The sequence below is a fragment of the Candidatus Acididesulfobacter guangdongensis genome, assembly GCA_004195045.1.
Classification (GTDB): domain Bacteria; phylum SZUA-79; class SZUA-79; order Acidulodesulfobacterales; family Acidulodesulfobacteraceae; genus Acididesulfobacter; species Acididesulfobacter guangdongensis.
Window position 1 is genome coordinate 346030 of the sequence record SGBC01000001.1, and the last position, 57671, is coordinate 403700.

46 protein-coding genes and 2 tRNA genes (2 of these 48 only partly in view) are annotated in these 57671 nt (G+C 31.4%); 6 read left to right on the plus strand and 42 right to left on the minus strand.

Annotation, left to right across the window (positions count from 1 at the left end; translation table 11 throughout):
• The 7 genes from ilvD to EVJ46_01650 form a co-directional block, all read right to left on the minus strand.
• Positions 1-813: the 5' end (the start) of a dihydroxy-acid dehydratase gene (gene ilvD, locus EVJ46_01620; protein RZD16961.1), read on the minus strand. 855 nt of this gene lie to the left of the window's left edge; the window shows 813 of its 1668 coding nt (coding positions 1-813); the start codon lies at positions 811-813; the stop codon falls past the left edge of the window.
• A gap of 4 nt (positions 814-817) precedes the next feature.
• A complete protein-coding gene (locus EVJ46_01625) occupies positions 818-1054 on the minus strand; it encodes a DUF465 domain-containing protein (GenBank protein RZD16962.1) in 237 nt (78 codons plus the stop codon).
• A gap of 40 nt (positions 1055-1094) precedes the next feature.
• Positions 1095-1838, minus strand: coding sequence for a tRNA (adenosine(37)-N6)-threonylcarbamoyltransferase complex dimerization subunit type 1 TsaB (gene tsaB, locus EVJ46_01630; protein ID RZD16963.1), 744 nt, complete (start codon positions 1836-1838; stop codon positions 1095-1097).
• Between the two features lie 117 nt (positions 1839-1955).
• Positions 1956-3119: an RIP metalloprotease RseP gene (rseP, locus tag EVJ46_01635; GenBank protein ID RZD16964.1), complete on the minus strand. Its 1164-nt coding sequence runs from the start codon at positions 3117-3119 to the stop codon at positions 1956-1958.
• 110 nt (positions 3120-3229) lie between these two features.
• The gene (pheT, locus tag EVJ46_01640; GenBank protein ID RZD16965.1) at positions 3230-5683 is read right to left on the minus strand and encodes a phenylalanine--tRNA ligase subunit beta; all 2454 of its coding nucleotides are present in this window, start codon (positions 5681-5683) and stop codon (positions 3230-3232) included.
• A 316-nt stretch (positions 5684-5999) separates the two neighbouring features.
• Positions 6000-6980, minus strand: a complete 981-nt coding sequence (locus tag EVJ46_01645) for a DNA-processing protein DprA (GenBank protein ID RZD16966.1) — start codon at positions 6978-6980, stop codon at positions 6000-6002.
• Between the two features lie 14 nt (positions 6981-6994).
• Complete coding sequence (locus tag EVJ46_01650) at positions 6995-7528, minus strand: hypothetical protein (GenBank protein ID RZD16967.1); 534 nt, start codon at positions 7526-7528, stop codon at positions 6995-6997.
• Between the two features lie 80 nt (positions 7529-7608).
• Here EVJ46_01650 and EVJ46_01655 point away from each other — a divergent pair, with 80 nt between their 5' ends.
• Entirely contained in the window at positions 7609-9885 is a 2277-nt protein-coding gene (locus EVJ46_01655) for an ATP-dependent helicase (GenBank protein ID RZD16968.1), read from the plus strand.
• A 6-nt stretch (positions 9886-9891) separates the two neighbouring features.
• Here the strand turns inward: EVJ46_01655 and EVJ46_01660 are convergent, their stop codons facing one another.
• From EVJ46_01660 to EVJ46_01715, 12 genes are all read right to left on the minus strand, one after another.
• Positions 9892-10920: a phenylalanine--tRNA ligase subunit alpha gene (locus tag EVJ46_01660; GenBank protein RZD16969.1), complete on the minus strand. Its 1029-nt coding sequence runs from the start codon at positions 10918-10920 to the stop codon at positions 9892-9894.
• 342 nt (positions 10921-11262) lie between these two features.
• On the minus strand, positions 11263-11829 hold the full coding sequence (locus EVJ46_01665; protein RZD16970.1) for a hypothetical protein: 567 nt from the start codon (positions 11827-11829) through the stop codon (positions 11263-11265).
• Between the two features lie 68 nt (positions 11830-11897).
• Positions 11898-12944 (minus strand): TQO small subunit DoxD, encoded by a 1047-nt coding sequence (locus EVJ46_01670; GenBank protein RZD16971.1) that lies wholly within the window; start codon positions 12942-12944, stop codon positions 11898-11900.
• Between the two features lie 246 nt (positions 12945-13190).
• Entirely contained in the window at positions 13191-14183 is a 993-nt protein-coding gene (locus EVJ46_01675; protein ID RZD16972.1) for an ABC transporter substrate-binding protein, read from the minus strand.
• 677 nt (positions 14184-14860) lie between these two features.
• Positions 14861-14948, minus strand: a tRNA-Leu gene (locus EVJ46_01680).
• 519 nt (positions 14949-15467) lie between these two features.
• Positions 15468-16919 carry an NADPH-dependent glutamate synthase gene (gene gltA / locus EVJ46_01685; GenBank protein RZD16973.1) on the minus strand — a complete coding sequence of 484 codons (1452 nt, stop codon included), beginning with the start codon at positions 16917-16919 and terminating at the stop codon, positions 15468-15470.
• A 173-nt stretch (positions 16920-17092) separates the two neighbouring features.
• Positions 17093-17935, minus strand: coding sequence for a sulfide/dihydroorotate dehydrogenase-like FAD/NAD-binding protein (locus tag EVJ46_01690; GenBank protein ID RZD16974.1), 843 nt, complete (start codon positions 17933-17935; stop codon positions 17093-17095).
• 62 nt (positions 17936-17997) lie between these two features.
• Positions 17998-18071: transfer RNA gene (locus tag EVJ46_01695), tRNA-Cys, on the minus strand.
• Positions 18072-18207: 136 nt separating this feature from the next.
• Complete coding sequence (locus tag EVJ46_01700; GenBank protein RZD16975.1) at positions 18208-19290, minus strand: hypothetical protein; 1083 nt, start codon at positions 19288-19290, stop codon at positions 18208-18210.
• Positions 19291-19365: 75 nt separating this feature from the next.
• Positions 19366-20502 carry a hypothetical protein gene (locus tag EVJ46_01705; protein RZD16976.1) on the minus strand — a complete coding sequence of 379 codons (1137 nt, stop codon included), beginning with the start codon at positions 20500-20502 and terminating at the stop codon, positions 19366-19368.
• A 210-nt stretch (positions 20503-20712) separates the two neighbouring features.
• Positions 20713-21111 carry a 6-carboxytetrahydropterin synthase QueD gene (queD, locus tag EVJ46_01710; GenBank protein RZD16977.1) on the minus strand — a complete coding sequence of 133 codons (399 nt, stop codon included), beginning with the start codon at positions 21109-21111 and terminating at the stop codon, positions 20713-20715.
• 189 nt (positions 21112-21300) lie between these two features.
• Complete coding sequence (locus tag EVJ46_01715; protein RZD16978.1) at positions 21301-22005, minus strand: hypothetical protein; 705 nt, start codon at positions 22003-22005, stop codon at positions 21301-21303.
• 264 nt (positions 22006-22269) lie between these two features.
• On the opposite strand from EVJ46_01715, the gene EVJ46_01720 reads away from it, so the two are divergent.
• Positions 22270-23568, plus strand: a complete 1299-nt coding sequence (locus EVJ46_01720) for a hypothetical protein (protein ID RZD16979.1) — start codon at positions 22270-22272, stop codon at positions 23566-23568.
• Here EVJ46_01720 and EVJ46_01725 read toward each other — a convergent pair.
• From EVJ46_01725 to EVJ46_01770, 10 genes are all read right to left on the minus strand, one after another.
• Positions 23555-24439 carry a hypothetical protein gene (locus EVJ46_01725; protein ID RZD16980.1) on the minus strand — a complete coding sequence of 295 codons (885 nt, stop codon included), beginning with the start codon at positions 24437-24439 and terminating at the stop codon, positions 23555-23557. The two genes, EVJ46_01720 and EVJ46_01725, sit on opposite strands and share 14 nt — an antisense overlap.
• Before the next feature lie 7 nt (positions 24440-24446).
• Complete coding sequence (locus EVJ46_01730; GenBank protein RZD16981.1) at positions 24447-25091, minus strand: HAD family hydrolase; 645 nt, start codon at positions 25089-25091, stop codon at positions 24447-24449.
• Positions 25092-25257: 166 nt separating this feature from the next.
• On the minus strand, positions 25258-26337 hold the full coding sequence (gene galT / locus EVJ46_01735; protein ID RZD16982.1) for a galactose-1-phosphate uridylyltransferase: 1080 nt from the start codon (positions 26335-26337) through the stop codon (positions 25258-25260).
• A 90-nt stretch (positions 26338-26427) separates the two neighbouring features.
• The gene (locus EVJ46_01740; GenBank protein RZD16983.1) at positions 26428-28173 is read right to left on the minus strand and encodes a hypothetical protein; all 1746 of its coding nucleotides are present in this window, start codon (positions 28171-28173) and stop codon (positions 26428-26430) included.
• 1 nt (position 28174) lies between these two features.
• Positions 28175-28951 (minus strand): ABC transporter, encoded by a 777-nt coding sequence (locus tag EVJ46_01745; GenBank protein ID RZD16984.1) that lies wholly within the window; start codon positions 28949-28951, stop codon positions 28175-28177.
• Positions 28952-29190: 239 nt separating this feature from the next.
• On the minus strand, positions 29191-30048 hold the full coding sequence (locus tag EVJ46_01750; protein RZD16985.1) for an SAM-dependent methyltransferase: 858 nt from the start codon (positions 30046-30048) through the stop codon (positions 29191-29193).
• A 117-nt stretch (positions 30049-30165) separates the two neighbouring features.
• Positions 30166-31458 (minus strand): adenylosuccinate synthase, encoded by a 1293-nt coding sequence (locus tag EVJ46_01755; GenBank protein RZD16986.1) that lies wholly within the window; start codon positions 31456-31458, stop codon positions 30166-30168.
• Between the two features lie 100 nt (positions 31459-31558).
• The gene (hisZ, locus tag EVJ46_01760) at positions 31559-32896 is read right to left on the minus strand and encodes an ATP phosphoribosyltransferase regulatory subunit (protein RZD16987.1); all 1338 of its coding nucleotides are present in this window, start codon (positions 32894-32896) and stop codon (positions 31559-31561) included.
• Positions 32890-34467, minus strand: coding sequence for a phosphoglycerate dehydrogenase (locus EVJ46_01765; protein ID RZD16988.1), 1578 nt, complete (start codon positions 34465-34467; stop codon positions 32890-32892). The genes hisZ and EVJ46_01765 overlap by 7 nt, the downstream gene beginning before the upstream one ends.
• Positions 34468-34684: 217 nt before the next feature.
• The gene (locus EVJ46_01770; GenBank protein ID RZD16989.1) at positions 34685-35827 is read right to left on the minus strand and encodes an alanine--glyoxylate aminotransferase family protein; all 1143 of its coding nucleotides are present in this window, start codon (positions 35825-35827) and stop codon (positions 34685-34687) included.
• A 426-nt stretch (positions 35828-36253) separates the two neighbouring features.
• Between EVJ46_01770 and EVJ46_01775 the strand changes: the two genes are divergently transcribed.
• From EVJ46_01775 to EVJ46_01785, 3 genes are all read left to right on the plus strand, one after another.
• Complete coding sequence (locus tag EVJ46_01775) at positions 36254-38419, plus strand: LysM peptidoglycan-binding domain-containing protein (protein ID RZD16990.1); 2166 nt, start codon at positions 36254-36256, stop codon at positions 38417-38419.
• A 25-nt stretch (positions 38420-38444) separates the two neighbouring features.
• Positions 38445-39662 (plus strand): molybdopterin molybdenumtransferase MoeA, encoded by a 1218-nt coding sequence (locus tag EVJ46_01780; protein RZD16991.1) that lies wholly within the window; start codon positions 38445-38447, stop codon positions 39660-39662.
• A gap of 71 nt (positions 39663-39733) precedes the next feature.
• Complete coding sequence (locus EVJ46_01785; protein RZD16992.1) at positions 39734-41194, plus strand: sigma-54-dependent Fis family transcriptional regulator; 1461 nt, start codon at positions 39734-39736, stop codon at positions 41192-41194.
• A 56-nt stretch (positions 41195-41250) separates the two neighbouring features.
• Here the strand turns inward: EVJ46_01785 and EVJ46_01790 are convergent, their stop codons facing one another.
• Together EVJ46_01790 and EVJ46_01795 are read right to left on the minus strand one after the other, a co-directional pair.
• The gene (locus EVJ46_01790; protein RZD16993.1) at positions 41251-41802 is read right to left on the minus strand and encodes a hypothetical protein; all 552 of its coding nucleotides are present in this window, start codon (positions 41800-41802) and stop codon (positions 41251-41253) included.
• Positions 41803-42197: 395 nt separating this feature from the next.
• A complete protein-coding gene (locus tag EVJ46_01795; GenBank protein ID RZD16994.1) occupies positions 42198-43136 on the minus strand; it encodes a cation transporter in 939 nt (312 codons plus the stop codon).
• A 224-nt stretch (positions 43137-43360) separates the two neighbouring features.
• Here EVJ46_01795 and EVJ46_01800 point away from each other — a divergent pair, with 224 nt between their 5' ends.
• Positions 43361-44107, plus strand: coding sequence for a response regulator (locus EVJ46_01800; GenBank protein ID RZD16995.1), 747 nt, complete (start codon positions 43361-43363; stop codon positions 44105-44107).
• A 67-nt stretch (positions 44108-44174) separates the two neighbouring features.
• Here EVJ46_01800 and EVJ46_01805 read toward each other — a convergent pair whose 3' ends face one another.
• The 11 genes from EVJ46_01805 to EVJ46_01855 all read right to left on the minus strand — a co-directional run.
• A complete protein-coding gene (locus EVJ46_01805; GenBank protein ID RZD16996.1) occupies positions 44175-44819 on the minus strand; it encodes a phosphoribosylglycinamide formyltransferase in 645 nt (214 codons plus the stop codon).
• A gap of 63 nt (positions 44820-44882) precedes the next feature.
• Positions 44883-45974, minus strand: coding sequence for a phosphoribosylformylglycinamidine cyclo-ligase (locus tag EVJ46_01810; GenBank protein ID RZD16997.1), 1092 nt, complete (start codon positions 45972-45974; stop codon positions 44883-44885).
• Positions 45975-46132: 158 nt separating this feature from the next.
• Positions 46133-47044, minus strand: coding sequence for a signal recognition particle-docking protein FtsY (ftsY, locus tag EVJ46_01815; GenBank protein ID RZD16998.1), 912 nt, complete (start codon positions 47042-47044; stop codon positions 46133-46135).
• Between the two features lie 87 nt (positions 47045-47131).
• Positions 47132-50992, minus strand: coding sequence for a hypothetical protein (locus tag EVJ46_01820; GenBank protein RZD16999.1), 3861 nt, complete (start codon positions 50990-50992; stop codon positions 47132-47134).
• Between the two features lie 27 nt (positions 50993-51019).
• The gene (locus EVJ46_01825) at positions 51020-51787 is read right to left on the minus strand and encodes a 16S rRNA (uracil(1498)-N(3))-methyltransferase (protein RZD17000.1); all 768 of its coding nucleotides are present in this window, start codon (positions 51785-51787) and stop codon (positions 51020-51022) included.
• A 20-nt stretch (positions 51788-51807) separates the two neighbouring features.
• Positions 51808-52371: a methyltransferase domain-containing protein gene (locus tag EVJ46_01830; GenBank protein RZD17001.1), complete on the minus strand. Its 564-nt coding sequence runs from the start codon at positions 52369-52371 to the stop codon at positions 51808-51810.
• 56 nt (positions 52372-52427) lie between these two features.
• On the minus strand, positions 52428-53033 hold the full coding sequence (locus EVJ46_01835) for a DUF502 domain-containing protein (protein RZD17002.1): 606 nt from the start codon (positions 53031-53033) through the stop codon (positions 52428-52430).
• A gap of 211 nt (positions 53034-53244) precedes the next feature.
• On the minus strand, positions 53245-53706 hold the full coding sequence (locus EVJ46_01840) for a hypothetical protein (GenBank protein RZD17003.1): 462 nt from the start codon (positions 53704-53706) through the stop codon (positions 53245-53247).
• A gap of 148 nt (positions 53707-53854) precedes the next feature.
• Entirely contained in the window at positions 53855-54724 is an 870-nt protein-coding gene (rfbD, locus tag EVJ46_01845) for a dTDP-4-dehydrorhamnose reductase (GenBank protein RZD17004.1), read from the minus strand.
• A 5-nt stretch (positions 54725-54729) separates the two neighbouring features.
• Positions 54730-55740, minus strand: a complete 1011-nt coding sequence (rfbB, locus tag EVJ46_01850; GenBank protein ID RZD17005.1) for a dTDP-glucose 4,6-dehydratase — start codon at positions 55738-55740, stop codon at positions 54730-54732.
• Positions 55741-55922: 182 nt separating this feature from the next.
• Positions 55923-57671, minus strand: partial view of an LPS-assembly protein LptD gene (locus EVJ46_01855; GenBank protein ID RZD17006.1) — the 3' portion only. 540 nt of this gene lie beyond the right edge of the window; the window shows 1749 of its 2289 coding nt (coding positions 541-2289); the start codon falls outside the window, past its right edge; it ends in the stop codon at positions 55923-55925.

Below are 57671 nucleotides of genomic sequence, written 5' to 3' on the forward strand. Positions count from 1 at the left end.
AGAATTAGAAGAACCGCCGAGTGCAACATCGACCATAATAGCATTGTGCAGCGCATCCATTGTAACAATATTACGCGGCAGTATATTTTCTTTCACTAAATCTACTATTCTGATTCCGCTTTCAAATGCCATCCTTTTTTTAATTGCAGAGCCGGCCAGTGCAGTTCCGGCGCCCGGCAGCGACATTCCCATAACCTCGGTAAGACAAGCCATAGTATTTGCGGTATATAATCCCTGACATGAGCCTTGACCTGGACATGCACACATTTCAAGATCCATAAGTTCATTTTCGGATATTTCACTTACTTTATATTTTGCCACAGCTTCAAATGTGTCTCTGACAAAAGAAAGTCTTTTGCCGTGATAATGCCCGGAAAGCATCGGTCCTGCAGTGACAACTATTGCCGGTATATTAAGCCTGAGAGCTGCCATAAGCATACCCGGTGTAATTTTGTCACAGTTGGTAAGCAGTATTAAACCATCAAGGGAATGGGCCTCTGCAATGGTCTCAACCATATCCGCTATAAGCTCGCGCGATGGCAGCGAGTAATGCATTCCTTTATGACCCATAGCTATCCCGTCGCAAATACCGGGTATGCCAAAAATGAACGGGTGTCCCCCGTTGCTATATACTCCATTTTCGGCTGCTCTTTCAAGATCTCTCATCCCTACATGTCCTGGTATGAGATCTGTAAAACTTGAAGCAATACCTATAAAAGGTTTGCGCATTTCTTGATTTGTAATACCGGTTGCGTAGAGCAGTGCTCTATGCGGCGTTTTATCTACGCCTTTTTTAATATTATCGCTTTTCATTATATCACCCGTTAATAATATTTGATTTAATCATTTGATTCATAATATCATTTCCGTTAAGTTTTTTAAGTTTTAATTCTTTTATTGTTTTTTGTTCTTCAGGCGTCAAAAAAGGTTTTGTAGTAAATTTATCTAATTTTTTATCTATATCGATATGTTCTTCGTAAATTTTTTTAAAATCTGAATTTGTTTGTATTAAAACATCGGCAATCTTTTGTTCATTGTCATCAAGCCATTGCATGCTATGACCTCCAAATTTTAAAATTTATATTATTAATATTTTAAAAAGCTCCGCCGCTATATACATAAACAGGCGAAAGACCCGTTATATCTTGAAAATCCGACTGTTCTTTCTTATTATCGGCAAATTTATTAATAGCAATTATTCCCGACAAATATGCCAATCTCAGATTATCGAAGACCTTTACTTCTATTCCGCTATTATTAAATAACTGAACATTTTCATTTAATTTGCATTTATTATAACTGCCTAAAAAAACAAAATCCGATTTGATATTTAACTTATCAATTGAGCAAGCGATTTCATTTGCATTTCCTGTTTCTAAACTTTTAAATTTTTTAAGGGTGCCATTTTCTATTTTATAAATTTCAAAATAAAATTTATCTTTTATAAATTCTTTTATAACAGTAAGATAAAAATTATCGCTTTTATTTATAAATGAATACGCACACGCATATAGACTTTCGACTCCGGATATTTTCAAATTTAGACTGTAAGCCAATGTTTTGGCAATAGAAAGTGAAACTCTTATTCCAGTAAATGAACCGGGACCTAAAGTAATAGCGATACCCCCAATATCGGTTAAATTTAATCCGGCATCTGATAATATACCGTCTAATTGTTTAAATATCAGGGTTGAAGGTACTAATTGTTTACTATTAAGTTCTTTAAAATGTTTATTTTCATTTAAAACGATATTATTTTCAGCAACAATCTCGCAGTTATCGCCAATCAGGCAAGTACACGAATAACTGCCGGAAGTATCTATTGATAAAAACAGCATGATAGAAACAGCATAATTAAAAAAGGTTTAAAATTGCGGTATTAAATAAAAATACCTGCAAAATAATAAAATAAATTAAACGACAGAATATGCATAAATACAAATTTGCAAATCTAATTAAGTCTTAATATTCCTCATTATGTCATTGTAAGAAACAAACAACAGCAACATTATAAGAAAGGCAAACCCGATTTTGGCAGCATTTTCCTGAAATTTTGGACTAAGCGGTCTGCGCCTGATCATTTCAATAAATGAAAATAGAATATGTCCGCCGTCCAAAGCCGGTATAGGGAACAAATTGACTAATCCGATATTGACGCTGATAACCGCTATAAAATAAAAGAACTGGGACAACCCCATTGAAGCCGCTCTGCCGGATAGCTGGGCGATCATAATCGGTCCGCCTAAATCGGTGGCCGGTATCTTGCCGGCTATAAGCATATACACGCTGAATATCGTTATATAGATAATAAACCAGACCTCTTTTAACCCTGAATAGAATGCGGAAAATATATTACTGCCCTGGTTTACCGTAACATTTGAAGGGTAGATTCCTATAATATAGCGGGTAATTTTCTGTTTAAATATGTTAAGACCGGAAACAAGCCTCGGTTTGATATTAATTAAAAACGTTTTAGAATAATCCGTTTTACCGGTTATCGGTAATTTTTTAGCAATTTTATTGTTTGACGCTGCATTAATAGGGCGCTTTACACCTAATGCAATAGTGTGCTTACCGTATTTTTGAATATATGCTGCAAGCGAAGACCATTTCCATATTTTTTTGCCGTTTACGGATGTTATAATATCGCCTTTTTTTAGTCCCGCAGCAGCTGCCGGATATCCTTTCATAACCTTCCCAACAACCGATTTTAATATCGGTTTGCCTGCCGAAAAAATTATCGTTAAAATAACCAGCGCTAAAACAAAATTAAAAACAGGTCCAAAAAATACGATTAAAAATTTTTTAAAAGGGCTAAGTTTACTGAAAGACCTTTTTTCATCTTCAGGAGAAAGTTCTTCTTCTGGATCTTCTCCGAGGAGTTTTACATAGCCTCCGAGCGGCAATGCCGAAACTGCATACTCGGTCTCGCCTATTTTTTTGGATATTAATTTAGGTCCGAACCCCAGAGAAAAATTTTCAACCTTTACTCCGAGCATTTTAGCTACTATAAAATGTCCGAACTCATGGAACACTACGATTATACTGACAACTATAACAAATGCTAAAATATCTATTAATATTCCGCTTGAAAAAAACGACTGCAATATATTTACCATAAAGATACGCAAACCCCATTAATTAATTTAATAAAATATTATTATCCCTGCTATTTATTATAATTTTTTTTTATCTAAAGTGCAAATGTTTTAAAGTGGTTAAATAATTATTATCCTCTCAGAACAATTCCGAAATTTTTATTCAGCTCTAATATCAGTCTGTCTCTCAGTTCGTTCACTTCTTTCATCGTTAATGTTCTTGAGTCATCGGAGGCATCGTATCTGATTAAATACGCTATCTTTCCTTTTTCTATCTGTTTCCCTCTGTAAACGTCAATTAAAACAATATTTTTTATAAGATTTGAAAATTTCTTAATAAATTTCTCAATTTCACCATATTCCAAATCCATAGGCGCAATAATCGAAATATCCTGCTCTATGATAGGATATTTGGAAGGAGCTATAAAATTTTTTTTATGAGAAATAAATTCTTTTATAGCCTCAAAATCTATATCAAACACGCCTACCCTGAATTCTAAACCGAATTCTTCAAGTATGCCGGTTTTGATTTCGCCGAAAAAACCGGCTGAAGATTTACCGATAAAAATTTCAAGCGTTCTGTCTATATCAAATATTTTATGCTCTTTTGGCTGCAAAAAATTATATTTTTTTATTCCAAGATTTGAAAATAAAAATTCTACCGTACCTTTTATCTTGTAAAATTCAGTATCTTCGCTCTGAAATTTTATACCGGAACAAAATGCTCCGCACAGTCTATTTTTTTCTATGACCGGATAATTATCCGCATACTTTTTATTATCATCATTATCCTTGCTAAAATAAATTTTTCCTATTTCATAAATTTTAATATCTTTGTATTTTTTTAAATTTTGATTTAATGTCTTAAGAGAATCCGGTATAAGGCTTGTTCTCAGATAATTAAACTCTACTGAAATAGGATTTTGAAGTTCCAGAGCATTATTCAAATTTTCAGAAATTATTTCAAGTTCTTTGCTGCCCGTAAAAGACGGGGTTATAATTTCAACAAGACCTGCATGTCCCAGTATTTCTTTTATTTCTTTAGATGTCTGATAATTAATATTTGCTTCAGGACAGTTTAAAATACCTTCAGGCATTGTAGATTTAACCTTGTCGTATCCATAAATTCTGAATATTTCTTCATAAATATTTATTGCATCAAAAATATCGCTTCTAAAATACGGAGCAGTAACAAAAATACCGTCTTCCGTTTCAGATAGTCTGACATTAAAGCCCAATCTTGACAATATTTTTAACACTTTATTTTTATCTATGGATTGCCCTAAAAAATTAAATAATTCATTAAAATATATATGAAATTCTTTAGGTTTTGCAATGTCTGCAATGTAATACGAATAGCAATTTACTTTAGCATCCGGAATATTTTTTTTAATCAGATGCACAATCCTCTTCATGGCATTAATTGCGGAAACGGGACTTAATCCTTTTTCAAATCTTGTAGAGGCATCAGTCCTCAGCGCCATTAATCTTGATGTTTTTCTAATGTTTGACATATTAAAATTGGCAGATTCAACTACGACAGAATTTGTTTTTGCATCTATTGCGCTTGAGATGCATCCCATAATTCCTCCAAGCGCAATAATCTTGTCTTCATCGGCGATAACTATTGAATCGTCAAAGAGCTTTCTTTCTTTATTGTCAATAGTCACAATAACATCATCATTCTTTTTATTGAATCTCGGAAAAATTTTACTGCCGGAAAGCTTAATTCTGTCAAAGGCGTGCAGCGGCTGGGCAGTTTCGAGCATTACTAAATTTGTTAAATCTACTATATTATTTATAGGTCTTATCCCTGATTTAATTAATTTATTTTTAATTTCTAAGTCGGATTCTTTGACAAGTATGCCGTCAATTTGTACTGCAATATAACACGGAACTGCTTCAGGATTGCTCATCATTACCGTAAGCTCTTCCGGTTTTGAAGAATACGAACCGCCAATACTAAATTCAATATCTTCGTCTATATTAGGCAAATTTATATCTTTATCAAATATAGACGACATTTCATAAGCAAATCCCTGAATACCGAACAAATCCGGTCTGTTTGGTTCAAGGTCAAACTCTAAAGCTGTATCATTTAATTCAAAAATATCATATGCTGATTTTCCTAAAGGTTCATCGGGAAATTTCAATATATTTGATATATTTAAAGAAAATCCCAACTCTTTTTCGGAACAGAATGCTCCTTCCGAAACAACCCCCAGGATAGATTTTTCTCTGATTTTCAGTCCATCGTCAAAAATAGCGCCTTTAATGGCTATCAGCGGTTTATCGCCGATACTTAACTCTGCTTTAGCCTTCGTATAAACTATTGTTTTTTGTCCTGCTTCTTCCCCTGCATAGACTGTCGCAATATTAAAATTAGGACTCGACGGATGCGGTTTGATTTCCTTCACTTCTCCTACTATTATATTTTTAAACGATTTCTTTTCCGAATAAGCAATAATTTTTTCAACCTCCATCGTCCTGCTGTTTAGCAGAGACGGCACTAAATTTTCTTTTCCGGTAAAATCAACATATTCTTTTAGCCAATTGAAACTAACCTTCAAAATTTCCTCCGGTATTTAATTGTTTTATAAATTTATCAAACCTATTTCATTATCTATACAATATATATAATATATATAACTTAATACTGCAATAGAAAGTTGTTTACCCGGAAAAGGTGTCAGATTATTTTTTTTGCAAATATTTTCTTTGTTAATTGAACTATTTCATATGCAAAAAAATAAAATCTGACACCTTTTCCTTATATTTTGCGTAACCGAGCAAAGAAATGTATAAATATTTTCTATTGCAAGATTAAGGATATAATTTTATATTTGCATTATTTGTTATATTATCTAACATATATACATGTATACATGAATTTTCAATCAGTCATCCGAATAATCCCGGCTGTTCCAATAAATACCCCGCCTTTTCATATTTTTCTTCATATAAATCGTTATATACTATTCTTATTTCATCAATTATATCGTTTAAATCAATATTTTCAACATTAAAATTAATAACACCTTTTTTATTCAGCAGCGATTTAAGTCCCATATTTGAATAATTATCCATGAGGACTGGTTTGTAAGCGGGAATAAATACGGGTCTTTTTTGTTTAAACGCAAAATTGCACGTCTTTAATGTTCCGCTTGATAACGGAGAAGACATCGCAAATACAGCTAAACTCGAACCGCTCTGAAGCCTGTCGCGCGCAACTAAATTTTTAGGCGATAATTTTTCGTGCAGCGGTAATTCAGAAATAACAGCCCCTTTTTTTAATATTATATCCTGATACAGCTCCTCATTTTGAGACGGATAAACAGGTTCCAGCAATCCGGAACCGATAAACGCAATCGTATTAATATTATTATCTACGGAAGTTCTGTGCGCAACCGAGTCTATTCCTGCCGCCAAGCCGCTTATAACTGAAAATCCGGCATTGCCTATTTTTTTTGTTATATCTGCCGTGACGCCGCAGGAATAATCCGGCGGTTTCCTTTGTCCTACAACGGCAACCGCAAATCTAAGGTTTTCTTTAATATTCCCCTTGTAATACAAAATAGGAGGCTTATTTTTGACAAATAAAAGATTAGCGGGATATTCAGGGGATTGAAACGTAATTATTTTAATATTATTTTTTGCAGCTTCTTCTACTTCGTCTATTGCGTGCATAAACGAGGTTCTTACGATTCTTGAATCCATTAATATTTCTATGATATCGTTCCTGAGCCCAATTTTTAAAAATTCAGTTTTATTTGTATTAAATATATCGCACGGATTTGCAAAATGCGTAAGTAAAATAAATATATGGCTGTTGCTCAAACCAGGAATTTTCTTTAATGCCAGAGTGCAAATAATATCATCCATAACAATTTAATATTTTAATTTACTGTTCTTCCTATAAATAACATTATAACCGAATCCGCTCCTCTTGATATTAAAATATCCCTGATTGTACCTGATGTATGACCAGTTGTTATTATATCATCAAATAAAATAATTTTTTTATTTTTAATGCGCTCCTCGTTTACTACTTTCACGGAATTTGCAATATCTGCCGAATTTCTTCTGTTTGTAATGTGTGAAGGCATATACCCCTTAGTTCTTTTTAATATATCGTCTTTATAGTTAATTATATTTAAAGCTTTTAACGACAGACATATTATTTTATTTGAATAATCATCTAACATGGAAGAACTTGTGGGAATAGGAATAATTAAATCACAAAACCAGAAATAATTAAATATAATATTTACAATTATATTTTCAAAATATTTTATTGCAAAATTGTTGCCTTTTTTGTACTGAATAATTAAATTAGAAAATGCATCTGCGATGCTTTTGCGTTTTGGAAAATAATTCCCGAGATAGAAATAATTATCTTTTTCATTATATTGTATTTTTAAATGCTGCATCTCTTTTATCTTGTTTGTATAATATAATTAATTTCTCATGATAAATATAAAACTTTATTAATTATTTATTCTATCATAATATGAATCTAAATTTCTTTAAACATATAGCATTTTATCGGCATAATCTTATCGGTACAGAACTTTTAAGCTCTTATGAAATAAATTATTTTATTAATCTCCTAAATAAATTAAACGTCAGTTTATCTTACAATATATTAGATTTTGATATTTATAAAAATAATTTAATAATTAATTATAATAAAAAACCGCTAAATTTTTGTTTAGATAAATTTTTAGCAGATTATAAAAATTTTGATTTTTTATTTGTTAAAAACATCCATATTAATAATTTAAACGACGCTGTGCTTTTTAATTCTATTATAGATTTCTTTCTAAATTCTAATAATGTAATTTTTATACCTTGCTTAGAGGGTTTAAATGCTTCCATCTTAAATGTGTACGATACTCTTGCGGCTAACTCTTCATTTTCGCAATCTAATTATATTGATTTATTTAAGCTCAGGCTAAAATTATTATGCATGACCAGACTTGCAACAACTAATGAAATTTATCCGCAAAGTATAAAGAAATTTTTAGATTTAGCCCTGCAGCATAATTTTTATCCAAAAAAAGTTCCTGAACAAAATTCTGAAGATTTGATTCTTGATTATTCAAATAATTTCCAAATAATTATTAAACTCAATTTTTTGGATAAATTTAATTTTAATAAATTCGCGTATGCAAAGAATAATAATTTTATTCAGTTAACCGTTTATTCTAATTTTTATGAAATTTATTTTAATTCTTCTTCTTTAATTTATAAAATTTTATCTTACATCGCATATATTCAAAACAATTCGAACAGCAAATCAAGCATTAATATAAAATCAGTTCTTGAACTAAATAGAAAAGAATACAGCTCTTATCTTAAAACAGATTTAAGCAAGATTCAAAAAACAGCTGTAAAAGAAATCGATAATCCCGTTATTATAATTGCAGGAGCCGGCTCAGGAAAAACTAATGTTATAGTTAATAAATTCTTACATCTTTCAATTTATATATCACCTTATGAAATTTTAATTTTAACTTTCACTAATAATGCAGCCGGTGAGATTAAAGATAGAATATTAAAAGCTTTTAATTTGAATGACAATACATCAATCATTAAAAATAATTTGAAAATTTATACTTATCATAGTTTTTTTTATTCTATCATAAAAATTTATTATAGATATTTAGGCTTCCAAAATCTCCCAAAAATTTATGCCGAAAATAACTGCAAGAATAATGCTTGTAATTCTAAAATTGACGGAATATATAATTTTGACGATATTTTACAATATGTTTTAAAATTATTTAAAAACGAATCTATTTTAATTGAAATTGCAAAAATGTACAAATATATTTTAGTCGATGAATATCAGGACATTAATTTATTAAGCGATATAATAATTAAAAAAATTGATTACGGAAGAGGCAACATTACATATGCAGGCGATGATGACCAGTCTATATATAGATTTAACGGCGGTGATTCTATTAATTTGCTCAGTTTTGATTTATTCTATCCATCCGGAAAAGCAGTTTTATTACAATCTAATTATAGATGTAATGAGTCAATAATAAATTTTTCTAATAATATTATTCAAAAAATAGACTTCAGATATCCAAAATCAATGATATTAGGAAATAATATAAATAATTTTAAAAATGAAAGCAATGAAAAAAATACTTATAGCTTAAAATTAAAAGATACTTTACTGGTTTTACTTAATAAATATGCTTGCGACTCTTATGTATTTAATTATAATACAAATAATTGGATATCAAGCGATAAATATTTTAATAAGATAGAAGAATTAAGCGATTCTATTAAGTTAAATGCAGTAAACCTTATTCATTTTAAAAACTATTCAGATGAAACCGCATTTAATATTAATTTATTTATCTTATTGTTAACAAGCGGTATTAAAGCCGCCATACTTACAAGAACCGCCAAAGAAGAAATTGAATATAAGACGCTTTTTAGTTACTATGCCGGCTTGCCGCAATACAATAATTTTAAGTTAAAATATTACAGAAACGCCTTTATCGGAACAATCCACAAATCAAAAGGCATGGAATTTAGTTTTGTAATTTTAGGCAGCCTTTCAGCCGCTAATTTTCCAAAAGTCTATAAAGAAAACAACGATATTAAAGCTGTTCATCCTTTTAATGCTTTTTATAACACGCCGTTTATAAACTATAAAAATACTATAGATGATGAACGCAGATTATTTTATGTAGGGACTACAAGAGCCAAAGATTTTATTTTTATTACTTACACAGGGGATAAATCTTCATTTATAGATTTTTAGCAATAATTAAAACTGATTCAAAACATCCATATTGCCTGAATACAATAATCGTAAATCATTAACGTTATATTTCAGCATAACTAATCTGTCAAATCCCATTCCAAACGCAAAACCCTTATACTCTGCCGGATTTATTCCGGCATATTCAAATACCTTCGGATGTACCATACCGCAAGGAATAACCTCAATCCATCCTGAAAATTTACAAACGCTGCAGCCTTTGCCGTGACAAAAAACACACTCTATATCTAAATCTAAGCCAGGTTCTACAAAAGGATAAAAAGCCGGTCTGAATCTTGTTTTTTTTGCACCCAGCAGACTCTTAACAGTAGCTTCCAGAATACCCTTTAAATCGCTCAATTTTGCATTTTTATCAACAAAGAGACCTTCAACCTGATTAAACATAAATAAATGGGTTGCATCCACCGATTCGTATCTATAGCACCTTCCCGGCGCGATTACCCTCAGAGGCGGTTTCTTTGTTTCCATTGTTCTGACCTGTACGCTTGATGTGTGAGTTCTTGGAATTAACCCGTTTTTTAAATAAAAAGTATCCCAAATATCTCTTGCAGGATGGTTATCGGGAATGTTTAAAGCATCAAAGTTATAATGGGTTGTTTCAATTTCAGGTCCTTCAACAACTTCAAATCCCATTGAAGTAAAAAAATCTACAGTATCGTTAAGTACTGCTGTAATAGGGTGTATATGAAACTGTTTTATCTTAATGCCGGGAAGGGTCATATCAATTTTTAAAGAACGGTTTAGCGTGCCATTTTTAACTTTTAATTGTTCTTTTAAATTTTGATAAATTTCTTCAATTTGAATCTTGGCATTATTAACGGACATGCCGATTGTTTTACGAACTTCAGGCTCATAGGAAGATATGCTGCGTAAAATATCATTTAACAGGCTGTTTTTTCCGAGATAATTTTTATATATTTCCTCTAAACTTTTTTCGTTGATTTTTTCATTAAACTCAACTTTAGCTTTATTTAATGCGTTTTCAATTTTTTTTAATATTTCTTCACTATTCATAATTATTAATATATTATCATTTTTAAATTTTTTAGCAATAATTATTTTATACCTTAATCCTGCAATAGAAAGTTATCTACTCGGAAAAGGTGTCAGACACCTTTTACTTTTATATTTCGCTTAACCGAGCAAAGAAATGCATAAATATTTTCTATTGCTGGATTAAGGTCATAGAAAACATTTGTAGTATAATTTTTAGGATATTGCTTTTACATAACAGATTATCAAGTGAATTGTAATATTTTATAAAAAAAAAGTCTGTTGTAAAATTTTTTCAATTTTACAACAGACTTTTAAATCTAATTATATGCGATATACTTTATAAACAAATACAATCGTTTATTATGGTTTTAAATATGCATATCCTTCTGCTTCTCTTAAGATGATTTCGCCCTGAGCTGATGGAACAACCTTTACAAATGAATATATTTTTGATACTGGAATATGTAATTCATATAAGCTGTTTGCGCATTGAGCTAGCTCTACGCCGTCTTTTTTTAACGTCAATAATGCTTTTTTATATCCATTGCCTTTAAAATACAGATGCGTTCCTGCGCTAAATGCCTGTAATTCGACAACAATGTGACCTTTTAATCTTGGGTCGTTTAAAGCATTATGAATATTATCTATAATCTTATTCATTTTTACTTTGTTGTTTGCACTGATTACATAAATTGCATGATAAATCTTTCCCGGAACCATTGGAGCGCCCATTGTAAAAGCAGGGCTTATTGATAAGTTAGGGAAATATTTTCTAACCCCGTTAACATTGTGCCAACCGTACCATCCGGCAGGATGAATAGTTGGAGCTGTCCCTCTCCAATTTGCATAAGCATTAGATGTCATTGAAAAAACGGCAATTGCAAATGCCATAATTGCAATGCTTAATAAAGAGCTTTTCTTTTTCATTTTCTTCTCCTTTTTTTAGTTAATTTTATATATTTATTACACTTAAACGACTATAAACTGCTGCTAAATTATCCATTATACTGAGCAGAGCCTGAAAATACCTGTCCGCCGACATTTTCTAATTCCAATTTATAGCTTCCTGCTTTCAACGCCTTAATTTTTTTGGCAAACGGCAAAGTTATAAATGCTTTTGCTCCGAGAGGCATTTCAAGACTGAATTTATTAACTGTCATTTTATTAACGTAAATGTTGTGTATATCGGATTTTGGAAGTGATACAACTGCTTTATTGTTCCACAAATACACAGTCTTTCCGGCAGCATTAACTAATTTTACTTTCATAATATTAGCAAGAGCGCCGCCGCTTCCACCAATTCTATACGCAAGAAATTTAACGTTGTTAGATGTAATTTTTGCATTAGATACTGAAACTACGACCTTCGCTCCAAAATTATGTAATTTTCCCCAAACTCCGCCATCGAATAATTGATTTGAACCCATAGTCACTAATGTGCCGAAAACTGTAAACACTATTATCCATGTTACATATCCGTTTCCCCACAATGGACCGTTTCCAATTAATCTGTAGCCGAATGAATTAGCAAAATTCGGCCAGGCATTTCTGACTAAGTCGTCAAACGACCACGCACTGCCGACGAACAGTATTAGAAGTCCAATTACCATTTCTACCGAACCAACCTGCCATTCATCAAGGCATGTTGCGCCAAGCCATCCTGAACCGAACAGTATTCCAAAGGCTAAACAAACTGCGCCGAATGCGCCGAGTCTTGAAAACAATCCGAATATTAGCGATAGCCCGACTAAAAATTCAATTACCGTAAATATATCAAGAAACACAGCCAATGCGCCTGGATTTAATAACAATGTATGAATCAAACCATGCACACCCATAAATCCGCTTGCATGCGGAATAAAAGTATTAAACTTATGCCCCACCCATAATGGTGAATTAGGCTCTAATTTCCCTGCCGATAACACAACTCTTCGCCATGCAGCTGAAAAAAACATCCATCCGAGCGTAATTCTCAGAGGGATTGCGGCATAGGCTAAATAGCGGTAAAACGTACTGTCTTTAACATCAAAATTGTTTGCCATTTTCTTTACCCCATTTAATTACATTTATTACATTTGCTTAAATTACGCCGTTCAATAGATTGCTCCAGCATATTTAAGAATCCTAAATTTCTTTTTATAATTATTTCTTTTACAATCCTTGACTATTATTTGATAGTCAATAAACACAATTTACGCTCCTTAGTTAATCTGCAGATGTGTTTTATTTTAGCTTATAGTTAACATAGAAACACACCTGCAAACAAACAGTATTTTAATACGACTCTATCAAGGAGCTTTAAAACCGTATCTTTCAAATATTCTCAAGCTCGTTTTCGTTTTTAAGAAATTCAACCATTCTTTTGCAGCAACTTTATTTGGTGCGCCTTTTGTCATAGCTGCACCGTAAAGAGCTGTCGTATTCTGACTTGCAGGAATCTTAACTCCTGTTATAGGATTGCCTATCATTTCCTGGAACTTCACTTCGGAATACCAATTTACACCTGCATCAGATTTATGCTGCATAATTCTTATAGGTGTCTGACGATGATGAATATGCGTCAAATATACTCTTCCCGATTTTACTCCGTAATTATAAACAGCCTGCTCTAATTTTTTGCCGCCTGCTTTTATTAAAGACATCTTAATCTGTCTTGCAATTCCTTCCCATTCAGGATTCGGCATAGACAACTTTAATTTTGGATTCAAAAAGCTTTTTAAGCCGGTTATGTGGTATGGATTGCCTTTGTCGGTCATGATTTCAAGGTCGTTTGTAACATAGGTCACTTTTTTACCTACTGTCATGCCTATTTTATTAGTATAGTTTAATTTTTTTGCTCCTGCCATATAAACATCAGGTACAACATGCATTGTTAAATTGCCAAGCGTGATCGTATCACCATGTTTCCACATTCTGATTAAAATTCCAGGAGGAATAGTTATATAGAATACATGCTTAACATTTGGGTATTCTTTCAGAAACGCTTTAACTAAACGCGGAACAACAAAGAATATATTTCCGCCGATATAAAGCACCAAACTTGATTTCGGATGTAATGTAACAGTGGTAATATTTCCGTGATAATCAGGATTATTGTCGACTGTTATCGCATTGAACTTATATCCCTGATGAAGAGCCGGATCGCCTTGTTTGCACCATGGCGGAAATATCCTTCTAATCCCCATAGCAAACGAATTGTTAGACATCGTCATAGAAATTACAAAAACAAAAGCCATAACAACGCCCAAAAATCTGTAATGCTTTTTTGAACTTTCGTTCATAATTCTTGCCTCCTAAAGGTTAATTTGATTGTTTTGAATTAATTTTATATTGAAACGTAAACTGTATGCGAACTGTATATTATTTATTGCTGAATGTTGTACTTTTAATACAATATAATATAATTATCACTTAATGTTTTAAATGTCAATAAAAAAAATACTATTATAAAACTATTTTTTTTAATATTAATCTTTACATAAAAAATATAATATATGCTTATTATTATATAATAATATAACTATATATAAATTGCTAATAGTCAAATATAACAATATTTAACTTATTAATAATAAAAGAATTTTTAACCCAACCTCACTACTTTTATTATTTTAAAATTATAATTGATTAAATATTATTATATTATATTTTTTATTTTGGAGTCACCATAGACATTTTTATTGCCCCATAAATTTAATAATATCAACGCGTTGCTGATAATTATGGTGAAGTTGGGTTAATAAATGTAAGTTAAACATACGATAAAATAAATAGATATGCTATAAACTTTAGGATATTTTGTAATGCAGTTTAATTTGAAATTCCGGTACGTTTAATGCTGAGATATTATATATAAATATTCACAGGTTAAGGATATGGTACGCAGATTATGAAGGTTAAAAATGTATTAAATTTAAAAATACGGCAGACAGATTGTGAAGGTTAATAAATATTTATGTGGTGCCGAGGGCCGGAATCGAACCGGCACGGAACTAAGTTCCGAGGGATTTTAAGTCCCTTGCGTCTACCACTTCCGCCACCCCGGCAGTTTTAAGCAAAATAATTTCTTATAGACATGCAGAAATCTATTTTATTGCATCCGCGATTATTAAAAAGTCGCCTGCCAACAGCTAAAACAAAAATATAATATATATAAATTAGTATTAATCTTATGCTGCTTAGCTTTATCAAATAAATTTACGATCAAATAAATTTACGATAAAATATCTTTATAAGAAAATATTTATGCATATTAAACTGCATCAAAATAAAAATTAAAAAAAATATACTCTAATATTACAGTAAATCTTAATACATTGTCAATATTATTTTTTAACCTTAATCATGCAATAGAAAATATTTATGCATTTCTTTGCTCGGTTAAGCAAAATATAAGGAAAAGGTGTCAGATTTTATTTTTTTGCATATGAAATAGTTCAATTAACAAAGAAAATATTTGCAAAAAAATTAATCTGACATCTTTTCCGCAATTAATTGCTACTATCGAATTAATACATATACATATACTTACACGCATATGTAAAATATTTCTACTCTCAATAAATTTACCAGATATCTGTTTTCAAATATTGATCTATAGCATCGGCAGCATTCTTACCTGCTCCCATTGCAAGAATAACGGTTGCAGCGCCTGTAACTATGTCGCCGCCTGCGAATACCCCTTTCTTGGTCGTTTTTCCGGTCTTTTCATCAGCTATAATATATCCCCACTTATTTAAATCCATGCCTGGAGTGCTGGATGGCACAATCGGATTTACATTAGTTCCTATAGCAATAACCGCAGCGTCGATGTCGGCGACGAATTCCGACCCTTTAATAGGTATGGGTCTTCTGCGTCCGCTTTCATCAGGTTCGCCCAACTCCATTCTTTCGCATTCTACTTGCTTGAGGTTTTGTTTTTCGTCTCCGATAAATCTTATAGGATTTATCAGAAAGTCAAATTTAATTCCTTCCTGCTCGGCATGATGTATTTCTTCAAGTCTGGCTGTCATTTCATTGCGTGACCTTCTGTAAAATATTCTTGCATCGCTGTAACCCAATCTGAGTCCTGTTCTAACCGCATCCATAGCAGTATTGCCTGCTCCAAAAACTACCAATGTTTTACCGCATTTCATCGGCGTATCATACTCATTCATATTATATGCACGCATTAGATTTATTCTAGTAAGAAACTCATTGGCTGAATACACTCCGTTTAGTTCTTCTCCCGGAATATTTAAAAACTTAGGTGTACCTGCGCCAGTTCCGATAAAAACTGCGCTATAACCTTTTTCGTTTAACAATTCATCGACGGTTATTGTTTTGCCGATAACCACATTTGTAAATATTTCTACTCCATTATCCTTCAAAATCTGCACTTCCCTTAAAAGAATCGACTTAGGAAGCCTGAATTCGGGAACTCCATATATAAGAACGCCGCCTACCTCATGCAGCGCTTCAAATATTGACACACGATAACCTTTTTGCCGCAACTCTCCGGCTGCTGCCAGTCCGGATGGTCCCGCGCCTACTATTGCAATTTTTTTATCGTATAAATTTTTACCATTAGAAACATTATTTTTTTTGCCGTGTTCAGCCTCATAATCTGCCACAAATCTTTCTAAATTACCTATAGCAACTGAGGTTGAATCTTTTCTTTTCCCGACGGTACAAGCTTTTTCGCACTGGTCTTCCTGAGGACATACCCTGCCGCATATAGCAGGCAGCGAGCTTTTCTCTCTGATTTTTTTTGCTGCGCCAAGAAAATCACCTTTTTCTATCAATTTTATAAAGGCAGGAATATCAATGCTGACGGGGCATCCCTGAATGCAGTACGGCACTTTGCAGTCAATGCATCTTTTTGCTTCCTCAATTGCCTCTTCTATTGAATATCCTACAGAAACTTCTTTAAAATTCTGCACTCTTTTTGCCGGATTTTGCGCAGGCATATCATGACGTTTTATTTTTAATCTTTCCTTAGTATTAAGAATTATCTGCTCTTTATTTTTATTTTCCATATTTTAATTTTAGCTGTCTTATAATTTTTTACATATATCAGAACTTATGATATAAGAAACAACCATTCCTCCTCGTCATGACAATTTAGTTAACTTCTTAATATTTCTTTAAATAAAATAATAATCATCTCTTAAATTTTTGAAATTTATATTTTTATTTTTGCTAATTGATCTTATTGCTCTTTATGATGCTCTTTTCTGTGGCACTCGTAAGATGATTTTTCTTCGTCTTTATAAAATCTCTGCCTATTTACTAAATTCTCAAAATCAACCTGATGCGCATCAAAATCAGGACCGTCAACGCATGCAAATTTTGTCTCTCCGCCGACTAAAACTCGGCAGGCTCCGCACATTCCGGTTCCGTCTATCATAATTGGATTAAGACTTACAATAGTTTTTATATTATATTGTTTAGTGAAATCGCTTACTGCCTTCATCATAGGAACTGGACCTATCGCTATAACCCTGATAATATTTTTTTTATCGTCAACTATTAATCTTTTTAATATGTCGGTAACAAATCCTTTTGTTCCGTAACTGCCGTCATCAGTTGCTATTAAGAGCTGAGAACTTGCGCTTCGCATTTCGTTTTCCATCAATAAAAGGTCTTTCCTTCTAGCTCCTATTATAGAAATAACATCGTTTCCCGCATTTTTCAGGGCTTTTGCAATAGGATGAACGGCTGCAATGCCGAACCCGCCGCCTATGCAAACTACCGTGCCGAAGTTTTCAATTTCAGAAGGAATGCCTAATGGACCTACGAGGTCCGCCAATTCATCCCCTGCTTTTAATTCACTTAATAAATGCGTTGTTTTGCCCAAGGTCTGGACAAGTATAGTAATATAACCTGAATTTTTATCCGTATCCGCAATAGTTATAGGAATACGTTCTCCTTTTTTATGTACGCGCAGAATGACAAACTGGCCAGGTAAAGCTTTGGCTGCTATATCGGGAGCACTTATTTTATAAACATTGACTCCTTCTCCAATGCTTTTATTTTCAATAATTTCATACATAAATCAACCTCTTTATTTATTTAACTTATATTTTTATGTTTAAAAATTTGAGTAAGTTAATGTGGAGGCGGCACCCGGATTTGAACCGGGGATAAAGGTTTTGCAGACCTCTGCCTTACCGCTTGGCTATGCCGCCGTTATTATGGTTTTAAATTTTGATAATTTTTAACTCTTACTTTAACTGATTATTATATATTATTTATATATAATTATATATATATACTGTATATTGTATATAATAACAATTTAAAAACTTTAATTCAAGAGAAATTTTATTTTGATAAAAGTAAACTATTCGGCGGTATTATATTTTTAATTTTAGAAGAGTTATGTTTTATTTTTTGATTTATAATATTGCCTATTGGTTTTGCATGTATAGAGAATGTGCCTATTTTATTAAAAATTGTTTTAATCAATGCGACACCGTTTACGAAGTCCTTAAAATTGATTATACTGCTCCGTTCTATACCAGAATTAGATATCAGACTCAACTTGACTTTTCCTTTCATTTTGTTAATATTCTGGATTACATTTCCATACTTATCAACTGGAACAAGTTTTATCATAAATGGTTTACCGGCAGAAATATGAGAAACATTTAGAGAAATATGAAATTTATATAGACCTGCTGGATTTATTTTAATATTTCTGCTTGAGAACACAGGATTTTCACCATCATGCTGAATTTCAAAATTTAATTGGCTCATTCCAGAACGGTCGGAAATAAAATTATAACTGCCGAAGCCGTTCTTAATGGATTGCGGCGGCAATATACGCGGATGCACCTTAAAATTATCGCCTGTAAGAAATACCTTAATTATACTGTTGCTTGGAATATCAACAGGATTGCCGTACTGGTCCTCTGCGTACACTTTAACGTCAAAAGGTTTTCCAGCCGTTACTTCCGAAGGCGATTTTATTTTCAGACTGTTAAAAGGACCAGGATAAATTTTTATCGGAGCGCTTTTGCCTGTTACGCCTTCAAATGAAGACTCTATAAATATCCGTCCTTCTTTTTTATAGGAAATATTGAATTTGACTTCGCCGTTTTTAAATTCAGAGGCAGGCAGACTTATTTTTCTGCCTAAATGCCTGCCGTATTTGACCATTATATCGGATCCGATATTTTTAGCTGCAAAATTAGTTATAATATTGCCGAAGTCGTCAAGAGCGATAATTTTAACGGTAAAATTTTTACCGGCTCTAACGCTATGAGGAGTTATAATTTTATACCTGTCAAGCCTGCCGGGCGTAATGGTAATAGTTAAAAAAGCATAAGAATCGGCGGCGGTAAATATAATCAACATTAAAATAGATAAACAGATAAAAATAGAATATTTTTGGAACAATCTCATAATGAATTCCTCTAAATTTTAAAATTTAAAGCAAAATTTTCATACTGTTAAATTATAAATTAAGTAATTATTTTATTAATAACGATTAATATAATAGAGCAGTTTCCTGTTTTCAGGATCTAACAGATAAGCTTTTTTAAAATTGCTTCTGGATAATTTTAACTTATTACGCTTGAGATGAATAAGACCAAGAATGAAATAAAATTGCCATTTATTATTTTTTATTTTCATTGCCTTTTTAATATAAAATTTTGCTTTATTGTAATTCTTTTTAATATAATAATCAAGTGCGGTATTTGATAAGGCAATATAATTTCTCGGATTAAACAGTATTGATTTTTTAAATTTATTTAACGCTGCGTCGTATCTTTTATTTTTAAATAATGTTATTCCCTCCTGGTTATATTTTTCAGATTTTTTGTATTTATTAATAATATTTATTTCAGGTTTTTTCTTTAATTCGGGAGCGTAATATGGAGCCTCACTATGTGCTTTTTCTATTGTTTTAGCAATATAAACTTTCCGGTATGATTTTTTAAAAGATTTGGCAGAATTATGCTCGGTTTCAATTTTTTTGATTAATTTAATTTTCTTTTTTTTAATAATATTAATATTAGCGCTAATGTTAAAAGGATTGGTATTTTTTTGATAAATAAAAGGCGGATTTGATTTATTAAACTGTGAAAACGAAACCGGCGATGCTAAGCAATCTTTCTTTATTTCATATATTTTTAATTTGGAATAGAATGACAAAAAATGGCTTTTTTTATCATTTTTAAGTATGAAATTAGTGATTATTATCCTATATTTATACTCTAATGCTTTAATAAAATTATATATGCTTATAAACTTACCGCTGCCGGACATACTAAACAGATATATTTTTCCGTATGGATATTTTTTTAATCCTTTATAATGTATGTAAGTTAAATGCAGATTAGAATTAATTGCAGTTTTTGAAATTTTTGAACTGAAAAAATAATTATTTTCTTTAGAAAAATAATTAAAGATTAAAGAGTTAATATTTAATTTTCTTATTTCCGTTTTTTTATTTTTAATATTTAATTTTATATTTTTCAGCAGTAATTCTTTACTGTGCACTATTATTTCTGCCTGTTTTTCTTTCTTAGCAGAAGCATTATAAAATAGGTAGAAAAATACTAAAGAGAGCAATACAGCAAATATAAAAATTAAATTAATATTTTTTTTCAATTTCTGCAGCATATGATAAAATAATTAATAATGTTAGATAAACAGGCATTGCTTGCAGTTATTTAATGATAGCTGCAATATGATATCATCTGTTAATAAATAACTGCCAAAACAACCGCCACAATATAATCTTTTAATATATATAAAAAAATAAGTCAATTTATTTATTGATTTTTAATAAAATATTTTAATTCCACGCTATATAAAATATCATTCATAGTAAGAAGCCATGGATGTTGCAGTTTCATAGACATTTACTTTTTTAACTTTAACATTAATATTCTCGTCTTTATTTTGATTATCTCTATTGTTCTCTAATAATATGTTAAATTCATTAAAAATATATTTCGCAATATTCTCTGCAGAGGGATTAATATTTTCAAAATAGGGCAGCTCATTAATATATTTATGGTCTAATTTTTCCATAATTAACTTTAGATAATTTTTCAGGATTTTAAAATCGACTGCAATTCCTATGCTATTTAATAATTCTGAACATACTACAACTTCAATCTGCCAATTGTGCCCGTGAATGTTTTCGCATTTGCCGTTATATCCGCGCAAATTATGCGCAGACGAAAACATAGATGATATTTTTAATTCATACATTATAATATTTTATACCTGTTTAAATTAAATTATACAAAATAATTTTTATTATTATATTTATAGTATTTAACAGTATTTAACAATAAAAATAAAATTAGAACAATAACATTAATCCTGCAATAGAAAGTTATCTACTCGGAAAAGGTGTCAGACACCTTTTCCTTCACCATCCAACCTTATATTATCTTATCAATATTTGCTGCTTATAATATCAATCTTTGCCTTATTTCTAAGTTTGCGCACCCAAGCTTTTAAATCTGATATGATATTTCTGCCTGACAAGTGTTTTATCGGAATTTCTTTACTTTTATTGAAATTGTTTTCAAAATTTTTTTTATTTTCTAATCTTTTTAGAATAATAGCATTTTTTTTAGATATATTAAAGAAAAGCTTTAAATGTTCTATTATAAATCCCCTTTCAATTAACATATCTTCCATAAAATTTTCGAATTTCACATAATTATACCCGAATATAGCCAAAAAATGTGACAATTTTAAACTTTTATATTTTCTTTTATAATCTTGCATAAATTTTTTTATATAAGAGTTTAAATAGACTTTATTTATGTTTATTATATCAATTTTATGCTCTTCTTTTAGTATTAAAAATCTATTGATATAAATATTTAATAACTTGACTATCTTTTTGTCAGAAAATTTGTCATCAAATGTTTTTTTGCTTCCATATAAGATTCTTCTAAAATTTCCTAAAAAATATATATCGTTTAATGTTACTGGTTTGTTGTCAACTGAAGCTATAATCTCGTCACCCAACTCTGCATTTTCATAGGCATGTCCTCCATCGTTAGCAGGATAATCAGCTTTTAAATTTCCATTTTCAGATTTATAATAATTTAATTTTTTATTTAAATGATTATAAGATTGTCCATACACATGCTTTATAAAAATAAAACCACAGAAAATAATTAAAAAAATAACAGAAAAAACTAATTTATATTTATTAATCATGAATTTTTTGTATAATATATAGATTATATACAATTAAAATTGAAATTATAATTATAATTAATCAATAACAAATATATTATAATCAATCTATTGTTTCTATAATATCATCATTGGCGGACAAAATAAAAATTAATTTAATTCAGCGCTTAGCGCGTAACTTTCTATAATTTATTATAGGGACAAATAATCATGATATATTTATCTACAATATTGATTTTTATTTTAATAATAACATTAATTGCATTTTTTTTATATTATTTTTTACTAAAAAATAAAAGAATTTTCTCAGCGTTTTCAGATGCGGACATAAATAACAAGATTAAAGAAAATGAAAATTTTTTAAAAATTTATAAAAATATACTGCAGCAAGTCACGGACGGTATCGCAGTTATTGATGAAAATAAAAATATTATTTTTGTTAACAGTTCTTTTAGAAAAAATATCCGTTCCGGTTTATCCGATAATGTCGATAGATTTGAACTCTTGACAAGAAATTATGAATTAAATAATATTATAAATAAAATTATAGAAAATAATGATTCGAATATAATCGAAAAAAAAATTTCTTATTTCGATAAAGCTGATGAAAAAATAGTTTCCTGCAAGATTTTTAAAATTAATGAAACTAAATACTATGCGGTAATAATAAGAGATATCACTTATATTCAGAAAATTGAAAATATAAAATCGGCATTTATACAAAATATTTCTCATGAAATTAAAACACCTATAACTGCCATTACGGGTTTCATTGAAACGTTGAAAGACGGCGCATTAGATAATAAGGAAACAGCAGTAAAATTTTTTAATATTATAGACCACCATGCAAAACGTCTCAATTCATTGATTGACGATCTTATAGTTCTTACAAATATTGAAACCGGCGGCGCTTCTCTAAAAATTGAAGAAATAGATCTGATAAATCTAATAGAGAATTCTCTGCAGTTATTTGAAAACGAGATAAGAGCAAAAAATTTAAAAATTATTAAAAATTTAGACTGCTTTGACGGCGCCGCTTTTTTTTCAGATTTTTCAAAAATTAATCAGATTGTCATCAATATGCTTCAGAATTCAGTTAAATATACCGAACATGATGGAAAAATTTCAATTGATTTATATTTTGAAACGAATTCAGGTGCGAATAATATTATAGCGGATTTAAGCGAAACTTCCATAGTCTGGGGAACGATTGATCCTAATGCAGACAATTTTTTATATATTTCCGTTGAAGATACAGGTATAGGCGTCAGCTATCCCAATCTGCTGCGTTTAGGCGAGCGGTTTTTCAGGGTCGACAGTTCTCATTCGGCAGACCCCGGAGGAACAGGGCTGGGGCTGGCAATAATTAAACATATTCTTAAATTGCTTAACGGCACGGCGATACTGCAAAGCAGCCTCGGCAACGGATTCACCTTCACCGTATTAATACCTCAAACCGGCGGCACAAATCGTTTAAACGACAAAGACAATAATATTATGCCGGCATAAAATTAAGCGCCGGAATATTTTTGATTATTTTATGCTTGTATAATAAATCGCAATACAGCATAAACCCTTCTAATTCTTTTTCTCCTAAATCAAAAGTTAAACAATTTGTCCAGTAATCAATCAATTCGTCATATGTAATAAATTTAAAAGAATTATTTTTAAGGAGTCCCTGCGCAATTTCTTCAAGATGCGTAACAGCTTTTTCCTTGGCTTTTATTAAATATTCATAAAAAATATTAAATTCATTTTTATTATTTTCATATGAATCTTTTCTTATTATAAACAAAGCAAAAACAAACGGCAATGATGTAAAATTGTACCAAATTGCCGCAAGATCATACGAATATCCAAAAACGTTTTCATAGTTTTTTTTATATTTTATAGCTTTATCGCCTATTTGCAAGTAAATTTTGGATTTATCCAATTCAGCATCTTCTGACAATTCAATATTTTCATTAGACGGCATAATTAAAAAATTAATTTTATTTATATCTAATTTATAAAATTCAGCAAGCAATATTTTTAGAAGATTAGCGGAAGTAAGCGTTTCAGGCGTTATATATATAGTTTCTGCGTCTGAAAATTCTTCAATTTTTTTCGGAGAAAATAGAAAAATACTATTAACTTTTTTTTTTGAACTAATTGAAACATCTTTGCATAAAATAGAATTTCTATAATGTTCAATATAATAAAAAGACGACGAAGGACTTAAATCAATAACGCCGTTTTTGAGACTCTCGTTTAAAAAAGCGGGCGTACCCTGTTTAAACATCAGAAAATTTAATTTAGTTCCATTTTCTGCAATTTCTTTTTTAAGGAAATAAAATATAGGATACACATTAAGATAGTTAATTTCGCCTATTCTAATCATATGTATATTAAGAAATTATATTTGCAATATGTTCATATAAAAAATCCGGATTAAAAGACCTCAATTCGTCATATTTATGATTTCCCGACGCCACGCTCAGCATAGATACCCCCGCATTTTTTGCAGTCATTATATCAATCGGAGAATCCCCTATGAAGACGGCATCAGATTTTTTGTATCCTGTATTCTCTAATATTTTATTAAGCATTTCAGGGGAAGGTTTACCTTCCATGCCGTCATAAACACCGTATACGTAGTCAAACAATCTGTCTATGTTTAAATGCTTTAGAATATCCCTTGAAATATCGCCTGTTTTGTTTGTAGCAATATTCAGCGATTTGCCTTTATCTTTCAAGTATATAAGAAGCTCTTTCACGCCTTTAATTAATACAGTCTTTTCAAAACAAACCTCTCTATATCTATTCCTAAATATCTTTATTGCTTCATCCTGATTTTCTTTACCAAACATTTCACCGAGCAAATCTTCCAGCGGAACGCCGACATACGACTTAGATTCGCTATCGGACAGCGCTCTTCCTTCAAATTTTAAAAATACGGCATCAAATGCATCGTTTATAGCCTGAAATGAATCTATTAGCGTTCCGTCTAAATCAAATATTATACAATTATATTTATTTATATCTTCAGTCATTTTACTTGTTATACCTTTATAAATTAAGAATTATTTTGTCTGCTATTATTTGTTTGTAATATCTGCTTAATTTTCCGACATGATCAATTATTAATACTTAAAATAAACTATTTTCAGTTTTTAAGTTTAATCTATTAAAAATCTTTTACTGTATTGCCGTTTTGCATTATTTTATAAAATTTTTCATAAAGTCTGCCGTCTCTTCAGGAATTGCGGTATTAATGGACATACCTGTGCCGATTTCAAAACCTGCTTTCATAGTAAGCCGCGGAATAATCCTTAAACTCCAGTGGTAATAATCTTCATTTTCATCTGCAACTGGGGCATTATTGATAACATAGTTGTAATCGGGGTCTCCCAGCGCATTATACATCGCATTCAAAATTTTTTTAACAATAACGCCAAGCTCTTTTATATTATCTAATGAAGCGTTGCTAAAACAAGTTTCATGTTTTAAAGGCATAATCCATGTTTCGAAAGGGCTTTCAGACGCAAACGGATGAAAAACGATAAAATCGTCTGTTTGTAATATTATTCTTCTGCCATCGACAATTTCTGCCTGAATCATGTCGCAAAATATGCACCTGCCCGCTTCGTCATAATAAAATCTTGCCTGCGATATATTATTTCGCAGAGTAAGCGGTATAACGGGCGTAGCGATTATTTGAGAATGCGAATGGACTATAGATGTGCCTGCGTTGGGGCCGTAATTTTTAAATATTATTATATATTTAAAACGTGAATCTTTATGTAAATCGAGGTATCTGTCTCTGTACATAAGAAATAATTCTTGAGCCTGCTTGTCTGAAAAAAAAGGCAACACTTCATTGTGTTTCGGCGTATCTATTACTACTTCGTGCGCTCCGATTCCAGGCTTTACCCTGAATATATCAGTTGCCCGCGGATAAAAATAATCCGCCATAGTAGTAAAAGTATTCGTTTTTGATGCGGAACCAGAAGCCTGTTGTTCCGGTTCCGGCGAAAGAGCCGCAAATTTGTTGGGAATTACTCTTATCCACCAGCCTTTAGAATTTGGACCGGTTCCCGGAGTCCTGTATGATTGTATTTCATGAGGCGCAAAACTTTCATTGCCGGAGCAGAATGGGCAATCTTCCATATATTCAGGCAGATTGCTGCGCTCCTCTTTTTCTTTAGACGATTTTTCAAACTCATGCGGTCTTCTTCGCCTTTCTGTAGAAATAATAACCCACTCACGGGTTGTAGGATTTTGTCTAAGTTCCGACATAACTCAGTTTTTTTAGTTATAATTGTTATAGTTGATATAATTGATATAATTTTACAGAAATATTAGAAACGATAACCGGCTTTCTAATTATTATACAACATAATTGTTATAAAGAAAATCATATATCTGGCAGGAATTATTTACGCTTGAAAAATCGAAATTTAATGATTCCGGATATACGGCAAAAGGAATATTCTGCTCCCCGCCGGCGCCGCCGTGCGCCCCAAGCTGATTTTCAAAATTAACGACATATTCTTTGTTGTATGCTCCAAAAATTATTAAGTCTCCTGAATTTTTAAATCTGCAAAAATCTTTAATAGAGTCTATTATTAATTTTTCTTTATTAAACGCTTCAAGATATTCTATAATATTTCGCAATGTGTCGTTAGAAAGATTTTTAAGATAAATGTTTAATAATTTTTCATCTGCCGCCATATCGTGTTTAAAAAAAGGCTTAAAACCTTCCGAGCCTTTATATGATATAACTACGTCGTTTTTTTTATTTATGCCCATAATAAATCCGATATGTTGAATATCGCATAGCCGTTCGATTAGACCCGGATAAAAGAATTCAATTTCTTCCGTATTCATTTTAATTTTTTTATCAGAAAAATAAATATTTGACATAGGTCCTGAGTTCATTATATATATTACATTTTTATTTTTCCAATCTACAACATTTTTGCTATTGATATTTTTTTTCGTTTCATAATTATATTTAATTTTATTAAATAATTTATCATAGACTGTTTTACAATTATTTTTCTTCAGTAAATCGTCTATATATAAAAATAATCGTTTAAAAATTACATTATAACCCGTATCAAATTCATATACCGTATAATTTTTTTTTATATCGGTATCAGCACCCTTATTTTCGGTTAAAAATTTATTAATAACCGTTTCAAGTTTTTCATCGTTATTTAAATGAACAAACGGCACCGACGGTGTGTGTCCATGGTCAGATATTATAAAAAAATCATACTTTCTTTCCGATTTTTCTAATTCCTTAAAAATATATTTTATTTTGCGATCTATCGCTTTAAGAGTTCTCATTGCACTTATAGAGTAAGGTCCTCTGTGATGGGAAAGCTCGTCATATCCTGTGAAATCCATATATATAGAAGGTACGCCTCTTGAAATATCCATAATTGCGCCAAATGTTTCAATCTCTTTAAATATAACGTTGGATATCGCTCTCGCAAAAGGAAAGATGCCTTCCGGTCTGACAACTCTTTTTTTTATAACATCTAATATTTTTTCATATAATTCAAAAAAAAATTCAAATATTACATAAAAAATTGTTTTTAATAAAGTAAAAATATGAAATATAAATATAATAAAAATATCAAAATGTCTTACTTTTTTTTTAAAAAGATATCTAACCGAAAATGTAGACAATGTAAATGTTGAACGGGAGGCACCTCCCGAAAATAAATTAACATAACTGGAGCCGCCTTTGAGAAGTCCTTTATGGTTTTTAGAAAGCATTGCCTCAATGTGCCCTGCGCTATCCGGTTTTTTAAAGATAATTTCATTTCCGGTATCTTTCTCAATCCATCTGAATCCGGGGATATTTTCGTTATCTCCGTACAGCAATCCTGCTTGAAAAAAAGGAGTATCGCTTGGAACGCCGGTGAAATAATCGGTTAACAGATAATCTTTTTTAAGGACCATTTTTTTTAAAAAGGGCATTAAATTATACTCAAATGCTTTATCTAAAGCTTTTTTAGAAAGTCCGTCTATCTGAAAAATAACAAACCCTTTCTCGTTTATAGGTTTTGTTATTTTTATCTTTCTTATCGATTTACTAAATATCTTTAAATTAATTTTCATATTAATTTTCTTCTTTTTCAAAAAAATAATTTGCCGATAGAACCATGATTACCAAAAACAAAGCTAAAAATATTAAACTTATAGATATTGAAATTTCAGGTACGAATATACTTTTTGCCTTATTGTAAAAAAATATATATTTCAACAAATCAACGGAATATGTTATAGGGTTTATGTAGGCTAAAATTTTCAGGAATAAGGGAAACTTTTTTATTGGATATAATGCACCGCTTACGAAAAACATAGGCTGCACTATCAGGTTGATAATTGAATTAAATCCTTCAAACGACGTCATTCTTGATGCTATTAAAATCCCAAAAGCAGTAATGGATGATGAAATTAAAAAAAGAGCAACAAGAGTTAACAAAAACGCACTAATAGATAAATTGATGCCGAAAAATGGAGCAAACACTAAAATAATCAAACCTTGAGACGTGCTTATTATGCTGCCTGAAGTAATTTTTGCATAGACAAATGTTTTTCTTGAAACCGGAGAAACAAGAATTTCCTTTAAAACTCCAAATTGACGGTCCCATATAATTGAAATTGCGGAAAAAATAGACCTGAAAAGAACGGTCATCACAAGAATTCCCGGAAATATAAAATCAATATAGGAACCGTGTTTTAGTTTAACTAAGGTTGAAATGCCGTAGCCGACAAATAGCAGCCATATTACCGGTCTAGAAAGATCCGTTATAAGCCTTGATTTCTGTCTTGTAAACTTTAGCAGTTCGCGCTTATTTATGGCATAAAACGCTTTTAATTCGCTTTTTAGCATACTTAGATTTTATTTTTAAAGTCATTATACTTAGCAACACTAAAACTGGAAATAACGCCTTTCTTTTCTTCTTAGATTTTATTTTTAAAGTTAATTATAATTAGCAGTTTATTTATTTTATCTATATAATATTATAATATAAAATCCCTATGCATAATATATCAATAATCTAATTTCAATTTGCTAAAAAATGAACATTGTATGTTTAAGTATAGTTATTTATATTTGACATATTTGAATTACTTCGTTGCTGTTATTAAAAATTCAGTTCTGGATATAAAAATACTCTCTGAAGAATTTAAATAAGCCAAACAATTATTAAGTCCTCTATGAAAATCTGAAGGGCTTATAAATTTATGTTCAAATAATTTATCTTTTACAAGTTCAAGCTCTGCGCTTAATGCTAAAAAAGCATCCTTTGTCTGTTTAAAATAATCGCGGCAATCTTTTTTTAAAACAAAAAATGTTGAAGTAAAGGGTTTTATTTCAACATTTTTAAATCCTGTTTGAAATAAAAAGTAAGGTAATTTTTTTGACACATTCCTGTCGCCGCCGCATTGTTTTTGAAATTTTTCATAACTTTCAAAAACATTTTTAGTTTCCGGCGGCAATTCCGGATAAAAAACATTCATGTCGTCTTCAACGTCTATAATAACTATTTTAGAATCAGTTTTCATTATTTTTTTTAATTCTGACAAAAACAGTTCTACGCGGCTTACATGCTGCAATACATATCTGGCAAATAAAATATCTGAAATAGAATTTTTTAAGGGCAGGGCGAATACATCGGCGCATATCGGATTAAAATTATTTTCTTCGAATAATCTTTTAGCTATCGTTAAGCCCTTATTGTCCACATCTATACCGATATATTTACGGTATTTCCTTTGTAAGTTTAAAATTAGCGGTATTATTCCGAGACCTGTCCCCACATCTACCGCAGTGCCGTCATTACAATTTTCCGGATATGGGATGCTATTAAGTTCATGCAGCAAAAAATTAGCTGTATAGCAGGATTGAAGCGCTAAAAAACGTAAATTTTCAGGAATGTCTTTTTTATTGTATATTGCTCTGAACTTTTCTATTATTGATAACAATTTATTTTTTTAACAATATATTTATACAAACATAATAAAAGTAAAATGTTTAACTTTTGGCAATGAGAAACGGAAGACTAATAATAGATAAAAAATAAGAAAATGAATAGAATCTGATTAAAATATTTCTTTAAGTGTGACAGTCTGCATTCTGTCTTTTCCTATTGAAAAAATGTTTATAGGTATCTCAGTTATCTGTTCAAGTCTTACGAGGTACTTTTGCGCATTCACCGGCAAATCCTTAAATTGTTTTATAGTGCCGATTTCTTCGTTCCAACCTTCAGCTTCTTCGTAAACAGGAGTTATATCTTTAAAATCATCTGATAAATAAGGGAGATGATTTATAATTGAACCCTTAAAAAGATAGCCTGTGCAGATATTGATTTTTTTTAAACCGGACAGCACGTCAAGCTTAGTGACAACCATACCTGTAATGCCGTTGAGATATTTTGCGGTTTTTATCATATTAGCGTCGAACCATCCGCATCTTCTTGGTCTTCCCGTAACAGAACCGTATTCTTCACCTTTATCTCTTATGGCGTCTCCAAGTCCTTCTTTAAGTTCTGTCGGAAAATATCCTTCGCCGACTCTTGTAGTATAAGCTTTGGTTATACCGATAACTTCATCTATTTTTGTAGGACCTATTCCTACACCCGCTAATGAACCGCCTGCAACAGTATTTGAAGAAGTAACGTAAGGATATGTACCGTGGTCTACATCTAAAAAAGTTCCCTGCGCCCCTTCAAGCATTATGTTTTTCCCTGCATCTATGCTTTTATTAATAAATTCTGAAGAATCTATCAGATAATCCTTAAGTTTATTTCCATACTCAAAGTATTCATTTATAAGCTCATCCGGATTAAATATATTTTCGCATAATACATTTTCAAACAGATAATTTTTTTCCTTAAGACTGAGGATGATTTTTTCATATAACACATCTTTTTTAGTAAGGTCTATAGCCCTGATTCCGATTCTTGCCACTTTATCTTCATAAGCAGGACCTATTCCTCTTCCGGTAGTGCCTATCATTCCCGCACCCCTTAATCTTTCACGGGCTATATCTAACCTTTTATGGTACGGCATAATAATATGACATTTATGCGAAATATAAAATCTTCCTTTAATCTTTATATTAATTTTTTGCAGCGCTTCCAATTCTTCAAATAGAACGATAGGGTCTATTACTACGCCGTTACCAAGAATGCAAATCTTATCTTCGTTAAGTATACCGGAAGGGACAAGCCTGAAAACTAAGCTGATATCGCCCGTAACTACGGTGTGTCCGGCATTATTGCCGCCTTGATACCTTGCAATTATATCCGCATTTTTAGACAAAAGGTCTACGATTTTGCCTTTACCTTCGTCGCCCCATTGAAGACCTACAACTATAATATTTTTTTTTCTCATAATTTTATTATTTAAGATTATATAATAATTTAATTTTAAATCTTTAATTTACCTATTTATTACCTATTTGCCCAGCTTATACTGTGCTGCCGCGCTTATGCTACAACGTTTCCGAAGCATGTTCGTTATGTATGTTTATTATATACTTTTTAAATTCTTCAAGAGAATAAAAATTGATTTTACTTAAATCTTTTATGTTTTGATAGGAAATAATATTTTTTTCTTTTTCGGCATTATTTTTATCATTATATATATAGACTAAGTTATCAATGTTATTCTTCTTCATGTATTCAATGTGTTCAATGTAGCCGTACTCCATATAATTAATTTCCGATTTATATCCCGCTTCTTTCAAGAAATTGTTCAACTCGACGGAAATTACATAATCAGCTGTTTTGTTTGCTACCACAAACTCATTATGCTTTACGTTTGTTCTGTTTATACCAAGCAATTCTGAAATTATATCTAAATTTATGGCAAATCCTGCACCGGCATAACTTTGACCAAAAGATTTCGAAAGATTATTATACCTTCCTCCGCCTAACAGTTCATAGCCGATACCTGACGCATAACATTCGAAAATTGTTCCGGTATAATAATGCAACCGGCGAACCTCGCCGAGATCAACCGTAATATAATCGTTTAATCTGTATGTTTTAATGTACGATATTATTCTTTCTATATTTTCAATCGCTTTTTTTGACCTGTCATTATCCGCCATCTTCCAAGCCTTTTTTATAATATCTTCCTCGCCGAACATGAAAGGCAGCTCTTTAATAATATCCTTTTTTTTATCGCTTAAATTTACATTTTCAAGTATACCTGTCAAGGATGAAACGTCTTTTCTTACAACGCAATATTCTATTTTTTTACTTATGTCTTCATCTAAATCAGAAATTATGCCCTTAAAAAATTCAACATTGCCTATGTCAACATTAAAATCTTTAATCTTTAATTTTTTTAACGATTCTATTGCCATAACTATAAGTTCCGCATCGCTTTCCGGCGAATCAGGTCCTATCAGTTCAACGCCTGCCTGCCATATTTCTCTGTGTTTGCCGCTTACTATGTCTATATTTCTCAACACAGGTCCGCAATAAGAAAATTTAAAAGGCAAAACATTAGAATTGATAACGGCGGAACTTAATCTCCCGATTTGTAACGTAAAATCGCTTCTGAAAGATAAAAGTTCTCCAGATCCTACATCAACAACTTTAAATAAATTATTGACATCGGAACTTATCCTCAAAGTGTCAACAAGTTCAACACTCGGGGTTATAACCCTTTTATATCCCCATTTAGAAAATTCGTTAAGCAGTACCCTGGACGATTCTGTGATTACCGCCGCTTCATACGGCAAAAAATCCTTAGTGCCGGCAGGCGGCTGCGTTCCTAATTTTATATTATTTTTATTCACTCTGATTATATTAATTATAATTCAAGGTATTGCGCACGTAAAATGTTAGGTTCTGCTAATAATTCATTTATAACGGTGCTATCGGCTTTTGAATCAAGCTGCAATATAGAAATAGCCTGCTCTTTATCTCTGCCTAAGTGCATCCTTGCTATATTTATATTATTTTTCCCTAAAACTTTGCCTATGGAAGCGATAACCCCTGATTTATCAAGATTAAATATTGCCAAAATATGACCTTCGGGAATAGCTTCTATTGCATAATTATTAATTTTAACAATCCACGGATTCTTTTTGCCGAATATTGCGCCTGTTATAACAAAAGTTTCTGCGTCTGTTGATACCGAAACGGTAATTGTGCTGGTATAGTCAAGATTAGAATCTGATTTTGCCTCCACTACCGTTATTCCGCGTTTTTTTGCCGTTTCATTTGCATTTATATAATTAACGTCTTCTCCTAAAAGCGGATATAGCAGACCCTTTATAATATTTGGAGTAATGGCAGAAACGTTATGGTTGGCAACGATACCGTTGTAATCTATCTTAACTGATTTAATAGCGCCGGTAACTAAATTTCCTGTAAGTTTGCCTAATTTTTCTCCCAATGTTAAATAAGGTCCTACTATTTCCAATTCCTCTTTTGTAACCGAAGGAACATTTACGGCATTTTTTATAGTACCGTTAAGCAAGTAATCGACTATCTGATTGCAAACAGCCACTGCGACGTTTACCTGTGCTTCGACCGTGGATGCGCCAAGATGCGGAGTTACAATTAAATTGTCCAATGTAAGCAGAGGGTTGTCAACCGGAGGTTCAACCTCAAAAACATCTAATGCGCAGGACGCTACTTTTTTAGATTTTAATGCTTCATAAAGGTCAACTTCATTTATTATACCGCCTCTTGCAATATTGAGAAGCCTCACGCCGTCTTTCATTTTTGCAATAGTTTCTTTGTTTATCATACCTTTTGTTTCTTTGGAAAGCGGGGTATGCACGCTTATATAATCCGATTTTTCATAAATTTCATCTAAACCGACATAGTTAATTTCAAGTTCCTGAGCTTTTTCTTTGGAAAGAAACGGGTCATATCCTATAACATTCATACCAAAGCATTTTGCTCTTTTATTTAATGTCTGTCCTATATTTCCTAAACCTATTATACCTAATGTCTTGCCATATACCTCAACGCCCTGAAATTTGCTTTTCTCCCATTTGCCTTCTTTAATAGATAAAAAAGACTGAGGAATATATCTTGACATTGCAAGAAGCATACCGAAAGTAAGCTCAGCCGTAGTAACAGTATTACCGCCCGGCGTATTCATTACAACAATTCCTGCGGCGGTTGCTGCAGCTTTATCGACATTGTCTAATCCGCTGCCTGCTCTGCCGATAACTTTAAGATTTTTAGCGGCTTCAATTATATCTTTGGTAAGTTTTGTTGCGCTCCTGATAACTATGCCGTGATATTCATGTATTATTGATTTAAGCTCTTCGGGCTTTAATCCTACTTTGACATCAACCTGAATTTTACCGGTTTTGGATAATATATCGATACCTTCTTTAGAAAGTTTATCACTCACAAGAACTTTTAGCATATTAATGTCTCCTCCGAATTTATTTATTACGATGACAATAAAACTGCACTAAATGAGAAATGAATATGAAAATCTATTTATTTTATTATTTTTAGCGCTTTCATCAAACGCCCGCAGATAAAAAACAACATAACGCAGGAACACTGTATTCCTGCGCTTATATCGGTTTTATACTGCATTTATTTAATAAAATAAATTAAACAAATATTATTGATAATTATGCGCCGAAGAGAGCCTCTTGAGCTGCTTTCAGTCCGGCACCAGATTCAAATTTATAGCCGAGTTCTTTCAATACTGCTTCTAATGCTGAAATAACCGTTATAACATCAAAACAGCCTGCATATCCTAAATGGGCAATTCTGAATATTTTGCCTTTAACTGCATCCTGTCCGCCTGCTATAGTTATGCCGTATTTTTCTCTAATTAATTTAGTAATCTTTCCGGCATCTATACCTTCAGGCGCCCAAACAGCCGTGAGCGCATTAGAGGGTTCATCGACGGGATATAATTTTAAACCTAAAGCCTGAACCGCTTTTTTTGTGGCATTCGCTAAACTCGCATGCCTCTTAAACACATGTTCTAATCCTTCCTCTTTAATTTCTTTTAAAACTTCCCTCAGTCCAACAATAAGCTGGACATTAGGCGTATATGCATTTTGATTCTTTTCTAAAGATTTCTTTTCTTTTTTAAAATTAAAATAATATTTGGGTAAATCTGATTGTTCAACAAAAGACCATGCTTTTTCGCTTAGTGAAGCAAAAGCAAGTCCGGGAGGAAGCATAAGAGCCTTTTGGGAGCCGGTAACCACGACATCTATACCCCATTCGTCCTGAGGAATATTAACCACGCCGAGGGCTGTTATGGCATCAACTACCAGTATTGTGTTAGCTCTTTTTTTTACTATTTCGGCTATTTCTTTTACAGGATGGTATACTCCCGTGGATGTTTCAGAAGCCTGAATATACACAGCTTTAATTTCAGGGTCGTTATTCAGCGCATCTTCTATAGCCTTTGGAGAAACTGCATGCCCCCATTCTACATCAAGTGCCTGAACGTTAACAGAATATGCTTTGCAGATATCAAACCATCTTTCTCCAAATTTCCCGCCTCTTACTGCTATAGCATGGTCGCCTTTAGAAAGCAAATTTGATACGCACCCTTCCATTGCACCGGTACCGCTTGACGTAAAGATTAAAACTTCATTTTTCGTCTGAAATAGATACTTTAAATTGTCTCTTACTTCTTGCAATACAACAGAATATTCAGGTGCTCTGTGATGAATAATTGGAAGCGACATCTCCGCCAGTACGCGCTCTGGAACTGGCGTAGGTCCCGGTGCTAACAGATATTTTTTCTGCATCTTTAAAACCCCTCATTTTTAATGATTATTTTTTTGTTTATTAACTATATTTTATATTTTTATATATTTTAATTTGATTTAAAAAATTATAATATATTATAATATTAAGAATAAACATATTACACTGCTATCACAATAATACTAAATCAAATTTCTCTTGAATTGTCAAGAATTAAGCAACGCATATTTGAAAATATTGTATATTTTTATATAATTTAACTTTGACTTTCTACATTATTATTATATAATTTATAATCTATAATCTATGCGGGTATGAAATTTATATAACAATAAAAAAATAAAGAATATCATAGAATTATAAAAAATATAAATATTAAATATTAAAGTCATCTGCCGTATCACAGCCGCAGAGTAAAAGTATATTTTTTTATTTTTAATAAATTGATATTATCAGGAGATTTTCTTATGAACTTAAAATTAAACTATATATTAATATTAAGGAACGTTCTATTTAACTTCGCATTATTTATATCCGCTTTCTTGGCCATTGCTTTTTATCTTTTTTTTATTACCGGTAATTCTTACGGCGCTGCGGTAAAAATCCAACCTGCTGCGTCAAATATAATTCAGGTTAATTTTGACAACGTTTCTAAAATTAACGCTCCTAAAAATAATAAACTTAAACATAAAAAGCAATCTGTTCTGCTAACCGTTACCCCAGGCAAACTAAAAGTCGCATATAATAATATTAAAAAGAAAGTTAGTGGCAGACACAAAAAGCACAAAAAAGTTTATCAACGAGAAATTAACGATAGGAAAATTAAAAATACTGTATTAAACAACTCTGGACTTTTAAATACAGGCGGTAAAGCTTTCTCTAATGCCTCTCATATTTTTCCTATGATTATCAATAAAGAAATTATCCATTATATTCACTTTTATCAAAATACAGGCAGGGGTGTTTTTAAAGAAATGCTGGAAAGATCCGAAAGATATATCCCTATGATAAAATCTGTTTTTAAAAAACTCGGCTTGCCTAATGATTTAGCATATCTGGCAATGGTGGAAAGCGGATTTTCTCCAACGGCTTATTCATATGCAGGCGCAAGCGGCATGTGGCAGTTTATTCCTTCAACTGCCAGAATATTCGGTTTAACGATTAACTGGTGGGTGGATGAAAGAAGAAATCCTATAGAGTCAACTTATGCGGCAGGGGAATATTTAAAAAATCTATTTAATACATTCGGCTCATGGTATTTAGCAGCTGCCGCATATAATTCAGGTCAAATGACAATAGAAAGAGCGCTGTCTCTTTATCCCGGAGGTAATTTTTGGACAATATCCCAAAACAAACCTTATCTGCTGCCGGGGCAAACACGAAGATATGTTCCGAAAATAGTAGCTGCGGCAATAATCGCAAAAGACCCGCAAAATTTTGGATTTAAAAATTTAAAATATGAGAAACCTATAAAATTTGCGCAGGTTAAAGTGCCGTTTTCGGTCAGCTTATTTGCGCTTGCTAAATGCGCAGAAATATCTGAAAATAGTTTATGGAAGCTAAATCCAGATATATTACGAGGAGTTACGCCTCCTGATGATCCTCATTTTTTATTAAATATACCTGCAGATAAATTAAAAATTTTTAAACATAATTTTAAAGATATAAGACAATATATTCCTCAGACTCCTAAGGTCGTCAATGTATCTTATAAGAAACCGCTAAATAGCTGGTACTATACAGTGCAGCCCGGCGATACTCTGGATTCAATCGCTTTAAAATATGGTGTTTCGCTTAATACGTTAGAAGAAGACAATCATTTAAGTTCATATTCTTTAATTAATGTGGGCGAAAAATTGCTTATTCCTGGTAATGGCGGCAATAATAGCTACAGTTCAAATCAAAGCCATTCAAGCTTTTACTATACAGTGCAGCCCGGCGATACTCTGGATTCAATCGCTTTAAAATATGGTGTTTCGCTTAATACGTTAGAAGAAGACAATCATTTAAGTTCATATTCTTTAATTAATGTGGGCGAAAAATTGCTTATTCCTGGTAATGGCGGCAATAATAGCTACAGTTCAAATCAAAGCCATTCAAGCTTTTACTATACAGTGCAGCCCGGCGATACTCTGGATTCAATCGCTTTAAAATATGGTGTTTCGCTTAATACGTTAGAAGAAGACAATCATTTAAGTTCATATTCTTTAATTAATGTGGGCGAAAAATTGCTTATTCCTGGTAATGGCGGCAATAGTTTAGTAAGACCTGTAAACTTGCAAAAAAAATATATAACGGTAAAACCGGGCATGACATTATGGAGTATCGCGAAAACTTATAATATATCATTGCAAACAATTAAAAATATAAACAATATTAATAATTCAAACATACACGTCGGCGAAAAAATATATCTTACAAGCAATTATAGCAACAACCTTAATGCCGATACTAAATTTGACGCTAAAAACACTAATATTAATAAAAAGCTTATCGAATATAAGGTAAAATTCGGCGATTCTCTGTACGCGATAGCGGCTAAATATCATTCGTCGGTGAAATCTATAATGGCTTATAATAATCTAAAAAACCAAAATTCAATTTATCCGGGACAAGTTTTAAAAATAAACTAAAATATACACTATAATAAATAAATTTATGATTAATTTTGACGATGCCTTAAATATTATACTATCAACTAAAATTAAAGTTAATACTGCTTTAATTCCGTCTTCTGAAAGCACTGGGCGCATATGTTCGTCGGATATTAAATCAAAAATAGATTTTCCTTCTGAAAACAATTCCGCTATGGATGGATATGCGCTAAAATCTAATTTTACCGAAGAAGCACATCCAGAATCTGTAATAAAATTAAAAATAAATCAAAATACAATATACGCCGGAAGTTTAAACAAACATACAATTGAGACGGACGGAGCAGTTAAAATTATGACCGGCGGATATATGCCGGCTAATTTTGATGCCGTGATTCCGATTGAAAAAACAAAAACGGAAAATAATTTTTTACTTTTAGACTCGCCTGTAAAACAAGGTTCGAACGTAAGATTAAAAGGCGAGGATATTAAAAAAAACGACATCATCATCCCAAAAAATACAAAATTGTCATACACGCAGGCAGCGCTGCTTGCCGCCTGTAACGTTAAACAAATCAGAGCATACGATAATATTCCCATATCTATAATTTCTACCGGCAATGAAATTATATCCATAAACGAAACTTATAAATACGGTAAAGTAATTAATTCCAACGGGATAATGGCGGAATCTTTTATGTCAAATAACGGCTGCCGCATATTAAAAAATGTAATATGCAAAGATAAATTATCCGCAATAAAAAAAGAATTGGAAGCCGCTCTTATTACAAGCAAAATTATAATTACATCTGCAGGCGCTTCCTTCGGAGAAAAAGATTTTACCGAAAAGGCTTTAATGGAACTGGGTCTAAAAATTAAATTCAGACAGGTCGCAATGAAACCGGCTAAACCCTTTTCTTTTGGTCTGATAGACAAAACTCCTATTTTTATAGTCCCCGGAAACCCAGTCGCATTTTTTGTTTGTTTGATTGTTTTTATAAAACCTTTCATAGAAAAACAGCTTAATTTAAATAATTCTTATAATTTATTTAACTCCTCGGCAATTTCGAAAATAACTTCCGCTTTCCATAAAAAACACAATAGGAGAGAATTTCTGCCTGCAAGAACGTTTATCGAAAAGGGATGCTTATATTCTGAGGTATATAAAAAAATAGGTCCTGCAATGATCAGTTCTTTCGCCCATATTAATTCTATTATTTCCATACCTGAAGAAACTACTGAAATTAAGGCATTTGAAGATGTTAATATATATTTTATTTAATTAATTTAATAACTGTTTATTTTATTAATATTAATAATTATCCGGCCTACGGTTAATTTATTTATATTTATATGACTAAAAGAGAAAAAAGAATTTTAATTGTAGATGATGAAGAAAGTATAGTTTTCGTATTAAAGAAATTATTAGAGGACGAATTTATCATTGATACGGCATCAGAAGGGCAAGCGGCGCTTCAGCTTATAAACGAATATAATTATTTTGCCGTTTTTCTTGATATAAGAATACCTAAGATCAACGGTATGGAAATATTATCTTATTCAAGAGAACTTGCGAATCCCCCTAACGTTATAATAATGACTGCTCAGAATACTATGATCAATGCCATAGATGCTATGAAAAAAGGGGCATACGATTATATAACTAAACCGTTTGACGTGGAAGAAATAGTAGGAATAATCAAAAAAATAAGAAAAGACGAACTAGATGCATTGCCGCAAAACAATACTAATGTAAAAAATATTGATATTCTTGATTCTCTATTAGTAGGAAAATCTAAGGTAATGCAAGAAATATTCAAAACTATAGGAAAATTATCACATAACAGTTTGACTGTTTTGATTCTCGGAGAATCAGGCACGGGGAAAGAATTAGTCGCACGGGCAATACATCTTAATAGTTTACGCAATAAAAAACCGTTTATAGTGGTCAATACTCCTTCAGTTCCTTTTGATTTGTTAGAATCCGAACTTTTTGGCCATGAAAAAGGGTCATTTACAGGCGCAAATGAAAAAAGGGAAGGAAAATTCCTTCAGGCAAACGGCGGTACAATTTTTCTTGATGAGATAGGCGATATGCCTCTTGACCTTCAGGCAAAATTATTAAGGGTAATCCAGGAAAAAGAAGTGGAACCGGTAGGCTCAAATAAATCGATTAAAATAGACGTGAGAATTATCGCTGCAACCAACAGAAACCTGAAATCAATGATAAAAGAATCTAAATTTAGGGAAGATTTGTATTACAGGCTTAATGTCATAGAAATTACCCTTCCTCCTCTTAGAGACAGAAAATCAGATATTCCGGTTCTTGCAAATTTTTTTATAGAAAAATTTGCAAAAGAATTAGGCATCTCAGGCAAACAGTTAAATGAAGAATCTCTTTCTTTTTTACAATCTCATAATTTTCCGGGCAATATCAGAGAGCTGGAAAACGCGATAAGAAGGACGATGATTATGTCCCACCATTCAACGCTTACACCTGAAGATTTCTATGATATCATTAACCCTGAAACCAACATTAACAGTTTAAAACCTTCAGACAAAAGAAATAATGATTCTACCCCCTTCGAAGATATAATAAGACAAAGGATAAAAAATTATCTTGAAAAAATTAAAGACACAAATTTAACTGATGTTTATAAAACAATAATAGGAACGACTGAAAAAATAGTTATAGAAGAAATTCTTATTTTATCAAAAAATAACCAGATAAAAGCTTCTAACCTCTTAGGTATAAATAGAAATACGTTAAGAAAAAAAATAAAAGAATTTAACATTTCAAAAAAAATTATTTGAACTAAACAATTATACGCAATATTATACCGTCTTACTTATTTAAGAGTTATGCTTAATTAATCTGTGCCGCTTGTTTTGAGATAAATTCCGGATGAGCAATTTTTAGCTTCCATTAAAGTATCAAATAAAAGTTCTATATCAAATAAAAATTTTAATTTCCCTCTTTCAATATTTAAATATTCTTCTGCTTCATTAAGTTTTTTAATATTTTCATCTATATAATCAAGCTGCTCCTTTAGCTCCTGCTCATCAAATTCATCCGCAGCCTCTTTCAATCTTTTTTTTCCTATGAGCATAATATTCTTAATCGATGAATGATCGAAAATATTATTTTCTATTTGACTTCTTTTTTCAATCATGGTTTTATAGTCTTCGAGATCTTTACCAAGTTTTTTTGCAATATTTTTAACTTCATTAATTAACAATTTAATCTGTTTAGTGTCCATATAATTGCCGGCTTTAAACTCATTAAAAAAAACAGGGTAATCGTTCTCATTAATTATTTTTCTGAGATGTTCTTTGTAGGATAAAAAATATTCTTCTCTGCTAAAATTAACAATCTTGAACATTTCTCCCTTTTTGTTTTTTATTTGAAGATAAATATCCATTTTTATACCCCTCCTTAATTGTTTTATATGTATTATATTGTATATTCTATCTGAATTCTACAAAATTATCATTATTAACCTTAATCCTGCAATAGAAAATTATCTGCTCGGAAAAGGTGTCAGATTAATTTTTTTGCAAATATTTTCTTTGTTAATTGAACTACTCCATATGCAAAAAAATAAGATCCGACACCTTTTCCTTATATGTTGCTTAACCGAGCAAAGAAATGTATAAACATTTTCTATTGCAGAATTAGGGATTAAATTAAAATTATATACAATATTGTTTGTATATTGTTTTAATATATATACAATATTGTTTGTATATTGTTTTAATATTAAAACAACTTTGATGAATAAAATATGATTTTTATCATCAAAGCTAAATTTATAAATTATATTTTTAAAAATTTACGGCTATATTTATTTTTGTCGTAGGGATTAATGTGAACCATGACATCATTTATATAAGGATTTGACATAATAAGTTCATCCTTTGCCGTTTCTGCAATATCATGCGCCATTTTTACGGTTAACGAAGAATCGACTTCTATATTAACGTCAACGTATATATACGGACCGGATTTTCTTACCCTGAGATCTGTTATGTCTTCTATTCCTTTAATATTTTTTATAACTTTCCGGATTCTTGCGACAACCGAAGCGGGGGGGCTTTCATCCATAAGATTGCCGACAGATTCTTTAATTAATTTTATAGCCAGTCTGAAAATAAATATACTCACTATTAAACCTGCAAGAGGGTCCATAAAAGTATAGCCCAGTCTTGCCGCCACTATGCCTATTACAACTGCGGCAGATGCCATTACATCGCTTTTGTGGTCATAGGCAGTTGCGATAAGTCCTGTTGATTTAAGCAAATGACCCCATTTTAGCGTCCATAAATAAAGTATCTCTTTTATAATAATAGTTGCCAGCGCGACAAATAACGTATCAATAGCGGGTTTTTCCGAAATACCGTAATATAGCTTTAATGCAGATATAGCAACGACAAAAAAACCAAAACCGAATAAGATTAACGCTACTATAAAAGTGGCAATCATTTCAGCTTTTGCATGACCGTACGGATGTTCCTTGTCCTGCGGTTTTTTTGAAATTTTGAAAGATATATATACAACAAAACCGGCAAAAATATCCGCAAGGGAATTAAAACCGTCTGCGACAAGAGCTTCCGATTGTCCCGTTATTCCAACAATAAATTTTAATACTGTCAGGACAACGTTTACGGCAATACCTATGTAAGATATTAAACGTAATTTAATAAATACCTGTTCTCTGTTTAAAAAAGCTTTCAAAATATTATTTAACCCGAATATAAAATCTTAATATAAAATTAACAAATAGCTTATATTATAACAAAAGATTTATAATATTGGCAACAAATCAAAATCGCTGACTTTAGTATTCATTTAGCCAAAATATAAAATAGCGCAAAAACCGATAAAAATTTGACAATAATAAAATTTTGTTTTAGAATTAATACATTCTTTAAAAAGAATTAAATATAATTATTATAAATAATTTTATAAATAATTAAATTATGACAAACGATAATTCTATAAAAGGCAATATATTAGTAATAGACGATGAAATAGATCTTATAGAATTATTAAAATATAATCTCGCAAAAGACGGCTACAATATTCAATTTGCTTTAAACGGCTACGATGGCATACACTTCGCCGAATTAACAAAACCTGATTTAATTATCCTTGATTTAATGCTTCCTGATTTAACGGGATATGAGGTTTGCAAACGAATTAAAGCTAATAGCGTAATCAGCGCAATACCTATTATATTTTTATCCGCCAAGCAGGAAGAAGTGGACAAAATCCTTGGATTCGAAGCCGGCGGAGAAGACTATATGACAAAACCTTTTTCAGTAAATGAACTTATTGCAAGAATAAGAGCTATCTTTAAGAGAACATATATAAATACGTCAAATCGCCTGATAGACATAGACAGCGGAAAGATATCAAAACAAAGTGAATTTAATTTTAAAAATATAACCGTCAATGTACCAAAGCATAGCGTAACAGTTAAAAATCATGAAATAAAACTGAGTCCTACCGAATTCAAACTGCTTGTATTTTTGATGACTTACGCAGGGGAAGTTTTTTCAAGAGAAAAATTATTGGACAATATATGGGGAAATGATTCATTCGTGGAACCAAGAACAGTAGATGTACATATACGCAGACTCCGCTCAAATATTGAGATAGACAAAACCGTTAAATTTATAGACACTGTAAGAGGCGCAGGTTATAGGTTTATCAACGAAGATTAATAATTTTTTTAGTTATGCGGAGTAAGTTAAAAATAAATATATCGAGATGTTAGCTATTATAATATTGCTATTTAAATATTTTTACTTTTTTATCCGCAATTTTTATCTTTTCGCATGAAACCAATTCAATGGCTTTAATGTACATTTTATGCTCTAATTTGTGAATTTTTTCTTCTAAAAGTTCAACGGTATCATTCTCCTCAATAATAACTGGTTCCTGAAGTATTATCGGACCTGAATCTATTGCCGGTATTACAAAATGTATGGTAACGCCGGTTATTTTTACTCCGTAATCGAAAGCATCTTTAATAGCATTTTTTCCTTTAAAAGCAGGCAATAATGAAGGATGAATATTTATTATTTTATTTAAATTTTTTAATACAAAATCATCGGATAATATCTTCATAAAACCTGCAAGTATAATATAATCAATTCTATATTCATCAACTATACCCGCCAATTCTTCTTCAAATGAAGCTCTTTCGGCTGCTTTGTTGAAAGGAATGCAGCATATCTTTATATCCTCGTTCATATTTTTTACTTTATTGAGTACCGGAGCGTCTCGGTTATTGCATACTAATGCCTTAATGCTGATATTGGATGATTTAGAATCGGATAAAGTATTTTTATTTGAAAAATGATTAATTATATTAACAGCATTTGTTCCGTTGCCTGAAGCGAGTATTATTATATTTTTATGAAAATTTTTCATATTTTTACTTTTATTTTTATTTTTAATAAAATTTAATTTCTTCCATTGCAATATTTTTTTATTTTAAATAAATTTTACTTTAATATCTGTTCCTATGCGGTCAGACTTAACTATGTTCCCTATTTTAAATGATTTGTATAGTTTTTTATTTCTGTTATCTGTAAAATTCAACTTATTAAAATTATTGATAAAGTTAATAACTTCATCTTCAAAATCTTTATTAACGACTATTATCATACCTATTCCGCAATTAAAAACTTTATAGAATTCATCTTCCTCTATTTTTCCGTTTTCTTTAAGTATATTAAAAATCTCAGGCAGCTGCCAGGAATTTTTATCAATTTCGGCTATTACCCCCTCCGGTACAATCCTTGCCAGATTTTCAGGAATACCTCCTCCGGTAATATGCGCTACGCCCTTAATATTCAGTCTTCCTTCAAATTTTTCTACCAATTTGCCGACAAGACCCGAGTATATAATAGTCGGTTCCAATAAAGCATCCGCCAGCGTTGTGCCGTCGCTTAAAAATTTATCGTCAATACTTAAAGACATCAAATCAAATACTATCTTACGCGCTAAGGAATAGCCGTTTGAATGCAAACCGCTCGAAGCAATGCCTATAATAGAATCACCTTCTTTAATGTTAAGACCGTTTATAACTGAATTTTTGTCAACTATACCCACGGCAAATCCCGCAAGATCATACTCGTTATTTTTATAAAAAGAAGGCATTTCTGCCATTTCTCCGCCTATTAAAGAACAACCCGCAATTTTGCATCCTTCCGCAATACCTGTAATAATTTCTTTTATAGCCGCAGGATTTAATTTAGAGGTAGAAATATAATCTAAGAAAAAAAGCGGTTCTGCTCCAAGACAAGCTATATCATTAACACTCATAGCTACAAGGTCAAGCCCTATTGTATCATGCTTGTTTGCGTCAAAAGCTATTTTCAGTTTTGTCCCCACACCGTCGGTTCCTGATACTAAAATGGGCTCTTTATATTTTAAAATTAAGTTGGCGAGGGAAAATAGAGAGCCGAATGACCCAAAATTATCCACAACTTCATCCCTGAAAGTACTTTTTACTATATTTGATATTGAATTAACCGCAATTTTTCCGGCTTCTATGTCCACGCCTGCATTTTTATAATCCATTATTATTAATATCCTTAAGAATTAAAATTAATTTTGATAAAATTTTATCTTTGTAATAGTGCAATTTTTAAAAATAAACCGCTATTTATTTTTTTAAATATAATATAAAAATTAAACTATAAAAGCAAATCTAAATATATAAAAAATTATAAAAAAATCTAAAAAATATTATCAACAAACATTTCAGATGAAAACTCGGATATATCGTCTATTGTTTCACCGGTTCCTATAAACCTTACAGGAAGGTCTAATTTTGAAATTGCATCTATGATTATACCGCCCTTTGCAGAACCGTCAAGCTTGGTTATTATTATACCTGAAACATCAATTAATTTTTTAAACTGTTCTATCTGCGCAATAGAATTTTGTCCTAAACTTGCATCTATAACTATAATAGTCTCTTGCGGCGGAATTCCGGCAGCTTTAGAAATAGTTCTTTTAATTTTAGCAAGCTCATCCATCAAATGTTTTTTATTATGAAGCCTTCCGGCCGTATCAACTAATAAGACATCAAAATCCTTTTCTTTAAGCATTATAGATGCGTCATGCGCCACCGAAGCAGGGTCCTGATTTTCTTTCCCGACTACTACCGGAATACCTGTTTTTTTTCCCCATATTTCCATCTGTTCTGTACCTGCCGCTCTAAATGTATCGCAAGCCGCAATTAAAACATTTCTTCCTTCATTCTTATAAAAATTCGCCAACTTTCCGACAGTCGTTGTTTTGCCTGCGCCGTTTACTCCGACAATTAAGAATATTGTTTTTTTATTATTAAAATCAATAGGGGAAAAATCTTTAGATATTTTATCCTTAACGACTTTCTTCAAGGCACTCTGAATCTTATCTGGATTCAATTCTTTTTCTTTTGCAACCGTTTTTCTTAAATCTTCTATTATTTCGCTTGATGCTTCAAAAGAAATATCTGATGTTATTAAAACTTCTTCTATTTTTTCTATATAATTATCATCAAGTTTTGAGGAACTGAATATAGCATTTATCTTTTCAGAAATATTATTTTTAGTTTTTTTTAACGCCTGACTAAAATTTTTAAATTTATCAAAAATTTTCATTTTTGAAAACTCCTTTTTAATATAAGTTTAACTATACCTGCTATGCTTACTTATTATATAATGAACGGTTCAATTTTCTTTAATTATTTAATTAATAGTTACGGAAACAACCTTGGAAATACCGGGTTCTTTAGCCGTAATTCCAAAAATATAATTGCCTATTTCCATAGTTTTTTTATTGTGCGTAACAATAATAATCTGCGATGAATTAGAAACTTCTTTTATTAATTTATTAAATCTGGCATTATTTGCATCGTCTAACGGTGCGTCAACTTCATCTATAACACAGAACGGACTTTTTTTTACCAGAAAAATAGCAAAAATAAGGCTGACCGTAACTAGTACTTTTTCACCCTGTGACAGAAGGTTAAGCCCCGATAATTTCTTCCCCGGTATCTGCACATTTATTTCTATACCTGCAGCATCTTCCGCACTGCCGCTGTTTATATCGGAATATGACGTGATATTGTCCGATAAAAAATGTTCGCTGTTCATATTGCCTGCTGCGGCGGCGGCAGGCGAACTTTTATGCCTTACGCTTACGATATCGGTATGCCCTCCGCCAAATAGGTAATTAAAAAGTTCATTAAATTTTTCTTTAAATTTAGTCATATCGGAATTAAATTTTTCTCTTGAAACAGTATCTAATTTTTTTATTATATCTTCTAATGATTTTATTGATTCATTTAAATCATTATTTTGCGACGATAGAAAGCTAAGTCTGTTTAATACCTCTGCATACTCTTCGGATGCGTTCATATTAATATTACCTGCGCCGTCTATTTCATTTTTAAGTTTAATAATAGTTTTTTTAAGCTCAGAATCATTGATATCGTAAAATTTATCGCCTGTTTCTTTAAATATACCGATATATTTTTCGGTTTCCCCGTCTGTAAAACCGTAAACATTTAGTTCATTAAGTTTTTCTTCAAACATTTGAATATATGTCAACGCATTCTCTCTTTTCTTTTCATTATCATTTTTTTCGCGTCTTAATTTTTCTGAAATTAAATTTTTTTCTTCAATAGTAATTTTTATTTTTTCTAAATCAGAATCAAGCTGTTTGATATCATCGCTGATTTTAATTAATTTTATATTAAGCTCATCAATCTTGTTTTTTTTAGCAAAAATGTTTTCTTTAATTGCTTCGGCGGTTTTATTTAAATCATCTATTTCGTTTTTTATCTTATTATACCTGAAAATTCCGCTTTTAATACTTGATTCAATATTTTTTATTTCTTTATCAAGGTATAGCAGATTATTTTGGGACGACGACAATTCAATCCTTAATTTTACCTCTTGTTCTTTTATTTCCTCATATTCGTCTTCATAAACTATTAATTTTTTGTCAAGTCCTTTTTTTTGGATATTCTGCTCAGATAAAATTACTTCTAAATTTTCCAACTCATGACGGGATTGCTCAGTTTCATCTTCAAGCTTATTTTTATCTGCCTTGATATTTTCCAGTTCTTTTTTAAGAATATTTAATCTTTCTTTAGATTTAATGATACGTCCGTTTATATGTTTTATATCGTTTTCTTCAGTTATCTTCAGGATTTTATTAGACTGAACGGCGACTTTAATGTTTTCCGTCTCTTTATTTATTTCTTTTATGATATTTTCTTTAATTAAAATTTCGGCTGTTTTTTGATTAAGAACATATTCCGCCGCGGAAATATCTGCTTTTAATTTCGCTAATTTATTTTTATTTAACAAAATATTTTCGTCTTCAGTTTTTTTATCCTTTCCCGCCTTAATAAAACCGGATGATAAAAAGATAGTTCCGTCGTGCGAAACAATATTAATTTCCGGAAAACAACCTTTATTTTTTATATAATCAAAAACTAAATCGGTATTCTCTGCGTAATAAAAATCGACGGCCAACTTTTCAATTATTGCATTGTCAAATATTGAATCAAATCCGGCATCGTCTTCATTTTTTTTATTTTTGCTATCATTGTTATTTCTATTGTCTTTATTTTCCGCAGCTGACGTATTGCTTCCGCTGCTATTATTATTGTCATCGCTTATATTGTCATTACGTTTCTCAAGAAAATTTATTTTAATTTTATCTTTTAGCGGAAGCAGTTTTAAGCTGTCTATTAAATTTTTAATTTTACATCCTTCACCGTCCGCATAGCAACGAACGTCATCACTATTGTTAATGCCGGCGAATTTATTATTGTTGACGGCATTCTTTAATACATATAATTTAGCTGATCCGGAGTCGTTTAAATTTAAATATGTCGCCGCATTTTTTGCATCTTCAATATCTGCAATTAATATTGTTTCTAATTTATCCCCTGCCGCTTCCCATATTATTTTTTCATATCCGTCTGAAACTTCCAAAATATCGCCTAAACTTCCCAATATATTAAATTCGTCTGATTTATCTAAAAGTTTTTTTGAACCCTCGGAAAAACCTTCATGCTGTTCTAAAAACTCTAATAATCTTGATTTATGCGATTTTAATTCTATCAATTCTTTTTCATATTTACCGTACACGCTTCTTAATTCTTCTATCTGTTTGACGGCTGCGCCCAATTCTTCATTCTTTAATCTTAATTTGTTTTCTAATTCATTTAATGTACATGTTATGCTATCTACTAAATTATTTTTTGAGCCCAGCAAATCCTCGTCGCCGGCTATTTCTTGTTTAACCTTATCTATTAACTGTTCGGAATTTGAAATCCTCGAATAATAAGCAGTAATATTCTTTTGATTAAACGCTTTTTTATTGTTTAACATCTGAGAGCGCTCGACGGTCTTTAAAATATCATCGTTCAGGATTTCAATCTCATTTTTTATTTCTTCCGTATATTTTTTCTTTTGCTTTATTTCATTGTTTATAGATGAAGCCGCTTCTTGATTTTTTTTAAATGCCGATTCGGATTCCTCTTTTTTATATTTTAAATCTTCCAATTTTAAAATATTTCTGCTTTTAAAGGTTTCGCTTTCCTTTAATTCATTTTCTTTCTTTATTTTTTCTGTGTTTAACATTACTAATTTTTCTTCGGCATACTTTATGTCGGAATTTATTCCGGATATTTCTATAATAAGCTTATTTTTACTATCGGTCTGCAATTTAAATTTTTCATTAAGTTCATTGAAATAGGTTTTTTCATTTATTATTAAATTTTCGTTTAAAATTAATTGACTATCAAGATTTTGAATATCTGCATTAAATTTTTCGACAGCTTTTTTATTTTCATCTATAGATGAAATTGCTTTACTTCTTGCCCTGTCGTATAAAATAAATTCGCAATATCTTTTTTCTTCGCTTATTTTCTTAAACCTTTCCAGTTCTTCCGATTGGGTCTTTAAGACCTTTTCTTGTTTTTCAACCTCACCGTAAATATCTTGAATCCGGGCTAAATTTGCATTTGTATTCTCTAATTTTCTTAATGCAATTTTTTTCTGGTTCTTAAATTTTATAACTCCCGATGCTTCCTCAAAAAGCAGTCTCATCTCTTCAGGTTTATAATTTAGTATAGAACTTATCTTGAGAGGGTCTAGAATAGAATAAAATTTGAATGATATTCCGCTTTCAATAAAAAAATTGACATACTCCCTATATGGCACAATAATGCCGTTCAGCCTATATTCGCTTTCTCCGTCTTTATAATGCCTTCTTTCCGCTGCAATTTCCGGAAAATCTTTATACCTGAAATCAATTTCGCCATCGTTCAAAAATACACCTTTTGCAACTGCTACAGTAGATGCTTTTTTTGATTTTGAAGCCGAACCGTTAAATACAAGTTCGTTCATATTCTTAAGCCGCAATTCTTTTAAATTTTGCTCTCCTGCGATAAACCTGACAGCATCAACGATATTGCTCTTGCCGCAGCCGTTAGGCCCCACAATGACGCTAATCTTTTCATCAAACTGTATTTTAACTTTATCCGGAAAAGTTTTAAATCCTTGCAGTTCAATATATTTAAGTTTCATTATAAATTTATTAATAATTAAACTATGCTACGCAAAAAAACAAACAAGCGCCGAAGCGGAAAATATAGCGGCGCTGAAAGAACTCATTACATAGTCTGTTAATTTTACGAGGGTAAATGAATTTTCTTCAGCCAATTTTAATTCTTCATCGGAAAAATCCCCTTCTGGACCTATAAACATGGCAATTTCTAAAGCGTTATTGCGTTCTTTATTAATACCGCTGCTATCTGATGATAAATACTGCAGCAAATAATTTTTTAAAAATTTATTTGAAGATACAGCGCCTATAAGTTTGATATCAAACGTTGCGCATAGAGAAAGCGCCTCTTTAAAACTAACGGGAGACTCTACTTCCGTCATTTTGTTTCTTCCTGACAATATCATTGATGATGCGGAAATTTTTTTCCATCTGTCTAACTTGCTTGAAAGATTTGCGCTGTCAAGATGCCTCTCACATCTTTCTGTAATAATCGGATATATTGAATAAATATCTAATTCGGCAATCTTTGCAATCATAATGTCCATTAAATTTGAAGCAATGAGCGGTAAAAAAAGATGAATTTTGACAGATTTTTCCTTAAAATATTTTATGGATAAAATTTTGACCCTAAGGTTTTTTTTTGAGATATAACTTATAATTCCGTTATATGACGCTCCTGATCCGTCATATAGTTCAATCTCGGAAGCGCTCTCCAACCTTAACGCCCTAACATGATTTAATATTACAGGCAAATCTACTTCATTGCCTATTAAACCCTCCGATAAAATATCTGAAACATAAAATCTATTGTGCATTATATTTTGAATAAGATTATTTAAATTTTTATAAATTTGATATAACGCCCCAACAAATCGCTATCCTTTTCATTTTCGGCGATAATAAAAGAATTGCCGGTAATAATATTTTTGTAGTCTACAATATCCTTTTCATTAATTTCAAATTTAGGTTCTTTAATCGATAAAACACCGCTATTTTTAAGAACTCTGTAAAATTCTTTGACAGCTTTCTCTTTTTCTTTAATTTCATGAAACGAGTAGTAAAGAAATACTAAATCAATCTCATTATTTTTAATTGATTTTAAATCAGCTGCGTCTTCGGTTCTAAAACTTACATTGCTTAAAAAAGAATATTTTATTAACGCCTTATCTATCATTTTTTCCTGAATATCTATAGACACTACGAAACCTTTAGCGCCGACGGATTTTGAAAGATAATGCGTTATAAAACCATTAGCCGCACCGACTTCAAGGACCTTCATTCCCGGTTTTACACCCATTAATCTTATTTTTTTTTCAGGATTTTCAATAAATTTTCTGGCTGGATTGTCTAAAATAAACGAAAATAATGGATTGAACAGCGGATATGTTTTTAATTTCATAAATTTTGATTTTTTTTATTTTTTATATATTAATTTATATAGTTATCAGCTGCGTTTTATATTTCAATGAAATTAGGAAAAGAAATGCCGGCGGACAATATAATCTGTATGCCGTTTTCTATGGTAATATTGGTCTCTATAATATCTTCTTTCTTTGCAATCATATTAAAACCTATATAAAGATGATTAGTCGGTATATAAACTACATAATATAAATCACTGTTTTCTTTTGTTCCAATACTTGTTTCAGAGGTTAAAAATCCATATACAAACTTGTTATTTTGATATCTTACCAGAATAAATTTTTTAAACGATGCCTTATCGGAAGAAAATATATCAACCCATTGTTTAGTAGATTTATATAAAAGATTTACAAGCGGAATTTTTAAAATTCCTTTCTCAAAAAAATCTATGACATTTTTCCCTATTACATTCGTAACAAGAAAACCAAAAATAAATATAATTATAATAAACGGAATTAAACCTATATCCGGTATATATACATGAAAATAATGGTCAACAACTAATGAAAACGGATTAAACAATTTATTGATTTCCTCGAGAAGCCACTTGATGACAAATATTATTACCAAAAGAGGAATAATAATGGTCAGCCCTGCCAGAAATCGTCTTTTTAGATTAACGCTAAATTTTGAACTCATAAATTAATGCCCATCGTATTTCTGTATTTATTTTTGTTTTAGTTTAGTAAAGCAATACAAATGTTATTTGTTTTTGTTTGATGTTATGCTTCAATTATTTAAATTTATTACATAAATATAAATATAGATAGGCGTTTTTTATTAAAAAATATAATAAAAAACGCCTATCCCGATTAAAAGTTAATCTTTAAAATTACAAATAAGAATTTAATTATAATGACTTAATATAAGCTACTAAAGCCTTAAGTTTTCTGCCGCTTAAGCCGGGACCTTTCAATGCCATTTTGTCGCACATATTAAGTTTTCCGGCAAGGGTCATGTGCATATGGTGCATCTTATTAAACGCCGCTATTTTCTGCACCGCATTCTTAACGGTCATAATAATCATGCCTCTGCCGTGCATGCTGATATATGTATCGGCGCTGTACACGTGGCAGGTGGCGCATGAAAAACCGTTAGTACCTATTGATGAAGAATAAAACAATTTTTTTCCAAAAGCTATAAGTTTTGCCTGTTTGGCGGTCATTTTAGGCTGCCGCATTGTTTTGTGCATAACCGTCATACCTGTTTTTGCAGAAACTTTTTTAGCGCCCATCATCGCATTTGCGGAATTTAAAGGTAAGTAAATTAATAAGGCAGCCAAAAAAAGAACCGGTACTAAAAATTTTTTCATAGTAAACCTCCATAGATTATTTTAATTTTAAATTATATTAGTTTATATATTTTATTACCAATTATATTTATTATACACTGTTATAATTATATTATATACATAAACTAAAATTTTTCAACACAAACAAACTGCATATATATAAATAGCCTCAAATAATAAAATATCCTATATCGTAACAATATTTTTTCAAAGCGTCTTTCCAGTTTCTCAATTCAATTTTATAATCCAATTTAATTTTGCTGCAATCTAGTCTGCTGTCGGCAGGTCTTTTAGCCGGTCTTGTAAATTTATCGGATGAAACCGGAACAACAGTGCAATTAGTTCTTTTGAATACTTTTATGATTTCTGCCGCAAATTCGTACCATGACGTATAGCCTGCATCAGTCAGATGATATACGCCGTCATTTCCTTTATCGTTAGCAATTAAATCTCTGATTGCAAATGCAACATCTTTGGTGTATGTCGGCGAACCGAATTGGTCATCTACAACCTCTATTAATTTTTTAGTATCCGTCAATTTTAATATTGTATTAACAAAATTTTTGCCGTTTTTACCATAGAGCCACTGAGTTCTTAATATAATATAGCTTGCTTTTGAATCTTTAATCGCATTTTCGCCTTTTAATTTTGAAAGGCCGTATTCGTTTACAGGAACGGTATCATCGTTTTCATTATAAGGCTCATGCTTTAAACCGTCAAAAACATAATCGGTACTCATGTGAATCAGCCTTGCGTTGATTTCCTTTGATGCAATTGCAAGATTTAATGCGCCTAAATGATTAACCTTATCAGCTTTCTCTTTTTCTATCTCTGCCAAATCAACATTTGTATACGCGGCGCAATTAACTATGTAGTCAGGTCTAACTTTAGTCAGTATATCTACAACATTATTTAATTCCGTAATATCGAGGTTTACTGAATTAAAATTATGAATTATAGCATTGCTGCCTCTTAAGGCAGCGTTGACATCTATTCCCAGCATTCCGGTAGAACCTATAACAGCAATAATTTTTTGCATTTTCGTTACCTCATTTCATACATAGTCTTATAATAATGCCTGTAGTCTCCTGAAATTATTTTTTTCCACCAGTCTTCGTTTTTCAAATACCAGCTAATAGTCATGTCTAATCCGTCATTCAAATTTAATTGAGGATTAAATCCTAATTCTTCAGAAATTTTAGAAAAATCCATCGCATATCTTCTGTCGTGTCCGGCTCTGTCCTTAACGTATTTAATTAACGATAAAGGCTTATTTAATTTTTTAAGAATTAAAGTAATAATGTCTATATTTTGCATTTCGCCGCACCCGCCTATATTGTAAATTTCTCCCAATCTTCCATTCTCCAGAACATCAAGTACGCCTCTTACATGGTCATCGACATATATCCAGTCTCTGATATTTTTACCGTCGCCGTACAGAGGAATATCTTTTCCCGTAAGCGCATTGATAATAGTTAAAGGTATTAACTTTTCAGGAAACTGGTATTGTCCGTAATTATTTGAACATCTTGTTATTAAAACCGGCATACCGTAAGTATGGAAAAATGACATAACGAGCATATCGGCTGATGCCTTTGAAGCAGAATAAGGGCTTCTTGGGGATAACGGCGTCATTTCCGTAAATAAGCCGTCTTTTCCTAAAGAACCATAGACTTCATCGGTAGAAATCTGAAGGAATTTTTCTATGTTATGCTCAAGAGATAGTTTAAGCAAGTTTAAAGTTCCTTCAATATTAGTTTTTACGAATATAGCAGGGTTCACAATTGACCTGTCCACATGAGATTCTGCCGCAAAATTAACAACATAGTCTATTTTATTTTTTTTAAAAACTTCTGCCAGCCCATCATTATTTGCTATATCTACTTTATAAAATTTATAATGAGCGGTCGTCTTTTCGTCTATATTGCACGGATTGGCAGCATAAGTTACGCTGTCAACATTTATAATTGCAATATCTTTCCTGTGAACTGCTAAATATTTTATAAAATTTGTTCCGATAAAACCCAATCCGCCGGTTACAAGACATGTTTTCATGGTTTTGAACCCTCCGTTTCTTTTTCGAAAATCACACACATATAAATAATTTTTTATGCTGAATAAAATCCTATCTTTTTTTCATATCCGCTGCAATATTATAAAATATAAATATTATAAAGATGATTGATATAGACAAGCTATATTAAAACATAGCGCGTTTGCCGACTCTGGTTCCGTCATTAAGGATTAAATGCGTAATTAGGCGACATTACGCTCATACCGCTCGAGTTCGACCCGGGACTGACCATATTTCCGAAACCGTAAGTCCCTATTCCTCTTAGCACTAAACCAAATGAAAAAGCCCACTGATGAAAATAGGGCATATTTGTATAACTTGCCACAAAACCTAAACAGCCGAGATTATACATTATTCCCACGGAATTAGAAATATCTTTGTGAATAGTGACATCGTAATTTTCAGCCAGATTCAGACTGAATCCGTCAATAATATTTAAATTAGTGCTCAGGCTTGCATAAGACAATGTACTGGTAGGAGTAATAAGCGAAAGACTCTGCGGAAATATCGACGCATTGCTTGGATTAAACATATTTAATGCGCCAAGATAACCCTGAATGTCATTGACTTCCGTATATCCTAATCCTAAAGAATCGTTTCTGTAGTCCGTAAGCTGCGTTCCCAAGTTGTAATTATCAAAAATATAATCGTAATCATCATAACTCCAAGAACCGAGGAAATATATGCTGCCAAATGGGTGATATCTTAATCTGCCTATTATATCCGAATTTGAATTATTATAGTTAAAATAATTTACAGGGTTAATGAAATTGCCGGAGAAAGAATGATACTGATATATATCAAATCTGAATAAATTTGATATAGCATTTTTAGAATAATTTTCAATATCCCAGTTAAATCCGTATTTAACAGCACTTTCAGGCGGTATATAATCCGTCTGGTCAAACAGAGGCAATCCGGATTGATTTACCGGTCTGACCAAATTGTAGTTAATGTAAGGTTTAACAAAAGAGATTGAACCGCTTCCCTTCTTATTATTTTCATAATTTTTAAATAAAGTTGCGCTGCCTGCAACACCGGCGTAATAAATTTCCCTGCTTTGATTTGAATAATTTTCGTTTGTTTCAGCGTTTTTAATATCATCATAGCCTGTGTATCTGAATCCTGCCGAAGGGGTTATATTTATGCCGCTTAGTAATTTTAGAGGCATATATAAATCTGGAAATATATCTAATCTGTTTGCGCTGTAATAATCGGCACTCCTGAGAACGTTCAGCGATGAATTAAATTTTAAATATAAAGGGGCGAAATAAAATTTTTTAAGCTCTTCTTCGCCGTTTAATGACAATCTTGGATATTCGTCAACTGTTGCATAATTTGCGAAAAACAGGTTATCCAATCTTAAAAAATTCATCCTTGCTGAGAAACCGCCAAAATCCTTCGTTGCGGAAAAGTTGGAAGACAGTCTATTTTTAGTCATCTGATAAACATTTGTAGAAAAATCTGTGTAGAAAGCCGGATCGCTCGGGATATTTAAATTAGTCTTAAACGACATTCCGTCAATAAAATCTATATTATGAGAAAATAATAAATATCTTGTAAGGTTGGACGACAGAGCAGCGCTCTTGGCGTTATTATCTTCATGCATATAAAAACCGTATATAGAACCGTGCGAAAATTGATTGAGACTATATCGGTATTTCAATGAGTTTCCTACACCTAAAAAACTGTAATAATTTAAATTATACGTAAGGTCTTGACTTTGACCAAGGTCGAAATAATATCCGTCGCCGGCCTGATAACCTGTAAGACTGCTATATCCGGCAGTAGGTATCAGCAATCCGGAAGATTTTTTTGTTTTAATCGGCATCACCATAAACGGAAAATACAGAACCGGCACATTATGTATATAAAATAGAGAATTATATGAAAATGCGTAATTTCCAACATA

Bases quoted from the DNA above. Each gene is read 5' to 3' on its own strand.
- EVJ46_01700 (RZD16975.1), bottom strand. From the start codon at position 19,290: ATGAGATTGTTCCAAAAATATTCTATTTTTATCTGTTTATCTATTTTA.
- EVJ46_01670 (RZD16971.1), bottom strand. From the start codon at position 12,944: ATGGCAAACAATTTTGATGTTAAAGACAGTACGTTTTACCGCTATTTA.
- rfbD (RZD17004.1), bottom strand. From the start codon at position 54,724: ATGCAAAAAATTATTGCTGTTATAGGTTCTACCGGAATGCTGGGAATA.
- gltA (RZD16973.1), bottom strand. From the start codon at position 16,919: ATGGAAAATAAAAATAAAGAGCAGATAATTCTTAATACTAAGGAAAGA.
- EVJ46_01820 (RZD16999.1), bottom strand. From the start codon at position 50,992: ATGAAACTTAAATATATTGAACTGCAAGGATTTAAAACTTTTCCGGAT.
- EVJ46_01690 (RZD16974.1), bottom strand. From the start codon at position 17,935: ATGTATGAAATTATTGAAAATAAAAGCATTGGAGAAGGAGTCAATGTT.
- EVJ46_01645 (RZD16966.1), bottom strand. From the start codon at position 6,980: ATGGATGATATTATTTGCACTCTGGCATTAAAGAAAATTCCTGGTTTG.
- EVJ46_01775 (RZD16990.1), top strand. From the start codon at position 36,254: ATGAACTTAAAATTAAACTATATATTAATATTAAGGAACGTTCTATTT.
- EVJ46_01740 (RZD16983.1), bottom strand. From the start codon at position 28,173: ATGAAAATTAATTTAAAGATATTTAGTAAATCGATAAGAAAGATAAAA.
- EVJ46_01800 (RZD16995.1), top strand. From the start codon at position 43,361: ATGACAAACGATAATTCTATAAAAGGCAATATATTAGTAATAGACGAT.
- EVJ46_01810 (RZD16997.1), bottom strand. From the start codon at position 45,974: ATGGATTATAAAAATGCAGGCGTGGACATAGAAGCCGGAAAAATTGCG.
- EVJ46_01725 (RZD16980.1), bottom strand. From the start codon at position 24,439: ATGATTAGAATAGGCGAAATTAACTATCTTAATGTGTATCCTATATTT.
- ftsY (RZD16998.1), bottom strand. From the start codon at position 47,044: ATGAAAATTTTTGATAAATTTAAAAATTTTAGTCAGGCGTTAAAAAAA.
- EVJ46_01840 (RZD17003.1), bottom strand. From the start codon at position 53,706: ATGAAAAAATTTTTAGTACCGGTTCTTTTTTTGGCTGCCTTATTAATT.
- EVJ46_01655 (RZD16968.1), top strand. From the start codon at position 7,609: ATGAATCTAAATTTCTTTAAACATATAGCATTTTATCGGCATAATCTT.
- EVJ46_01745 (RZD16984.1), bottom strand. From the start codon at position 28,951: ATGCTAAAAAGCGAATTAAAAGCGTTTTATGCCATAAATAAGCGCGAA.
- EVJ46_01790 (RZD16993.1), bottom strand. From the start codon at position 41,802: ATGGATATTTATCTTCAAATAAAAAACAAAAAGGGAGAAATGTTCAAG.
- EVJ46_01805 (RZD16996.1), bottom strand. From the start codon at position 44,819: ATGAAAAATTTTCATAAAAATATAATAATACTCGCTTCAGGCAACGGA.
- EVJ46_01830 (RZD17001.1), bottom strand. From the start codon at position 52,371: ATGAAATTAAAAACATATCCGCTGTTCAATCCATTATTTTCGTTTATT.
- EVJ46_01650 (RZD16967.1), bottom strand. From the start codon at position 7,528: ATGCAGCATTTAAAAATACAATATAATGAAAAAGATAATTATTTCTAT.
- EVJ46_01780 (RZD16991.1), top strand. From the start codon at position 38,445: ATGATTAATTTTGACGATGCCTTAAATATTATACTATCAACTAAAATT.
- EVJ46_01770 (RZD16989.1), bottom strand. From the start codon at position 35,827: ATGCAGAAAAAATATCTGTTAGCACCGGGACCTACGCCAGTTCCAGAG.
- EVJ46_01625 (RZD16962.1), bottom strand. From the start codon at position 1,054: ATGCAATGGCTTGATGACAATGAACAAAAGATTGCCGATGTTTTAATA.
- rseP (RZD16964.1), bottom strand. From the start codon at position 3,119: ATGGTAAATATATTGCAGTCGTTTTTTTCAAGCGGAATATTAATAGAT.
- EVJ46_01665 (RZD16970.1), bottom strand. From the start codon at position 11,829: ATGAAAAAGAAAAGCTCTTTATTAAGCATTGCAATTATGGCATTTGCA.
- EVJ46_01785 (RZD16992.1), top strand. From the start codon at position 39,734: ATGACTAAAAGAGAAAAAAGAATTTTAATTGTAGATGATGAAGAAAGT.
- EVJ46_01765 (RZD16988.1), bottom strand. From the start codon at position 34,467: ATGCTAAAAGTTCTTGTGAGTGATAAACTTTCTAAAGAAGGTATCGAT.
- EVJ46_01730 (RZD16981.1), bottom strand. From the start codon at position 25,091: ATGACTGAAGATATAAATAAATATAATTGTATAATATTTGATTTAGAC.
- EVJ46_01835 (RZD17002.1), bottom strand. From the start codon at position 53,033: ATGAGTTCAAAATTTAGCGTTAATCTAAAAAGACGATTTCTGGCAGGG.
- tsaB (RZD16963.1), bottom strand. From the start codon at position 1,838: ATGCTGTTTTTATCAATAGATACTTCCGGCAGTTATTCGTGTACTTGC.
- galT (RZD16982.1), bottom strand. From the start codon at position 26,337: ATGTCGGAACTTAGACAAAATCCTACAACCCGTGAGTGGGTTATTATT.
- EVJ46_01755 (RZD16986.1), bottom strand. From the start codon at position 31,458: ATGAGAAAAAAAAATATTATAGTTGTAGGTCTTCAATGGGGCGACGAA.
- EVJ46_01825 (RZD17000.1), bottom strand. From the start codon at position 51,787: ATGCACAATAGATTTTATGTTTCAGATATTTTATCGGAGGGTTTAATA.
- EVJ46_01660 (RZD16969.1), bottom strand. From the start codon at position 10,920: ATGAATAGTGAAGAAATATTAAAAAAAATTGAAAACGCATTAAATAAA.
- EVJ46_01675 (RZD16972.1), bottom strand. From the start codon at position 14,183: ATGAACGAAAGTTCAAAAAAGCATTACAGATTTTTGGGCGTTGTTATG.
- rfbB (RZD17005.1), bottom strand. From the start codon at position 55,740: ATGAAAACATGTCTTGTAACCGGCGGATTGGGTTTTATCGGAACAAAT.
- EVJ46_01720 (RZD16979.1), top strand. From the start codon at position 22,270: ATGATATATTTATCTACAATATTGATTTTTATTTTAATAATAACATTA.
- queD (RZD16977.1), bottom strand. From the start codon at position 21,111: ATGTATGAATTAAAAATATCATCTATGTTTTCGTCTGCGCATAATTTG.